The following is a 57561-nucleotide window of genomic DNA, read 5'->3' as shown; positions in this document are numbered from 1 at the left end:
GACTGACAACGTTGAAGATCTAAAGATCAAAATGCAGTTATTCGCGTGATGATCGAAAGCCGCGATGCCGAGGGCAATAGCTGGTCCGCCGTCGGTGTTTCGAGCAACATTATCGAAGCGTCCTATAATGCGCTTCGCGATTCGATTACCTATAAATTGTTCAAATCGGGTGTGCGCAGCCAGCACGCGTGATGTTGGGGCATCGCCCGAAATGACGGGGCGATTGACGTTTAGAACAAACGGGCGCGGAAATTTCCGCGCCCGTTTGTTTAGTTGTGATGCGAGTGCCCGTGCCCGTCATTGTGATGATCATGGTTGTGCGGGGTACCGAAGCGTTTCGCCATGAAACTTAGCAAATCAATATCGGCGCGTTCGGTCATCGAGACATAGGTAAATGTCATGGTTTCGCGTTCTTCGATCATGCTGCCGGGAAAAGGCAGATAGGCCAGTTCGCGGGTGGCAAAGGCCGGGCAGGCGGTGCCGATTTGCCAATTGGTGGTGATTTTGGCATCGACCAGATGCATGGTCAGGCCATCCTTGCCCTTGCGCTGGAACGCAATATCGGCAAGGCGCAGATAGCTTGCCTTATCCTCGGCCTTGCGGAAACCTTCGACAAAGCTTGATGACAGGATTTTCAGTTCTTCGGCGTGATCGGCATCGCTTTGGCCGTGGACATGGGAATGCAGGTGGTCGTGATCCGGGGCATGGTTATGCCCCGGTCCGTGTGTGTGATTATGATGCGCATGATCATGATCGTGATCGTGATTATGGGGGTGATGGGTGTGATCATGGGGCATTTGGTTACTCCACATCCGGGCCGGTGGGGATGGTGACCGGTTTGTCGATGATGCCTTTGTGCGATCCCATCTTGCCGTGCGACACAAGGGTGCCCAGCACATCGACAATCACGCGCGTTGCCAGCAAGGCGGTGATGTCCGAGCAATCATAGGGCGGGGAAACTTCGACGACTTCGAGGCCGCAAATGCCTTCGGCGGCAACGAGTGACACTAGTTCCAACGCTTCACGCGGCAGGAAACCGCCGGGTTCGGGCCAGCCGGTGCCGGGGACAAAGCCGCAATCCACACTGTCGATATCAAACGAGATATAGACCGCATCGGCATCTTTCCACGCCAGTTCAAGGGCGCGTGCGGCGGTTTCGGCAAGGCCGAGTTCCTCGACATCGCGCATGGTAAAGATGTTGGTGTTGCGCTGACGGGCAACTTCGACCCCTTCGCGCGGGACCTGCCAGCCACCAATACCGACCTGCACAAGGTTAACCGCCGGGACATTGATCAGATCGGTGGCATGGAACCAGGGCGTGGTGTGCATGCGTTCATCCAGATCTTTTTCCTGAATGTCGATATGGCGGTCGAAATGGACGATGCCGATGCGCTTGGATGTGCATTGCGCAATGCCGCGCACGCAGGGGAAGCCGATAGAATGATCGCCGCCAATCATGATTGGCAATGCGCCGCTTGACGCGACGTGGCTGACCGCACGGGTGATTTGATCAAAGGTTTTTTCGATATTGGCCGGGATGGTGAAAACATCGCCAACATCACATAGCGTCATCTGTTCGCGAAGATCGACCCCCATTTCATAGTTATAGGGGGTGTAAAGTGCCGAAATCTTGCGCAGTGCCTGTGGGCCAAATCGTGTGCCCGGGCGGTATGTGGTGCCGCCATCAAATGGAATGCCGATGATTGCCGCGTCATAGGCGCCGACCTGTGTGACGTCTTCGATATAGGGGGCTTTTAAAAACGTATTGATCCCGGCGTAATGGGGCAATTCGCCGCGGGCAAATGTCGGGATTGATTTATCGGTCAGGCAATCTGATCCGGTAAGGCCCATGCGAAGGGCCCATTGTTTTTCCTTTTCCCATGCCGCCGAGGGCAGCAGGGCTTCTTTTTCGGCCGATTTCCAACCGCGCAATTGCAGCTTGTCGAAATTCGGGTGGTGATGGCGGGTTGTGACGGGGGCGGCCGGTTGGCCAGCTACGCGATGTCCACGGGTATTTTTTGGGGCAAAGAAATTGCGCATGGTTGTTTCCTTCCGGGTTGGGTCAGTCTTTGTTGGGGCGTCTTATGGTGTTGGGGCGGTTGCCATCAGGGCAGCCGATAAATTCATGCCATCGGTTTCATCGAATACGCGCCCGGGAATGGGCGGCGGGGCCGAGGCAAGATCGATGGGCAGGTCATATGTGATGGTCGCGCCATAGGCTTCGGGCGCGTGCGGATCGTCGCGCAACTTGTCAAACACCAGCATGCGGGTGCCGAGTTTGAAGGCCTCATGAATGTCATGGGTGACCATAAAGATCGTCATGGCATGCGTTTTCCACAGGCCGAGCAATAATTCATGCATGTCGTTGCGAATGCCGGGATCAAGGGCACCAAATGGTTCGTCAAGCAACAGGACGCCGGGCTTCATCGTCAAAGCCTGCGCGATGGCAAGGCGTTGCTGCATGCCGCCTGAAAGCTGGCTGGGGTATTTGTTGGCTGCGGGCGAAAGTCCGATGGTTTCAAGTAATTCGGCAACATCGTTACAGGCCTGTTTGCGCGCATTGCCAAACAGGCGACCGGTAAATTTGCGGGCGGTGAATTCCGCACCAATCATCAGGTTTTCGGCGACAGTCAGATGCGGGAAAACCGAATAGCGTTGAAAAACAATGCCGCGATCCGGGGTGGGTTGTTGTGGCAGTGCCTTGCCATCCATCAGGATGTCACCGCCGCTTGGCAGTTCTTGCGACAGCAACAATCGCAAAAAGGTTGATTTGCCACAGCCCGACGCCCCGACAAGGGTGCAAAATGCCCCGGTTTCGATATCAAGATTGATGCGTTCAAGCACCGGGTATTCGCCGTAGGACTTGGTCAGGTTACGGATCATGAATTTGGGGTCGCTCATTACAGACTTTCCCCCGCCAGATGGTTCCACGGGAAGGCCTTGAGCGATGTTTTGAGCAACAATCGGTCAATGACAAAGGCCAGAAGCGTGATCCAGATGACATAGGGCAGGATCACATCCATGGCGAGGTAACGGCGCACCAGAAATATGCGATAGCCAAGGCCGCTGGTTGATGCAATGGCCTCGGCCGAGATTAGGAAAATCCATGCCGGGACAAGGCCAAGCCGGATGGCCGTGATCAGTTTTGGCAGGATTTGCGGCAATACCAGGCGGGTGATCATTTGCCATGTCGAGGCGCCAAGCGTTTCGGCCTTGATGATCAATTCACGCGGGATATCCATCACGGCCTGTGCGACGGACCGGATCATCACCGGTGCGGTGCCAAGGGTGATCAGCATCACCTTGGATGTTTCGCCCAGCCCGAAAATTATGAACAGGATTGGCAATATGGTGATCGGCGGGATTAACGATATGGTTGCGACAAACGGGGCAAACCCGCGCCGTATATGGGGGATAAAGCCAATGGAAATGCCAAGGCAGATGGCCAGAAGCGTTGATATGGCAATGCCAACGGCAAGCCGTGACAGACTGTCAGTGGTATCAATCCATAACAGATAGTCGCCGGATCGTTTGTCGGCTTCAAACCCCATGCGCCACATTGCATCCGCCATGCGGCCAAGCGACGGCAGTAATTTGTCCGCCGGGTTATCGGCCCGGCGCAGGTGGCTTGCGATGGCGTATATCCCGATCAAAAGTGCAAACGGAATAGCGCCTAGCAATATGGCCGTGGGTCTTGACAGGGTACGATTGATGATACGCATGGCCGTCACCTTGCTATGGCAAAAACGGGTAGGCGAATTCGGGGATGTTCGACCATCCTGACCACGGCAACCGGTGCAATGAAATGCCGCCGGGGCGCAGGATGGCCGACAGAGTGTTGATGGGGTCGCGGGCCGGTTTTAAAGGTCGCCTTTGGCGGCCATGTCCATATAGGTCGTGTTGAATTTCAGCTTCACATTGGCGGTGTCACCATAGATGCTGCCATCGGGGAAGCTGACGCCGACAAATTCAGGGCCGGGGGCGCCTTCGCCAAGGATGCCTTTGTCGAACAGGAATTCGGCGACGAATTTCATAGTGCCGGGAAGCTCCGCCGATTTGGTGAATTCGATGGCCTTTTCCGGGGTGAAGAACATCGCGGTGCTGGCAAGTTGGGCATCATATCCGGCAAGATCGGTGCCCGATGCCTCGGCCATGGCGGTGCGCGCGGCAATGCCGTCATCGGTATCGGATGCCATGATGCTCATCAATTCGTACCATGCACCGACCAGTGCCTTGCCAAAGGCCGGATTGTCGGCAAGGGTTTGGGTGTTGACCATCATGATATCGATGATTTCGCCCGGGATACCAGCACTGTCAAAGACCAGCTTGGCGTTGTCATAGGCTTCGATTTCCGACAGAAGCGGGTTCCATGTCACAACCGATGTGACATCGTCGGTGGCATAGGTTGCAATCATGTCGGCATCCGACGTGTTGACGACGGTGACGTCCTTTTCCGATAGTCCGACTTTTTCAAGTGCGCGTGCCAACAGGTAATGCGAAACGGAAAGTTCGACCAGATTGACGTTCTGGCCCTTGATTGCGGCCAGATCATCGGCATTTTTCAAGATGATGCCGTCATTGCCGTTGGAATAGTCACCGACAATCAATGCGGTGGTATCGACCCCGCCACCAGCCGGGATCGACAAGGCATCCATATTGGTCATGGAGCAACCGTCATATGCGCCAGCGGTGTATTGGTTGATCGATTCAACATAATCGTTGATTTGAACGATATCGACGGAGATATCGTATTTATCAGCCCATTTTTTCATGATGCCGCTGTCTTGCAGATAGCTCCACGGCATCCAGCCGACATAGATCGACCAGCAGACTTTGAAATCGGTTTTTTCCTCGGCCCAAGCGGGTTGGGAAATCAAAGAAGCGGAAAGAATGGCGGCAAGCGAAAGTGTTTTAAAAAACGTCTTCATAATGTGTGCGCTCCTGCTTGTTTTGCAGATCATTTTAAGGATCAGTCAATTCAAGAAAGGCTCTTGCACACAGACCGGGAGAAGGTTTGTGCGCGACAAACCTGTGCAGTTGTCTCCCGGGATTTTGGCCCGCCGTGTTACCGACCTATCATGTGTTGGTCGGCTTGCGCCTCTTGGACCAGCATTCCTTATCGGAACCGGAACCCTAGGCGCGCTGCACGGTAAAGTAGAAGCAATGCATATGCCAGACGTCGAAAATCGGGTAAAATTTGCAGCTAATACATTGAAAATAAAAAAAATATTGATTTTTTGAGACGGAGTGATGGTGTGGGGTGGATAGGGCTTACACATATTTATTGATCAAAAAATAATCATAAAATTTAAAATGACTAATATTTGAACAATTATCATTGGCGCAATGTGTGCTGGCATCGCGCATTGGCTTTTGATAAAGAAACGCCAATATTGACGGGTATACCTGCATATTACCCATTCAAAGACCGGAGATTTCGTAGGATGAGCGACGTCGCAGACGCGGCTATACCCGAAGGTGCAAGCCCGGAAACCGGCGGTATTGCCAATCCGCCGGTGATTATTCTGATTGAACCGCAGCTTGGCGAGAATATTGGCAAAGCGGCGCGGGCAATGCTTAATTGCGGGTTGGTGGATTTGCGTCTTGTGCGGCCGCGCGATGGCTGGCCCAGTGCCGCGGCGACGGCCAATGCGTCGGGTGCTGATATCGTTGTCGACAATGCCAAATTGTTTGATCGTGAAGAGGACGCGCTGGCCGATTTGAATCGGGTTTATGTCACGACCGCGCGTACGCGTGATGCGATCAAGCCGGTGTTTACCCCCCGGGGTTTGGCGCCAGAATTGCGCGCCAATGTTGCGCGTGGTGAAAAGGTCGGGGTTTTGTTTGGCCCGGAACGCACAGGGGTGCGCAACGAGCATGTGTCGATGGCCGATGCGGTGATAACAGTGCCGCTTAATCCCGGTTTTACGTCGCTTAATCTGGCGCAGGCAGTGTTGTTGATCGGGTATGAATGGTGGCAGGCCGGTGTTGCCGTGCCGGAATACCAGATGTTGATGAATGATACTTTTCCCGCAACCCGGGACGAGATTGAATTGATGTTTGGTCATCTGGAAACAGAATTGGATCAATCCGGGTTCTTTCGGGTTGAAGCCAAAAAGCCGCCGATGATGCGCAATATTCGCAATATCTTTAACCGGTCAAACCTGACCCATCAGGAAGTGCAAACTGTACGCGGCATGATTGTCGCGATGTGCGGGGCAAAGCACAGAAAAAAATCCTGAGAGAAAAGACCCTAAACAAAACTGTGGCACCGGGGGGTGACGGTGCCACAGATCAATCACATGCCATAACCTGACGGTAATCTTGGCAGCAAAACCGTATTATCGGCTATCCATGCGATAGATTTTGTCGGGATTTGGCTTTGCCTGCCAGGGAAGGCCGGAATTTTGCCAGCCATTTATGATGCGCAGGCCTTTTTGTTTGCCGTCTTTGGCGGCACTTCCCTGAAAACCATGGATGACGTAGCGGGCATTTTCAAATCCGTTTTCACGCAGGAAGCGGGCGCTGGGCTCGCCCCGTTCGCTGCCGGATCGGCACATGGTGATGATCGTTGCGGTGTTATCCATGCCGCGCTTGGCAAGGGCGGTTTTGATATCGGCGATGAAATCGGGGTTTTGATACATGCGAAAACGGTTCTTTTCGCTATCCCACTGGCTGCGATCAACCATCAAATAGGGAATGTTGGCGTCAACCGCATCGGTAAAGCCGATAAACATGATTTCGATCGGGTCGCGCACATCAATAAACAAAACCGGGGTTTCGTCATTCTGGCTCATTTCATAGGCTTGGGCGGTGCTAAGGCCCATATCCTGCGCCTGGCTTGTGGTTGGTAACCAGATCATAAGGGCCAGTGTCAGGGTTATGAGGGCATAAACCGGATGTTTCATGAAACGGTTTCCTTGTGTGTTTAGGGCGGGGTCTTTGAGTCAGGACCAAATGCTTGGGCTTAGAACGAGAAGACCCGGCTGCCTGCCTGTGTCATCAGTGCCGCCATTTCAGGCGGGGTTGCGACATCAATGCCGGTACGAAGATCGGTTTTGGCGTGATCGCTGTTGGGCAGGTAAAGGGCACAAACGCTGACGCTGGCGCCGCCATCAATCAGCTTGGCCATCAATTGTTCCGGGGTGGCGTTTTTGGGTTTCAGTGGCGGGCTTTGCATATTGGCAAGCGCCAGATCGCCAGCCTTGTCACACAGCAGAACATTTACTGGTGTGCCGCCTGCCTGCATGGCATTGCCCAAAACCATGGCCATGCCCTGTGTTTGAAGGGACGGGCTGGTCAGGATGATCAGGGCGCGGGATGGCACCCCGTTGTCGGCAGCGTTGGCGGCCGTGATGGATGTCGCGGCGATCAGGGGAAGACCGGCAATGACGGCAAAGGCAAGTCCGGCGATCCGGGTGCGGAATGGACTCATGGCAAAACCTCATACATTAATATATTAGAATGTTGTATTAGTATATTTTGGCCCACCGTAAAATGACGTCTGTCAATTCCGGTGTTTTTTATTGCAGGAGATTTTAGGGGCATCAAATGGCCCGGTCTGCCCTGTTTCGGGTGCGTTGCTCGTTGCATGGCCGGGTTGCCGGGGCAGGGCTTAAGGCTGGTAAAGCGATCAAAACCGCCGAAATCAGGCGAAAACGGTGTGCCGGCCGGGGGTGATTTCCGTTTGACTCTTGGGCAATCATCTTTATATTGCGCCTCACTTCCGAGAAAGTGGGGCGAGAAAGGTGTTTTCGTCCCCGTTCCTGTTTGTGCTATGCGCATCTGGAAACTATCGGGACAATAAAGTGATCTTATAAAAAAGAGAGTACCAAAATGTCGAAACGTATTGCTGCAAAGCATAAGATTGACCGCCGCCTTGGCGTGAACCTTTGGGGTCGCGCAAAATCGCCGCTGAACAAGCGCGAATATGCACCGGGCATGCACGGCGCAACGCGCCGTAAAAAACCGACCGATTATGGTATCCAGTTGTTCGCCAAACAGCAGCTTAAAGGCTACTATGGCAGCATCTCTGAAAAACAGTTCGTGCGTTACTTCAAAGAAGCATCACGCCGTCCGGGTGATACCTCGGAAACGCTGGTTGGTCTTCTTGAGACCCGTCTCGATGCCGTTATCTATCGTATGAAATTCGTTCCGACCGTGTTTGCAGCGCGTCAGTTCGTTAACCACGGTCACATTCTTGTCAATGGCAAGAAAGTCACCATTCCTTCTTATCTTGTTAAAGAAGGCGATGTTGTCGAAGTCAAACAGGCTTCGCGCGAAATCCCGATGGTTATTGAAGCTGCCAGCCTGAACGAACGCGACATTCCGGAATATGTCGACGTTGACGCGAAGGCCTTCAAAGGTACCTTCGTTCGCGTCCCGAAATTTGCAGAAATTCCGTATCCGGTTCTGATGCAGTTGAACCTGGTCGTCGAATTCTACTCGCGTTAATCCTTACGGGTTTCGCGAAGACGAACACAAAACGCCCGCTGGAAACAGCGGGCGTTTTGCTTTTGGTACTTTGGTGCGGATATACAAAACCCCCGAACGGTTTTCCGTCCGGGGGTTTTGTTTTGCGTGCTTTGCGTGTTTTCCGCGTTCAGCCCTTGCCGTCATGAGTCCTTTGGCGGCGCGAGTTGTTCGGATGCCTGTTGGGCACCTGCGGCGATGGCGTCGTGTTTTTGTTCGGGGGTGGCGTCGGCGGGCACATCGACCTTTACATTGCGCGATGCCATGTGGATGCCGTTTTCCTTGAACATCGCCAGAACGCTTTCATATACGGTTTTGCGGATGGTGAATTGTTCGCCGGGTTTGGATGTGTATTTCAGCCCGATCACCATGTTGAATTCTTCCATCCGACGCACCCCCTGTGATTTCAGGGGCTCGATAAAGCTGTGGCCGATCAGCGGATCGGTCAGAAGGTCGGCAGACAGTTTTTTGACCAGTTTCTTGATCTTGTTCACATCGGTTTCAAACGGAACACGAAATTCCAGTTTGACGATCACCCAGTCCCGGCTGTGGTTGATGATCGATTTGATTTCGCCAAACGGGACGGTCTGAAGCGGGCCACGATGATGGCGCAGCTGCATCGAACGGATCGATATATTTTCGACCCGCCCGCGAAGGTTTTCGACTTCGATATATTCCCCGATCCGAAACGCATCATCGAGCAGGAAGAAAACCCCCGCCACAACATCCCGCACAAGTGCCTGACTGCCGAAACCGATGGCAAGGCCGACAACACCGGCACCGGCGATCAGCGGGCCGATATCAACCCCCAATGAGGACAGGGTAACCATGATGACCATGATAAGGATCACGGTCAGGGCAAAGTTCTTAAGCAGCGGAAGAAGTGTTTGAACCCGCGAAAGCCCCGTTCCGCCACCTTCGCCGTTCGCGTGGCTGGCCGTGCCACCTGTTTGGCTGTTCATGCGTTCGTCCAGAACGGCCTTGATCAGTGACCAAAGCAGATCGGCAATCAGCACGATCATGATGATTTCGGTCGAGGCATCAATGGCACGCGCGATAATCCCGGCATCTTCGGCCAGTGCCAGCCGATCAAGTCCCCAGATGCGCCAGAAACTGGCCAATACAAAGACAAGGGCCAATAATCGTACCCCGCGTTTTAGTACCGGGGTCAGAACCGGAATCTCGGGGGGGACGGGTTTGAATTCTTCTTCTTCCTCAATCGCGATGGCGGCGGCGCGGGCGTTGATTTCCGCGGCTTTGGCCTCGGCCAGTTTGGTTTTTTTGCGGTGATTGCTTTCGATGATGTTGCGTATGATGACATCAAACAGGCAGGCAATACCAATCGCCAATAACCCCTTCATGATGCGGTCCGCGGCCAGTATTGCCGTGGCGCCCAGCGCGATCAGATAGGCGCAAACAATGATCGGCCATAGCCGCGCAATAGAGGTCGGCAGAGCAAGTTTTTCAACGTCGTTGGCCGTTTGGTGATTTGCGAAATAACGGCCTAGTGAAAAGGCTGCAACGCAGAAAGCCAGCACGCCGATGATAACGGCAATGTCAAACAGGACAATATCGCCACGGATTATTGGCGGGGCCTGACGGAAAACACCCGCCAGCGCAAAAGCAAAAAGCGATACGCCGCTTGCGATTGAAAGGGTGCGGGTCAGGGTGGCGGCAGATTGCGGATCAACATTGATCATCCGCAACCCTTCGGCACGCGGGGCAAACAGGAACTGCAAAGCGATCATGATAATGCGCAGAACAAAGAACGCGCCAAGCATGGAAAGCATGGCGGCCTTCATGATCGGTACCCAGTCAAAGACCATAAAGGTGCCGATGGACCCAATCGCAAAGACTGTTAAAGACAGAAGCGACAGAATGCACAGAATTGCCATCTGGCGCAGGCGATCGGTAAAGCGCGTGGGATTTTGGGATTCAAGATAGGCGCATAGCGGGGTCGTGGCCCGGCGATAGAAGAATTCCAAGATCAGGCCGACACCAACAAAGATTGCCGTAAATAACACAATGCGCATCAGGCCATTGCGCCCGAAATCCGATGCCATGAATTCACGGGTTTGTGCGAGTTCATCGGGGAAGGCTTTCAGGCCCTCAAGGGTTTCGGCGATACGGTTGCGGGTGCGGGCAACCCCTGCATCAAGAAACTGGTAGTAACTGAAAGCATTATCCGCAGTTTGGAGCACGGTTTCGTTCGGCGGTACGCTGCTGGTATCGTTCTGGTTGGTGATTGCCTGCATCAGGGCGGCCTGCGCCTGGGCGGGATTGTTGATACCGGGCAGGGCAACAAGTGATGGCAGCAGCAATAGCCACAGTCCGAGACAAATCAGGATTCTTGTTGTGATTTTCATGTCGCCCCTGTCCAACATCCTGTTCGTAAAACGAATTCCCCTTTCGAAGATGGGGCAGATATTGGCGGGATTCAAGCGATAGATTTGCAACTTTAAGATGATTTTGCGTGATGCAGACCATAAAAAACGCACCGGGAAAAACACGGCGCGTTTTAAATCATGGGTCGTCAGACCGGGTGCGGTCGGCCTTAGGCAGCAACGGCAACACCCTTGTCTTTCATATGTTGTCCCAATTCGCCCGAGGCAAACATTTCACGAACGATGTCACAACCGCCCACGAATTCACCTTTGACGTAAAGCTGCGGGATGGTCGGCCAGTTCGAGAAATCCTTGATGCCCTGACGGATGGCTGGATCGACAAGGATGTTGATGTCCTTGAACGGAACGCCCAGTTCGGAAAGAACCTGAACGACGGCGGCCGAGAAACCGCATTGCGGGAACATAGAGGTGCCCTTCATGAACAGAACGACGTCGTTATCGTTAATGTCCTTCTGGATGCGCTCGAAAACCGGATTGTCGGTCATGATAATTGTCCTTGGCTGCAAGGCGGCGATCTCTCTGCCGCGATATTTCAGTTTATGGTTTTATGGCCAAAGATATGGCTTGAAGGGGCGGTTCTGTCAACTCTTGGCGCGCATTCGCCGTGCGGTGTTTAGATTATCCCAGGTGAAAACGCCAAGTCCAATCCAAACCAGCCCATAGGTTATCATATGGGCAGTGGTGAATGTTTCGCCAAATAACAGCACGGCGACAAAGAATTGAATCGTCGGATTGAGGTATTGCATCAGGCCAAGAGCCGAGAATTTCATGTTCCGCGCGGCAAAGGCAAACAGGATCAGCGGCACCGTGGTAATTGCACCCAAAAGAATAAGCATCACATCGCTGCCGATTCCCAAATGGCCAAACATCATGTCACCCGATGCATTTAGCCAAATCAGATAGCCAAAGGCAAACGGGGTCAGGACCAGGCATTCGACAAACAGCCCGGCAATTGGATCGGCGGGAACGAATTTTCGGATGACGCCGTAAAACCCGAATAGCAGTGCCAGACTAAGCGCGATCCACGGCAGGGAACCAACAAAGATCAACAGGTTCAAAACACCGGCACAACAGATAATGACCGATATGATTTGAACACGGTTAAGCCGTTCACCAAAGAAGACCCGGCCCAAAATCAGCATGATCAACGGCATGATGTAATAGCCGAGGCTGGCTTCAAGTGCGTGGCCGATATGAACCGCCCAGATATAAATCAGCCAGTTGCCCGCGATTAGAAGGCTGCTGAGGAACAGTAATCCCATGGTGCGTGCGGATGACAACAGCTCCCAAAGCTTTGCCCGGCGTCCCAGCGCAAAGACCAGCAGCAACGTCAGGATGACCGACCACAGGATGCGATGGGCCAGAATTTCAAACGGCCCGGTAAAGCCGATGATTTTGAAATAAAGGCCCAGAAAGCCCCAAATGGTAAAGGCACCAAGCCCGGCCAGTGGACCGGCACCAATCAGAGCCGGTTTTTGGGATGAAGACATTGTTGCTGAACCATGGTCATTCTTGTGGGGCCAAAGGTGGCTATCTTGTTGGGCTGGAAAGGCCCGTATTTCCGCAATGTGTGGTGGTCTTTGGTGGCGGTTGCTGGTCTTGATCAGGGTGGTATTTGAATATTAAGGGCACCGAAAGTCCGTTCGGCGCCCTTATCTGATTTTGCGGTTGCGATCATGGGGAGCGGTCGCAATCGGTCGGTATGCGGTCGGTTTTATTGGCCCGTTATTCCGGGGCGGAAGTCTGCAGGGCAAGGGCGTGAAGATCGCCCCCCATTTTGCCTTTAAGGGCGGAATAGATCATCTGATGCTGCATCACGCGGGTTTTGCCGCGGAAGGATTCGGATACGACAATGGCCGCATAATGATCACCATCGCCGCGCAAATCCTCGATGCGAACCTCTGCATCGGGAAGGGCTTCCTTGATCATCGTTTCAATTTCGTGGGCTTCCATGGCCATGGCGTGCATTCCTTATGATTGATCGGGCGTATTTTTGCCGTCCGACGATATTTGTTAATTCTGGTATATGTTGTCCCTGTGGGGGCTGTCAATTTCTGCAAACGCCATGATGGACAATGTGCCAGACGATACGGTGATGCTTGTGTTTGGTGCCATATTGCGCTAGGCAAGGGGCGGTTGCGCACACCCGCCATCCGCAGGGCTTTGGTCCATGGTAAAGTGTTGCAGACGAAATTTTTTCGGTTCTCCGTCTTCTTTGACGCCGGACCGGCAATGCGGATACCCGGCCTCCTCTGTCAGGAGACGAAGATGACCCGAATTTCAAATAACCTGAACGAAGGCCGCCCCGATACACCGGCGGACCAGACCGAGTTGCTTAAAGCCCAGGCCCGACGCCTGCGCAAGGCATTGGCAACGCGCGATGTCGAGGTTTCGCACGCCGGCAGTCTGGAATTATTAGCGCAAAGCCACGGGTTCCGTGACTGGAACACGGCGGTTGCTATGACTCGGCGCAACATCCCAACCCATGTGGCTGATCTTGGCATCGGCAAACGTTTTGCCGGATCGTACCTTGGCCATGCGGTAAGCGGTGATATTCGCAGCGTAAATACCACCCCGGTTGGCGGTGTTTACCGGGTGGAAGTGCATCTGGATGAGGCCGTCGATGTGGTGGCATCTGACCGATTTACCGGATTTCGACAGCGCATTGGCGCACGGATCAATGAATTTTGTGAACCGGTGCTGACCAACGGGCAACGCGGCCCGGGGCTATCGATTGATATTCTGCTTTAAAGCGGTGGCACAATTTATTCCCAAGATCACGGATCAAACCCTCCGGCTGCTGCCAAAGGCAGCCGGAGCATACGTGCTGGTGATTGACCTGCCCGGTGACATTGCCCTTCAAAATAAACGGTTTGCGGGAACGGTCTTGCATAAAGGCATTTACCTTTATTGCGGCAGTGCCAAGGGGCCGGGTGGTATTGCGGCACGGGTGAAACGTCATTGCCGGGCGGATAAGAAACCGCATTGGCATGTTGATGAATTGACATCAAACGGGGTCGGGCAGGTGGTTTCGGTCCTTGTCGTGCCGGGCGGCAATGAATGCGACTTGCGCACCTCCCTTAGTACCGTTCCCGGTGTTGAGGCACCGGTACATGGTTTTGGCAGTTCGGATTGCAAATGCTGCCCTGCGCATTTGTTGCAGGCTGGTAACCCGGATGCAGCAATCGTTTACCTTGCGAGCATGTCCTGATCCCGGTGGGCCGGGAAATAATTGATATAAAGACAAAAACCGATGGCGGTGCAGATTATTTGCGCGCGGTGCCAATCGTGCCTTCAATCAAGGGGCGAAACCCGGATGCAAGGATTTTGGGGCCAAGCCTTCTCATCAAGGCATTGCGCAGCCATACACCGATCGTACCGCGGATTTTGGCAAAGCCCATGCGTTGCAGGGATTGTTGTTGTACCCAATGGGCTTCGGGTTGGCGGGATTGCTGCCAGTTGGCAAGGGCGGTTGCGATATCGGGATTTCCCCGAAGCGCATCGGCCAGTGCAATGCCATCTTTGATCGATTGGGTTGCGCCCTGTGCCATGGTCGGCAGGGTGCCATGTGCTGCATCGCCAATCAGGGCAATCCGCCCCGTGACCCATTCGGGCATGAGCATCTGTTGCAGGCGGCCTTCATGAACTTTGCTGTCGGGGGCGAGTGTTTTTAGCATATCGCGCACCGGGCCATCGAACCCGGCAAAATGATTGGCAAGCTGGTTTGTGGGCAGATTGCGAATCTTTTCCGCCGAGTCAAAAGTGCTGGCATAGATATAGAACCGGTTGTCGCCAATCGGCATCACCAGAATAACCTGCCCGTGGCCAACAATGAATTTTGGCGCAGTCAGGCCAAATGGATAATCGGTAATCCAGCGCCAGCAGATATAACCGGTCGGTTGGGGGGTGTGTTCGGTGCCAAAAGCCAGTTGGCGCACCGTTGAATTAATGCCGTCTGCGCCGATGACAAGATCAAAGGCATTCTGCGTGCCATCGGTGAAGGTCACCTGCGCCTGATCGTTTTCATCGTTAATTTCGGACACGGATAATCCAAAGTGGATTTTGGGCGTGGTCAGCTTGGCGCAAAGAATATCGTGAAAATCGCTGCGCGACAGGGCTTGGAACGTTGGCCAGCCGAGTTTTTCAGTTTCGACGGAAAACAGTTTGCGGTCACGATGGTCGAAATAATCCAGCCGGGGAAAGACACAGGATTTGGCGGCAACGTCTTGGTCAATGCCAAGGGATTTCAAGGCCGCAATCGCATTGCCGGGCAGGTGCAATCCGGCCCCGGCTGGTTCCCAGCCGTCAAGGGCCTCGACGATGGTGATGTCGTACCCATCCCCTTGCAGGGCAATAGCCGCAGAAAGACCGGCAATGCCGCCCCCGACAATCAAAATTTTCATGGCTGTGCCCTTGGCTGAAACGTGAAGGCACTACTTATGCGGGTGGAACGTTACCATGCGCTTAAGGCACATATCATTCTGTGTCGCTGTAAACAGGGCGCCAGCACATACTTTAAATTATTGAAACGCAACGATAATGCGGATCAGCCGCCCGTCATACTCATATGGCGGCCAACGGCTGGTTTCTGGCCTTTGCGGTCGATGATGAAATCATGGCCCTTGGGTTTGAGCAGCATGGCTTCGTCAAGCAGGTGGTCAAGTGATTCAGGGTCACCAGAGCGCAGGGCTGCACGAAGGTCAACGTGGTCTTCCTGACCCAGACACATATAAAGCGTGCCGGTACAAGTCACACGCACCCGGTTGCAGCCTTCGCAGAAATTATGGGTCATTGGCGTGATAAAGCCCAAGCGCCCACCGGTTTCGGCTACGGTGACATAACGCGCCGGGCCGGGGGTGACATGGTCACTGGGGATCAGGGTGTATTCCTGTTCCAGACGATCCCGAACCACTGTCAGCGGCAGGTATTGTTCGGTGCGATCACCGTCGATATCACCCAGCGGCATGGTTTCGATCAGGCAAAGATCAAAGCCTTCGGAGCCACACCAAGCGACCAATCGCGAAATTTCGTCTTCGTTGAAATTACGGAGCGCTACGGTATTGATCTTGATTTTCAGGCCAGCCTGTTTGGCGGCCTCTAGCCCGGACAGGACTTGCTCAAGGCGACCTCGGCGGGTGATTTCGGTGAATTTCTGATGATCGAGGCTGTCGAGCGAGATGTTAAGGCGTTTAACCCCCAAACGGGCCAGTTCATCGGCATAGGTGGCAAGCTGGCTACCATTGGTGGTCATGGTCAGTTCATCAAGCGCGCCGGATTTCAGGTGGCGCGATAGGTCCTTGATCAAATCCATGATGCCACGTCGCACCAGTGGTTCACCGCCGGTCAGGCGCAGTTTGCGGACACCGCGCGCGATGAAGGCCGAACTAAGCTGATCGAGTTCTTCAAGCGTCAGAACTTCGGCCTTTGGCAAAAAGATCATGCTTTCAGCCATGCAATAGGTGCATCGGAAGTCGCAACGATCCGTTACCGATACCCGGAGATAGGACACGTGACGGCCATATTTATCAATCAGCGGTCTGGTCATGGCGTTGGGGCGCTTATTGTTGTTGATCTGTTATGAAACGCTATTTAGGGATTGCTGCGACTTTTGCACAGGGGGGAATGCTTTGACCACCCTGTTTTATGGGTAAACCATCACCTTTTCGTCAGTTGGCAGGTAAAAACAGGCAGAAAAAAACCGCGACGCAGGTGTGTCGCGGTTTGTGTCTGTGCCAGATTATATCTGTTTATATCTATTGCAGATCGAAGGGCCAGTTGGCCTATTCCCAGTTTGCGGCTTCGCGCGAATGAATGGCGGCAACATCGCGATCAAGGGTCGCCATCACATTGCGCAGGTTTTCAACATTCTCGCCACCAAGCTTGGCGGCCAGTTCTGCTGCACGTTCGGGGATGGGCAGGGCGGCACGTACATCGCGGAACAGGGCACGCAGCAGGCGCACACAATGTTCGTTGGTAAAGACCCAGCCATGATCGCCATGCGGCAGGTTGTCATTGACCAGTTGCAGCATCCACTGTTTGCGGCGTTCGTAATCCTTGAAGTGCAAGGCCATGCGCGCAAACACCAAATTCAAACGGTTGGCGACCTGTGGTTCTTCGGCCAGGTGATCCCAGTAATCGGTCGGATCGCGCAATTCGTCGTCTTCGTCGGCATGCTGATCGATAATGGCGTGAATTTCGCCGTCGATTTCTTCGAGCATATCAACGCCAACCATCATGCGGATGACTTTGAAGAAAGGGGTCAGGATTTCGCGTGACAGCGCGCCATGTTCAAGATCGCCAGCTTCGCGGCCTTCAAGAAGATGGGCAAAGCGACTGACCAAAAGGCGTCCGAACGGATCGTGGCGAACGGCGGCGTTTTGCCGTGCCTTGACCGTATCAATATCAGTTTCAAGCGTCATCCAAGCACCATCGAACAGGTTATCCTGTTCGCGCAGGGCGGCAAGTGCCTTGCTGATTTTGTCGGCGCTGACCGATCCGTCGTGCTGTTTGGCATATTCAACAAGGCCGTTTGCAAACTGTTCGAGCACGGCGAAAGCGGCGGTATGGTGACGTTGTTTAAAGCTGTCGCGCGGTGGTTTGATGGTTGCAATCATGGACCTGTTCCCGACCTCGTTATTGTTTTAAGCCTGATCACCTTTAATTGGTCATCGGGTGTTTTACTCGGTCACCTGATGGGCGACCTTGCGTATCAAATTTTATTCAATACGCCGAAATGTTTAATTTTTTCATTTCAGCAAGTTCCATGCCATCATCGCGAATCGACGATGGGGCCATTCGGATTTTGTGCCAAACCCTTAAATGTGGTCCCGATTGGGGCCTTATTCGTAGCCCATGGCCGGTTCGACGATTTCAAGTACGACATGGCGCGGGCGGATGATCTGACGCCCGGCTTCTTCGAAATTTACCGCAATCTGGTCACCGTCAACGGCCTGAATACGGCCAAGGCCCCAATCGGGCTGGCCGGGATGGCGAACAATGGTGCCAGGTGTCAGCAGAAAATCCATAAACGAACTCTTTTGTCTGATGTTGCTGTCATGTTGATCATATCCGGGGCATGCCGACCCTGATGATCGTTGTTCTTAATATAAGTAATCAATGCGCGCGAAACAAATGCTGCGCAATGATGACGGTCACATTTCTGATGGCGTCTTGAATATGGCGAACAGCTACGCCGTGCCCCGGCGACAAAACTGGGTGCAGCCCGGCAAAATTTGCCGGGTTCATGATATGACATCGGTAAATGCAGCAAAAGTCATTCGACTAAAGAAGGTTTTAACACATCTGCCTGCAATCTGGCATTGGTTCGCAAGACTTTGTCTCTGACGCTTGTCCCTTGTTTTCTTGTGTGGGATGGAGTTTGCGGGCCTCGTATCGGTTTGGGGAAACGATGCGAACCTGTTGACCTGAATATCTTGGAGAAACCCGTTACATGGAACAGGACAGAGCCGTCGAGCTGATCTTGATCGAGTTGATCAGTTCGCGCATATGCCATGACCTGGTCGGGCCTGTGGGGGCGGTAAATGCCGGGGCCGAACTGATGGGAGAGGCTGGTGTTGCCGATGACGAGGCACTTGCACTGATGCGCAAAAGTGGTCTTGAAGCTGCGCGTCGCCTGCAATTGTTTCGGCTGGCATTTGGCCGGGCCGGCAACAGCGTTGACAGCAGGTCAATGCGTGATGCCGCCGCCCAGAGTTTTGACGCTGAGGGCAAGGTTGCCCTGAAATGGAATGATGTATCGATTGATCCGGCGCATGGACGGCTTGTCCTGAATATGGTGATGCTGGCCCGTGAAGCCTTGCCATTTGGCGGAGAGATTAATGTTGTTTGCGAATCCAGTGGAAGAATTTCGGTGAATGCATCGGGTAAACGGGCTGCATTCAGGCCGGAAATCGAAAATGTTATGAAAAATGAGGTGCCACCCGAGGCTCTTGATCCTCGTACTGTGCATGGCTTTTTCTTGCGAAATCTTGCACATCGGACCGGTGGTACGCTTTCGGTCTTGCAAGACGATGGAAATATTGCATTGATCTATGTGTAAAAAAAAGACCTGCGGGTCTGGTAATACCGTGTGCTAGGTTCTACGTAAGTAACGGAATGAAAGCGTGTTTCGCGCGCTGGTCGTAGGGATGGATGTTCCTGTTCCGGCAATTGCTTGATTGTCGGAGATATGGAGGGGGTTAATGGACGATCTTTTAAGTGAATTTCTGACAGAGACGTCGGAGAGCCTATCGACGCTTGACGTCGAACTGGTGAAATTGGAACAGAATCCGAATGATCCAGACATTCTGTCCAACATTTTCCGCTTGGTGCACACCATCAAGGGGACTTGCGGATTTCTTGGTCTGCCGCGACTGGAAGCTGTCGCGCATGCTGGTGAAAACGTGTTGGGCAAAATCCGTGACGGGGAGTTGGTGGTCACACCGCCTGCGGTCACGCTGGTTCTCGAATCCATCGACACGATTAAATATCTGCTGAGCGAGCTTGAGCAGAATGAAACGGAGCCAGACGGAAATGATGCCGATCTGATTGCGCGTCTGAACCATTTTGCCGATACCGGCACGATTATGGGAGCAGATGCTGCACCGGCTGTGGATAGTTCTGCACCGCCAGAGCCCGTCGTTACGGACGAAGATGCTTTGCAGGCACTCTTTGACTCCACCGAGGTTGATCCGGAAGTTGACGAAGCTCCGGCGCAGCCAGAGCCGCCAGCACCGGCGGCTGCGCCACCGGCTGCTGCGAAATCGCAGGCTGTGGCACCGGCCAAGGCCGCCAAGGCCCAAGCACCCAAAGCTGAAGCCCCACGTGGCGAGGCCAAGGAAAGCTCTGTTGCGGCCCAGACGATTCGTGTCAACGTCGAATTGCTTGAAAACCTGATGACGCTGGTTTCCGAGCTTGTCCTGACCCGTAACCAGCTTTTGCAGATGGTTCGTGGCAAGGATGACAGTGAATTTACCGTGCCGCTGCAACGCCTGTCACACATCACGACCGACCTTCAGGAAGGCGTGATGAAGACCCGTATGCAGCCGATCGGCAATGCTTGGGCGAAACTGCCGCGTATCGTTCGCGACCTTGCGCTTGAGATGAACAAGAAAATCGATCTGCAGATGATCGGTGCCGATACGGAACTTGACCGTCAGGTGCTTGAACTTATCAAAGATCCTCTGACCCACATGGTCCGTAACTCGGCCGATCATGGTCTTGAAGACATTCAGGGCCGTCGTGATGCCGCCAAGACTGAAACCGGTACGGTGACGCTGAACGCCTATCACGAAGGCGGTCACATCATCATCGAAATTACCGATGATGGCCGGGGTTTGAATCTTGAACGGATTAAGGCCAAGGCGATTACCAATGGTCTTGCGACCGAGAGCGAACTGGAAAGCATGGGCGACCAGCAAATCCAGCAGTTCATCTTTAAGGCCGGTTTCTCGACCGCTGAAAAGGTGACATCGGTTTCCGGTCGTGGTGTCGGCATGGACGTTGTCCGTACCAATATCGAAAAAATCGGTGGCACGGTCGAACTGAAATCGGTTGAAGGTCGTGGGTCGACATTCATCATCAAAATCCCGCTGACCCTTGCCATTGTTTCGGCATTGATTGTTGAAAGTGGCGGGGAACGGTTTGCCATTCCGCAGATCAGCGTTCTTGAGCTGGTGCGCGCATCGAGCAATTCTGATCATTCGATCGAACGCATTCACGATACCCCGGTTCTGCGCCTGCGCAATCGTCTTTTGCCGCTTGTCACGCTCAAGAAAATTCTTGGTCTTGATGAAGGCGAAACCACCGCAGAAGATGTTGATGAAGAAGCTTTCATCGTTGTTGCCCAGGTCGGTACCTATTCGTTTGGTATTATCGTTGATCGTGTGTTTGACACCGAGGAAATCGTGGTTAAACCGGTTGCGCCGATCCTGCGGGATCTGTCGCTGTTCTCGGGGAATACCATCCTTGGTGACGGTAGCGTGATCATGATCCTTGATCCGAACGGTATTGCCACCCGGACCGGCGAAATCACCGTTGGTGGTTCGCAGGGTGTGGAAGGCAAAGCCAAATCCGATTCCGGTGATCGTGAAACGACATCGATGCTGGTCTTCCGTGCCGGTGGCTCAGAAGTCCGCGCGGTACCATTGGCACTTGTTGCCCGTCTTGAGGAAATCGATGTTGAAAACATCGAATATTCCAATGGTCGTCCGCTGGTGCAGTATCGTGGCAAGCTGATGCCGCTGGTCTTTATTGACGGTGGTTATCAGATGAAAGCCGAAGGTCGTCAACCGACCTTGGTGTTCCAGGATCGCGAACGGACCATGGGCCTTGTCGTTGATGAGATCGTTGATATTGTTGATGATGTCCTTAATGTTGAATTGACTTCGGATCAGGATGGCTTGGTTGGCTCGGCCGTTATTGATGGCAAAGCAACCGATCTGATCGATGCCGGTTACTATCTGGAACTGGCATTTTCCGATTGGTTCGGTCACGAAGATACTGGCGGCGAAAAGAAGCGTGTGCTTTTGATCGATGATAGCCCGTTCTTCCGTAACCTGCTGACGCCGATCTTGTCGGTATCTGGTTTCCGTGTCATCGCGGTTGAAAATGCCGATCAGGCACTTGAACTTAAGAGCCGTGGCGAAATGTTCGATGCGATTGTTAGCGATATCGAAATGCCGGGTATGAACGGCTTCGAATTTGCCGAAAGTCTGCAAAATGATGCAGAATGGGGTGAAACGCCGATCATCGCATTGTCCTCGCATACCAGCGAGGAAGATTTCGAACGGGGTCGCCAGGTTGGTTTTAGCGATTATGTCGCGAAATTCGATCGAGACGCGCTGGTATCAACGTTGATCCAGACGCTGAGCGCAGTGTAATTCGGGGAAAAGTCCAATGAGCGATAACAAGGCACTCGTCCCGAGCCGAGAACAGAATACAGGCCTTGACCTTGGCGGGGCGACGAAGGATTTCGTTACCGCCTATATCGGCAAGCAGTTGTTTGGTCTTCCGGTCTTGACGGTTCAGGATGTTCTGGGTCCGCAACGCATTACGCGCATTCCGCTGGCACCGCCAGAAGTTGCGGGTTCGCTTAACCTGCGTGGGCGTATCGTGACGGCGATTGATGTTCGTAAACGTCTTGGCCTTCGTGAAAAGGAAAACAGCGAGCCGGGAATGAGCATCGTTGTTGACCAAGGTGGCGAGCTTTACAGCCTGATTGTTGATCAGGTTGGCGAGGTTCTGAGTGTGCCAAATAACGCATTCGAACAGAATCCTGCGACGCTTGATCCGCGCTGGCGCGAGTTCTCAGATGGCATTTTCCGTCTCGACAAGAAACTTCTTGTCATTCTGGATGTCACACGTTTGCTTGATTTTACCGCTTCGGTGAAACAGGCTGGTTGAGTATGATGTGTGTACCGGGTGCGCACCGCACTCGGTACTATGCCGTTAGTGGCTTAACGACTTAAAATGCGAGAAGGAAGTCGATGAAGAGTTGTCTCGTCGTCGATGATTCGAAAGTCATCAGAATGGTGGCACGCCGTATCCTGGAAGAATTGGGATTTGCGGTTGTTGAGGCTGTGGACGGGCAAGAGGCAATCGATAGATGCCTTGAAGCCATGCCAGACGCCGTATTGCTTGACTGGAACATGCCAGTTAAAAGCGGGATTGATTTCCTGCGGGAGCTGCGAGCAGCCCCTGATGGTGATGAGCCAGTTGTCGTTTTCTGTACCACGGAAAACGATCTGGAGCACATTCAGGAGGCGATCACAGCCGGTGCGAACGAATACATCATGAAACCGTTCGACAGTGAGATCATCCAGGCAAAATTTGAACAGGTCGGACTGATCTAGGGGGACTGTCAGCTTTGCTGTGCAATTGCCCTGGTTTTGGTCTGCTTGCTCTGACGGGAATGTCGGTACGTGGAAGACACGCCTATCCATCCACCTTACAAGGTCCTGATCGTCGACGATTCTGCGATTGTGCGTGGTCTGGTGACCCGTATGTTGCAGGAAGACGACGATATTGAGGTTGTCGGTTCTGTCGCCAATGGCCAGGATGCCCTTGGCGTTATGGCCGAAGGCGGCATCGAGGCTGTTGTGCTCGACATTGAGATGCCCGTCATGGATGGGTTGACGGCCTTGCCCAAGCTGCTTGAAATCGATCCGACGGTTCGCGTGATCATGGCATCGACCCTGACCAAGCGTAACGCCGATATCAGTTTCCAAGCCATGACGCTTGGCGCGGTGGATTACATTCCAAAACCAAGTTCTGCCAAGGACCTTAATGTCGGCGAAGGTTTTCGTGCCGAATTGCTTGATAAGGTCAAGGCCTGGTCCGAACAGCGTCGCAAGATGCTGGAGGCAGATCAGGTCCGTTTTGAAGAGATTCAGCAAGAAGTCGCCGCACAACAGGCCGAAGAAGAACCGCCTGTTGACGAAGTCGCAAAACCCGATGCGCCGTCAGAAGACATTGATGATCACGGTGATCACGGTGACGCACAGTTTAAAGCCGAGCTTTCTGTTGAACATCAGACCCTGCAAAAGCAAGGTCGGGTTCAGCGCAAGCGGTTTACGGCTGAATTGCGCCCGCGTCCGCTGCATCAGCCCGGCCGTCATGGTCCGGTGCCAACCCGGCCTGCCCCGCAACCCCAGCAGCAGCATTCACAACAGGCTGTTGCCAGCGGGAATAACCGTGGGAATACCGGTGCTGCGGTTAGTAAATCCGTTGCTGCATCGGCAGCCCCGGTTGAACGTAATGTTGGTGGCGCGGCAACCGCACGACCAAGCGATCCGGGACGTTTGATCCGTGAAGCAGCCATTGCCGCGGGCGGTGGCAAGGTGACAACAACGGGCGTAAAGCCTGCCGTCAAGCCGGGGAGCTGTGCGCCAACCCGCCCCGCAACAGCCCGTGGCCCCCAGGTTCAGTCGCGTGCTCCGGGCGCGCGCAGCCCGGGAAGTGCTGGGCAACGGGCCAAGGCATCGGCTGGCGCGGTACCGGCGCCTGCCAAACGTGCCAAAATGGGCGGACAGGTTAACCTGTTGCCGGAAAAGAGACTTACGGTAGAGGCAATTGCGATTGGCAGTTCTACAGGTGGTCCGCAGGCTTTGTTTGAAGTTTTGCGCGGCTTGACCGGTGTCCGTCAGCCAATCTTTATTACTCAGCATATGCCAGCGACTTTTACGACAATCCTTGCTGAGCATATTACGCGTTTGACCGGCATTAAGTGTCAGGAAGGTCAAACTGGAATGCCAATTCAGGGCGGACAGGTTTACCTTGCGCCCGGGGATTACCACATGGTGATAGAAGGCCGTGGTAATAGCAGGAAAATCGTATTGAATCAGAACCAGCCGGAAAACTTCTGCCGTCCGTCGGTTGATCCGATGCTGCGCAGTCTTGTCGAAAGCTACGGAGGTAATATACTGACAGCTATCCTTACAGGCATGGGCCAGGATGGGATGTTGGGTGGACGTGCCGTTGTAGGAGCCGGGGGGATGGTCGTTGCGCAGGATGAACAGACAAGCGTTGTATGGGGAATGCCCGGTGCAGCGGCACATGCAGGCATTTGTTCCGCGGTTCTACCTGTGGGCAGTATTTCGGCCTATATCAAAAAATTCGCAGGGGGTCGTTAGTCCGAGATGATGAAGCCGGAAGACTTCGATTTCGTTAGCAGACTGATAAAGTCGAAATCCGGGCTCGTTTTGAGTCAGGATAAGACTTATCTGCTCGAAAGCCGGCTGATGCCGATTGCGCGTAAGCGCGGGCTTAAAGACCTGACTGAACTTATTGGTGCCATGCGTGGCGGTGACCGGGTGCTTGTCGAGGAAGTCGTCGATGCGATGACGACCAATGAAAGCTTCTTCTTCCGCGATACCAAACCGTTTGATCAATTCCGCCATGTTGTTTTGCCGCACATGATCAAGGAGCGGGCATCGAAACGCCAATTGCGCATCTGGTGTGCGGCGGCGTCTTCGGGGCAAGAGCCCTATTCACTGGCGATGATTTTGGACGAGTTCAAGTCGCAGCTTGCGGGCTGGCGCGTTGATATTATCGGAACCGATATTTCGCGTGAGATCCTGACCAAGGCGCGTGCGGGCCTGTATTCACAGTTTGAAGTCCAAAGGGGCCTTCCGATTCAGCTTCTGGTGAAATATTTCCAGAAGAAGGAAGACCAGTGGCAGATCTCACAGGAGATCAGATCGAAGGTCCAGTACAAGGAATTCAACCTGCTGGAAGACTTCAAGTCGCTGGGCCAGTTTGATATCGTTTATTGCCGTAATGTGCTGATTTATTTTGATCAACCGACCAAATCGGATGTGCTGGCACGTGCCGCCGGATTGATGCCCGATGACGGGTTCTTGTTCCTTGGCGGTGCGGAAACGGTTCTGGGTATTTCGGACAAGTTCAAACCGCTGGCACGTCAGCGCGGTATCTATCAGCTTAATCGCCCTGGTGCGCCCGAAGTCGATGTTTCGGCACTGGAAAAAATTCAGGCGGGTGCAGCTGCGGCGGCAGCGGGCGCAGCGGCCGGTGGTGCAGCGACGGGTGGATTTACCTTTGCCAAGCCAAAGCATATGCAAAATGCGGCCGGTACGGCTGGAACTGGTGCGACACCGGCGCGACCGGGGCTTTCGACGGGGACAACGGCCCGTCCGACGACCGGAACAACCGGTGTAGCCGGTACGACGGCGCGTCCTGGGCTGGCCGGGACAACGGGTGCTGCTGCGCGACCGGGAGCCACGGGCACAACGGCGCGCCCTGGGATAGCCGGGACAACTGGAACGACACGCCCTGGCACAACGGGGACCACGGGCACAACGCGCCCCGGGACGACCGGTACAGGAACAACAGGCAGTACCTATAGCCGTCCGTCAACGATTGGGACTGGATCGGCTGGTTCCGGCACGACCGGCACAACGGGGTCAACCTATCGCAGGCCGCTTGGGACAACCGGATCAACCGGAACAGGCAGCACGCCGCCCGTGCGCCCATCGACCGGGACGGGCAGCACGCCGCCCGCGCGCCCATCGACCGGGACGGGCAGCACGCCGCCCGCGCGCCCATCAACCGGAACGGGTAGTACGGGAACGGGAAGTACGGGGACAACGCGCCCATCTACGACATTTGACCGTTCGCGTTTTGGCAAACCCGAAGACAAGAAATAATCGTTGCGATGGATGGCTTGATCATCCGAGGCCGAAATTAATCGTATGGTTACAAAAGCAAAACGCCCCGGTGGACAGCCGGGGCGTTTTTGTTTTGGGCGCTATCGACGTGCCGTGATCAGGAAGCTTGCGATCAGGCTGCTGCGCTGTTGACATCCGGGTCGCGAAGGACATAGCCCCGGCCCCAGACCGTATGGATGTAATTGTCACCCTTGGTCGATGACTGAATTTTCTTGCGCAATTTGCACACGAAAACGTCGATTATCTTGAGTTCCGGCTCGTCCATCCCGCCATAGAGATGGTTCAGGAACATTTCCTTGGTCAGTGTCGTACCTTTGCGCAGCGACAGTAATTCAAGGATGCCATATTCTTTGCCAGTCAGATGCAGCGGCGATCCATCGACATCGACGGTGCGTGCATCAAGATTGACATTGAGCTTGCCGGTCGAAATCATTGATTGTGCATGACCGCGTGATCGGCGAACGATCGCCTGAATACGCGCCAGCAATTCGACCTTGTCAAACGGCTTGGTCAGGTAATCATCCGCACCGAAACCAAGGCCTTTGACCTTGTCTTCGGTTTCGGTCAGCCCCGACAGGATAAGGACCGGGGTTTCAACGCGTGCGTCGCGCAAACGTCTGAGGACCTCGTAGCCATCAATGTCTGGCAGCATAAGGTCCAGCAGAATAATATCGTAATCATAAAGTTTACCGATCTCGAGGCCATCCTCCCCAAGATCAGTGGTGTCGATAACCATACCCTCTGATTTCAGCATCAATTCGATGCTGTCAGCAGTGGCATTGTCGTCTTCAACAAGCAGCACCCGCATGTTCCGCTCCGTTACCGTGTTCCGCAAAAAAAAAACCGTGTTGATCCGGCTAATTCCGACAAGCGCCCCAACGATTGCCGCACGAGATTTCATCTCATTCCGTTAACGATACGTTGCTTTGCGACTCGTGGCAAGCAGCCGAGTCGCATCTTGTTAACTTTTTTCACTGTCACAAGGGACTCAGGCTCGGAATGTGAAGTTTCCCAACGGCTTGCACCGTTAACGACCTAGCACGTTGATACCGAATTTTTTATGTCATTTTGGCATATACGGGTTTTTAACACCGTCTATGCCACTTATATCTGGTACGACGCGGGCAAATTTGCCACCCTTACGAGGGAGCATGGCAATAAAATTCCGCATCGTAACCGCCATCGTTTCATCAGATAGAAAAGCATCACTTCGTGTTTCAGCTTGGCCGCAACATCGTCGCCGAACTTCGTCGCATCCCCGATTACCGAGTTGTCGGTCGGGTGACGGCCGTTCTTGGCCTTCTGGTTGAAATTGGCGGGGTCGAGGGGGCGTTGTCGGTCGGTGATCGATGCAATGTAAAACGCCGCGATGGGGTGGCGATTATTTGTGAGGTCGTCGGATTTCGGAATGAACGTGCGCTTTTGATGCCGTTTGGCATGCTTGACGGGGTCGGGATCGGTTGCGAGGTCGAATTATCCGACACCCAACCGCAAGTCTATCCCGATGAAAGCTGGTTGGGGCGTGTGGTCAATGCATTTGGTCAGCCGGTGGATGGCAAAGGCCCGCTGACCGAAGGACCAGCTGCCTATCCAGTTCGCACGGCCCCGCCGTCGGCCCATTCACGTCAGCGCGTTGCCGGAAAGATCGATTTGGGCGTGCGGGCGATGAATACTTTCCTGACCTGTTGCCGGGGGCAACGTATGGGCATTTTTGCCGGGTCTGGTGTTGGCAAATCCAGTTTGCTGTCGATGATGACGCGCCATACCACATCTGATGTATCGGTGGTTGGCCTGATCGGTGAACGTGGCCGTGAAGCACGCGAATTTATCGAAGACGACCTTGGCGAAGAAGGCCTGCGCCGGTCGGTTGTTGTGGTTGCCACGTCGGACGAGCCACCCTTGATGCGCCGTCAGGCGGCCTATATGACGATGGCACTGTCAGAATTCTTTCGCGATACCGGGCGCGACGTGCTTTGCATGATGGATAGCGTTACACGCTTTGCCATGGCACAGCGCGAAATCAGCCTTTCGATTGGCGAACCGCCCGCCTCAAAGGGCTATACCCCGACAGTATTCGCCGAATTGCCGCGCTTGTTGGAACGCGCGGGGCCGGGCGGGCCGGGGCAGGGATCGATTACCGGTCTGTTTACTGTTTTGGTTGACGGTGATGACCATAACGAACCGATTTCCGATGCCGTGCGGGGTATTCTTGACGGCCACGTTGTGTTGGATCGAAAGATTGCCGAACAGGGGCGCTATCCGGCAATTAATATTTTGCGGAGTGTGTCGCGTACCATGCCCGCCTGCAATACCGATGACGAAAACCAGATTGTGTCACGGGCACGTCAATTTTTGGCGACCTATGAAGATATGGCTGAACTGATCCGGCTGGGCGCGTATCGGAAGGGGACGGACCCCAAAGTCGATGAAGCGATCCATTATTTCCCGCTGATCGAGGAATTTCTTAAACAGCGCAAAACCGAATGCACCCGTTTGGCCGATGGTTATGCTGATCTGGCGCGTCGTCTTGATCTGGCGCCGGATAACCAAGAAGTTGCAACCGGTGTGGCCCAGCCCGGACAAGCTGGACAAAACCCGCAACAAGGCGGGGCGACCGTTATGGAACGAAATCGTATCCGTCCACAGGTCAACAGTCGTTCCGCCACAAATGGCGGGAATGATCTGAACGCGGCAAAACGCGCGCTTAAACGTGATAAATAGCTGCTGGCGCACGGTAACGCTGCGGCGCCACATACGCCAAATATTCAGGTAACTGATTGCCATGGCCAAGAATTTCCAGACCCTGATCCGCATGCGCAAATGGGCGCTTGATGAAAAACGCCGTGAACTTGGTGACCTGCAACGTGTTCTTGATGCATTGCAGGGCGAAAAGGCCGCGCTGGAACAGGCGGTGTTGGCCGAACAAAAGGTTGCGTCTGAAAACCCGGAACTGGCGGGATTTGCCTATGGTCATTTTGCCAATGCGGTCATTGCCGAGCGCGAGATCCTGAGCAAACGTATTGCCGATCAGGAAGTGCAGATTGATGCCTTCCTTGATGAAGTCGCCGATGCGTTCAAGGAGCTTAAAACCGCCGAGATCGCCGAACGCAATCGGGTTGACGCTGAACGCGCGGAAGAAGACCGCAAGGAACAGGCCGAACTTGATGAAATCGGTGCGCGTCAGGCAACGCGCGATGACGGCCTGATGTGATAGGACTGTTTTGTGACTGGGTTGGCCTGACGCAGGGATTGTCCGGCGGGATCTGTGGCCTTTCCGAAACGGGGGGCCATAGGCCTTGCTGCTAGTCCTGCGGGGCGGGGGTGGCCGCAATTTTTACGCCCGTTCCAGCACCTGTGACTTTGCGCAATTCATCTGGCGTCATGGAAAAAACGGTCTTGGGTGTGCCCGCCGCCAGCCAGATAACATCCTTTGTCAGAAGTTTTTCATCGACCAGGGTTTCGACCGGGCTGCTATGGCCAAAGGGTGGGACGCCGCCAATCGCGTAACCGGTATGTTCGCGGACTTCGGCGGCATCGGCCTTGCGGATTGATAATCCGATCAGATGGGCGACCTTGGTTTCATCGACCTTATCCGCACCATTCATGATGATCAGGACCGGTTTGTTGCCTTCGGTCATAAAGACCAGAGATTTGCCGATATTGCTAACATCGCAGCCAATTGCCGTGGCGGCATCGGCGGCAGATCGAGTGCCATCGGGAAATTCCAACACTTGGATATGGCCAAGGTCGAATTCTTCAAGCGCATTTTCCAGACAGGAAGGCGGCGAAACCTGTTTCATGGGCGTACTCCTTGCGATTTGGCTTTGAGTTTACGTTTGCTGTTCAGCAGATTAAGGGTTTCGACCCCGAGGCTAAACGTCATGGCAAAATAGATGTAGCCTTTGGGTACATGGATTTGAACACCATCAAGTAGCAGGACAAATCCGACCAAGATCAGGAAAGACAGGGCCAGCATTTTGACCGACGGATGCTTTTCCACAAAATCGCCAATCGTCTTGGCCGCAACCAACATTACCAGAACCGATAAGATAACCGCGATCATCATGATCGAAAGATGATCGACCAGTCCTACAGCGGTAATGACCGAATCAAGCGAGAATATGATGTCGAGCAACATGATCTGTATGATTGTCATGGCAAAGCCCGACATGATTTTGCCCGGCCCGTGTTTTTCGGGTTCTTCAATCGTGTGGTGGATTTCCTTGGATGCCTTGGCAATCAGGAACAGGCCCCCGACAATCAGGATCAGGTCACGGCCGCTGACTTCTTGTCCGAAGGCGGCGAATAGTGGCGCGGTCAGTTCCATGACCCATGCAATGCAGGCCAATAAAACCAATCGCATTCCCATCGCGCCCAAAAGACCAATGCGTCTTGCGGATTTTTGCTGATTTGCGGGAAGTTTGGAAACGATGACGGATAGGAAAACGATATTATCGATCCCCAGCACGATTTCGAGCGCCGTCAGGGTGGCAAGACCCATCCACATATGCGGATCTGTGACCCATTCAAACATCATCGGTTTCCTTGATCCTTATCGGGGCTTTTTCGACCTTTTGGGGGCACTCTTTCAGCATTCTGATTTCTCGGTTGCTGTCAGGGGGCTTTACTCTGTCCGGCAAAGAGCACAGATAAGGTGTAAGCCCTTGCCATCTAACGCAAGCGTGAATTGATTTTAGACAGCCAAGATTGGAAAAATGATGGCAGTAAAATTAATTTGCGTCTGCTTTATGCCCGGGAATGTTTTGCCAATGGCAGAAAACCGGGCATGTGACAGAACCCGCCCAGTAATAAGGATTTCCAAATATGCGCCTTTTTTTCGCCGGTCTGAGCATTATCACGGGCCTTGCGACCGCCACGGTTTCGGTGCCAGTCAAGGCCGACCCGGCACCTGATATCGGCAATTGGCAATCTGTTCTTGAACAGGCGCGCGGGCAAACCGTTTATTGGCATGCTTGGGGCGGGGAGCCGCGCATTAATGATTACATCGCCTGGGCCGGCGCGCAGGTCGAAGAACGTTACGGGGTAACCGTCAAACAGGTAAAACTGTCCGATACCAGCGATGCGGTTGCCAAGGTTTTGTCTGAAAAGACCGCCGGGGTTAATGATGGCGGTGCGGTCGACATGATCTGGATTAATGGTGAAAACTTTGCCGCGATGAAGCGCAATGACCTTTTGTTTGGGCCATGGGTCGAAGAAACACCGAATTTTGACTATGTCGATGTCAAAGGAAAACCAACCGTTATCAATGACTTTACGGTTCCGACGCAGGGGTTGGAAGCCCCATGGGGCATGGCGCAGGTCAGTTTTTATTATGATAGTGCGCGCCTTGATGACGTGCCGAAATCGGCACAGGGATTGTTGGAATGGCTGGTAAAACATCCGGGGCGGTTTACCTATCCGCAGCCACCAAATTATATGGGATCGACTTTCCTAAAGCAGATTTTGACCGAATTGGTTGCGGATCCCAAAGTCCTGCAACAGCCTGCAGACGAAGCCGATGCCAAAAAGGTTTTGGCACCACTTTGGGGCTATCTTGACGATTTGCAGCCGCTTTTGTGGCGTGACGGGCAGGCCTATCCGCAAAATGGTGCATCGCTTCGGACCATGATGGCTGATAATGAAATCGATATCGCATTTTCATTCAGCTCGGGCGAGGTCTCATCCGCGATAGAGGCAATGGAACTGCCCGATACGGTGCGGTCCTATGTTTTTGACAAAGGTACCCTTGGCAATACCAATTTTGTTGCCATTCCCTATAACGCATCGGCCAAGGCCGGGGCGGTGGTTCTGGCAGATTTCCTGATGTCGCCCGAGGCCCAGTTGCGCAAGCAGGACCCGCAATATTGGGGGGCTGATACGGTGCTGGCGATGGATAAATTGCCCGCCGATATGCAAAAGGCCTTTGCCAATCTTGATATTGGCATTGCATCCCTTGCCCCGGCAGATCGCGGGACAGTCCTTGGCGAACCGCATCCAAGCTGGATGGAATTGGTCGAAACCGAATGGCAGAAACGCTATGGCGTGGTGCAATAGTCTCTGATGCTGCGGTTTGTTCCGGCACTGACCATTATCCTGATGATCGGCCCGGTTTGTGCCGGGCTGATCGGGACGATATTGCCGGCATTTGGTTATCTTCCGGCACTGGGCGGGAATAGGTTTTCGGTTGGGCCGTGGCAGGATTTGCTGGCCCAGCCGGGGCTTGGCATTTCCATGCGTCTGTCATTGGTCAATGGTCTTGCCGCGACGCTGATTTCACTTGGGGTTGTTGTGCTGTTTTGTGCCGCTTGGCAGGGCACGCGCATTTTTTCTGTCATGCAACGCTTGTTGTCGCCGATCCTGTCGGTGCCGCATGCGGCGGCGGCCTTTGGGCTTGCCTTTTTGATCGCACCATCGGGCTGGATTGTGCGGGCGATTGCACCGCTTGGCGGTTGGGATCGTCCGCCGGATATCGTAACCTTGCAGGACCCGTTGGGGATGGCCCTGATCGTGGGGCTGGTGGTCAAGGAAATCCCGTTTTTATTGTTGATGACATTGGCCGCCCTGCCGCAGGCCGATGCGGATCGCACGCGCAAAATTGCCCTGACACTGGGATATGGCCGGGTGGTGGGGTGGCTTAAAACCGTATTGCCGCGCCTTTATCCGCAAATCCGGTTGCCGGTTTTGGCGGTGTTGGCCTATTCGACATCAGTGGTTGATGTGGCGATGATCCTTGGCCCGACGACCCCGGCGCCACTGGCGGTTAGGATTTTGGGTTGGCTTTCTGATCCGGATTTGTCTCATCGTTTTCTTGCCTCGGCCGGGGCAGTGTTACAGCTTTTGTTGGTGCTGTTTGCCATCGGAATTTGGTTTATTGGCGAACGGTTGATGGCGCATTGGGGCTGTCGTTGGGCGCAGAATGGCGCGCGCGGGCGAGGGGATGATCCAATTCGGACGTTGGCCGCCGGGGCCGCAATCGTTTCCGCGCTTGCGGTGTTTTTGGGACTTGCCGGTTTGCTGGTCTGGAGTGTTGCCGGGTATTGGGCGTTTCCAGAATTCCTGCCGCGTAGCTTCAGCCTGCGCCTTTGGATGCGAGAATATCACACGCTGGGTGCGGCATTGATGACAACGTTACTGATTGCCGGTTTGTCGGTATTGGTGGCGATTTGTCTGGTTCTGGGTTGCCTTGAAAATGAAACTCGCCGGTCTTACCGACCGGGGGCAGGGGCGTTGGTGTTGATTTATGTGCCGCTTTTAATGCCGCAGATCAGTTTCATGTTCGGGCTTCAGGTGTTTTTCACCGGCCTTGGATTGGAACGCAGCCTGATGTCTGTGGTGGTGGCGCATTTGATCTTCGTCTTGCCCTATGTGTTTTTGTCACTGGCCGATCCGTTTCGTGCCCTTGATCCGCGATATGGCCAAACGGCATTATGTCTTGGCGCATCCCCGATGCGGGTTTTCTGGTCGGTGCGGCTGCCATTGCTGACACGTGCAGTTTTGACCGCCTTTGCGGTTGGGATTGCGGTCAGTGTCGGGCAGTACCTGCCGACTTTACTGATCGGGGCGGGGCGGTTTGCGACGGTGACAACCGAGGCGGTTGCACTGGCATCGGGCGGGGACCGCCGCATGATCGGGATTTACGGAATTTTGCAAATGATCCTGCCCTTTGCCGGGTTTGCCGTGTCGCTTTTGATCCCGGTATTCCTGTTTCGTCATCGGCGCGGTATGGGAACTCAAAACAGGATATGATTAATTCTATGAGTAGCAAGTCGGATCACGATACTGCGGCCGGTTCAGATGGAGATACTAACGTCAGCAACATCGGGCTTGAATTGCGCCAAATTATCGTCCGGCTTGATGGCCGGGTTTTGGTCGATATTGACCTTGGCATTGCACCGGGTGAAATTGTGACTTTGATGGGACCAAGCGGATCGGGGAAATCCAGCCTGCTTGCGCATATCTGCGGCACATTGCCCGCCGGGTTCGAGGTCAGCGGGCAGGTGATGTTAAAGGGCAAACCGCTGGATGGTTTGGCACCGCAGGATCGCCATGTTGGTATTTTGTTTCAGGATGACCTTTTGTTTCCGCATTTGTCGGTTGGTGGCAATCTGGCATTTGCCTTGCCGCCTGAAATCCGGGGGCGGGCAGCAAGGCGCCGATGCATTGATGCGGCACTTGAAAGTGCGGGGCTTGGTGGATTTTCTGATCGTGATCCGGCAACCCTTTCGGGGGGGCAGCGCGCGCGGGTAGCATTGATGCGGGTTTTGTTGTCTGAGCCCTGTGTGCTGTTGCTTGACGAGCCGTTTTCAAAGCTGGATGCCGAGTTACGTGATCAGATACGGACTTTTGTTTTTGATCAAGCGCGCGCACGCGGTTTACCGACATTGATGGTGACCCATGATCCCGATGACGGGGCGGCCGCAGGTGGCAGGATCGTCCGCCTGGCATAGCATACACGCCGTTCTTGCCTGATTTTCCGACTGGTCAATCGGGGCGTTTGGCCCTAAGACAACGTCACCGCAAAGAATTTTCTTGGATCTGAGACACAAAGTCAAAAGACCCATGTGGGATCGGAGAATGTCGTCAATGTTTCCTGAACAAATGTATACGATTATCCCGGGGGCTCTTGATGAGGCGACCTGTGATCGTCTGATTAACAGTTTTGGCGATGAGCTTGATGATGGTGGCCTTGTTCAGGGCCAGTCGGCCAGTCACATTCGCCGATCAAAAATCACCTGGTTTAATGAAAGCCAGGAACCGGTGGTGACGCGCTGTATCACGGATATGGTGGCGGAAGCCAATCGCAATGTGTTTGATTTTTCATTGTCTGAATTCGCCGAAGACGCCCAAATCGCGTGTTATAGCGGGGATCAGCGGGGTCATTATGACTGGCACAGCGATGTTGGTGCATCCGATATTGCGCGTCGTCGTAAACTGACCCTGGTTATCCAGCTTTCCGAACCTGATCAGTATGAGGGCGGTTTGTTGCAATTGAACCCGGGAGGGCACATCATTGATGCGCCGATGGAACGCGGTACAGCGATCCTGTTTCCAAGTTTTGTTTTACACCGGGTTGCGCCAACGACAGCGGGCCTTCGGTATTCTTTGACCCAATGGGTACATGGGACGCCGTTCCGGTAATCAGTACCGTTCCAACCGGTCCAGAAGGCGCGTGTTGTTCCATTTGGGCTGGCGATCTTCCAGTGCGGCTTCGTGATGCTGGACGCTGGTATTGTCAGCTGTTTGTTTATCAAGGCGCAGATTGATCCAGCGCGGGATGATTTCGTTGTTGAAATCTTCCATCAGAAGCACTGCGGCGGTTTCGAAATTGTCGAACGAGATACGGGCGATTTCGGCAAAATATTCCGTCAGGCAATCGGGTTTAATGATCAGCCGGTCCGGTACATAGCGTAATGTCATGCGGGCCGGAAAAACGGTTTCACAGCCGGTCAGTTCGCTTTGCAATGTCACGACATAGTCAAGCTGCGCATCGGGATTGGTTTCGCTTAGCAACAGGTTTCGACGTTCAAAAATTTCCAGCATTGGATCGGGCGCCTATATTCCATTGGAGTGTTTGGGATCATGATCCTAGATTACGTCTGAAGATCGGGATCGAAAAGGGTTCATTTCAAGGGGCGAACGGGCAGGCGATTGGGTCTATGCCTCGATCCCGTGATGTGATCCGTGGCCAAATTCATTGGCGGATGGGGCGATTTCGACAAAGCGGCTGCCATCCTGAAAAACCAGATGCCCCTGATAGCCCGATATCTGCAATGCTTCGCGGAAGATACCACGGATATCATCCCGGTTTTCCGATTGCAGCGGGTTTTCCGTGCGCACGATCAGATCGAATTTGCTGTTTTCGCCTTTGACCAGTCCGTCAAGCTGGGTGTGGCCGACTTCGGTAAAGGACAGATCAAGCAGAAAACGGGTGCCCGGGTCTTCTTTTTCGCCCTTTTCGTTTTCATCGTCGCCATGGCGCCAGGCCAGACGCACCTGTTCAATGCGTTCCCCCATCTGAAACGGCATTGGCATGACGCGCCAGCCATCGGGGCGTTCGTCGGCGGTCATCCCGCGCAGGGCAGCAAAGTCACCTTCAAGTTTTTTCAAAACATCCGAGCCACCGCGCCCTTCAAGTGCCGACAGGCTGTTACCGGCACGGTCCCCCATCCAACCGCGCGCCGAACCACCCGGACCGTTCATGGCGGCAAAAAAGAACATCATGGTCGCGGTCAATTTCGGACCGGCTTGCGGGATGTTGTTCATCAGCGCTGCCGCCGCACCCGGATCGTGCTGGCCCAAGGCGGTTATCGCCTGTTGCAAGCTGCCCCAATCGCGTGACAGGGCGGCGTTTTGCCCACGTGCGATCAGTTCGGCCTCGGTCATGGCGGCCGGTTGGGCACCACGTCCGGCTGCGGCATTGGCATCGAGACTGAACGACAGCGTTGCCCCGGCTGGGGCGGGAATGGGTAATTTGATGCCGACGACACCAGCCTGGGTGCGAAGTGCGGTAAAGCCATTGGGCAACATGCGGGCTTCGGGGCTGTCGGGGGGCAGGACGGTGCCGGTTAAGACAAGTGGTGTCGATGTTCCGGCGGCGGTCGTGCCGCCCGGTGTCGCGGTGCCGCCTGCGGCGATGGTTTGTGGGGTTGCCAGGGTGCCACCGGTTGTGATGGCGGGTGAAGTGCCCGCCGATGGCACCATATTGGCAATTTGGGCAGCCTTGCCCGCACTGACAGCACCTTGCCCCACAAAGATCACTTGTGTCTGGCTCCCGGCGGGCAGTTGTGACCCGTTGGGCAAGGTCAGATTGCTGGTGGTGACGGCGGCAAAGGTTTGGCCGGGGATTAAGGGGCTGCTGTTAATGGATGCGGTGCCACCAGTGCCTGTGGCGCCCGGTGTTAGCGTTTGGGGCAGGACTTGCAGGCGAAGGGTGCTGGCAGGGTCGTTACCGCCCTGTGCGGTTTGCCCGGGCGTTCCTTGTGGCATCACACGGACCCATAAAAGATCCCCCAGGTTGGCGGGCAAGGGGGTGGGTAATTTAATGCTGACCTGACCCAGAGTGGTCAGAAGAGTTAATTCATTGCCAGACCGCGATTGCACCGATGCCTGAAGCAGGCTTTCGACCGGAAGTTTGGCGATGGCCGTCGCAACCTGCTGGGCGGCGGTGACCTGTGCCGGGGGATTGCCCCCCGCGCCACCGGCTGTGGCCCCGCCAGACGCCGCACCACCCTGTCCGCTTATGGCGGTGCTTGGGGCTATGGCCTGTGGCGGAAGCGTCATGACACTACTCTTCCAAAAGCTTCTGGGTGATGGCCTCCATATCGCGGGCGGCATCAGAATTGGGGTGACGCATCAAAAGTGGCGTTTGCGAACGAATGCATTCTGAAACGCGCGGATCGTTCCGGATAACGCCCAAAAGCGGTGGGCTGATTTTCAGGAAGCCCTCGCAGGCTTTGAGAAGCTTGTTATAGATTGCTTCGCCTTCCTTGCGGTCCTTGGCCATATTGACCACGACCCGGATATCGGTTTTGGGGCGTGCCAGATGCGTGATCTTGATAAAGGCATAGGCATCGGTCAACGAGGTCGGATCGCCATTGGTGATGACAATCACCGTGTTGGCCAGACTGGTCATCTGGCGCACGCCCTGATCAACACCGGCACCAAGGTCGATCAAAACCTTGTCATAGGTTTTGCCGGTCTGGATCAGATCGTCGGAAAGGGCCTGAAGGCGGGTGACAGACAGATTGGCAAGACTGCCTGATCCGCTGCGTCCGGCAATGATATCAAAGCCGCCATCGGGGAACGGGGTTACGGCATCGCGCAGGCCGATCCGCCCGGCAATAACCCCGCCGAGATCGTGCTTGGGCATCAGGCCAAGCTGGATATCGATATTGGCAAGGCCAAGATCGCCATCAAACAGCAATGCCTTTTTGCCTTCGCGGACCAGCGAATGGGTCAGGGTAATGGCAAACCATGTCTTGCCCACGCCCCCCTTGCCAGATGCGATGGCAAGGACGTTGCGGCCTTTGGCGCGCGGTGCGGTTTTTGGTGCAGCTTCGGACTTGGCAGTCATTTCACGACCTCGGAGAAACTCGGTTTCGCGTTCTCGGCGCGATGGGACGGAATCAGGAGTTTGGCCAGGGCGACGGGACTTATAGCCGTCAGGCCGTCTGCAACCTGTGCCGTCATACTGACATTGCAAAGGGAAAGATTTCCTGAATCAGCACCGTATAGCGCGCCACCAAGGCGCGATGCAACATCCAGTCTGGAAATCACCATGCGAGAAACGCCACAATCGGCAAAGGCATTGGCAATATCGGCACATTCATCGGCGTCAAGACCGGCTGGATTGACCAGTATTGGTTCGCACGGAACGACCGACATAAATTCGCTGAGCGCCTTGATTTCAGCTTCGACATAGGGATTGCAACTTGCTGTATCGACCAGAACCATATCGGCATCCCTTACACGGGCAAAGCAGGCTTTAAATTCTTTGGGTGTTTTAACCTGCGCCAGATTGATTTGAAGGATACGGGTAAATGCTTCGAGCTGGGCAATGCCGCCAGCCCGTTTGTAATCGGTTGTCAGGACCGCGACCTTGCGTTTTTTCATCACGGCACGGGCGGCGGTTTTGGCAACTGCAAGCGTTTTGCCGCAGCCGGGCGGGCCAACAAAGGCCAACGCACGGGGCGTGTTTTTTTCTGGCAGTGGCGAGAAATCGAAAATTTCATCCAGTGCCGTGGCCAGAAGTTGTTGTGCACTGGTGGCACCGCTTTCGCGGCCCATCAGATCAAACAGGCGCAGTCGCAGCCGTTCCGGCAGGTTATGGCGCAACAGGGCTTCTTCTGCATGTTCAAGCAGTTCCTGATGGCCTGCCGGACCTTCTTCGGGGCTCGCCATATCAAGGTCTGGGTCGCGATCAAGGGCCGCGGTCAGGCGCACACCCGTTCCGGGGATGTCCTGGGTCGAAACGATGATGGCATCCGGTCCCATATGCTCTTTGACCAGTGCCATCGCCTCGGTCATGGTCGGGGCGGTGAAGGTCTTAAGGCGCATGCGCTTTCCCTTCGTGGCGGGTCATCATATCTGCCCCATGGTTTTGAGTTGGGCCTTGGGGTGAATTTCGTTTTGCGACATCACAACCGTGGTCGGGCGGAACCGTTCAACAATCGACCGAACATAGGGCCGGATTCCCGGGCTGGTCAACAAGACCGGGCTTTCGCCCATCATGCCAAGGCGCTCGAACGTGGTGCGGACCTTGTTGATAAATTCCTGAAGCTGGCTTGGCGGGATCGACAATTGCTTTTCCTCGCCGGACCCTACCAGACTTTCGGCAAAAATCTGTTCCCATTGCGGCGACATGGTAACCAGCGGGATCACGCCATCATGGTTGGTATTCACATCCGACAATTGGCGCGCCAGACGCGACCGGACATGTTCGGTCATGAAAGTTGGATTACGGGTAAAGGCGGTGGATTCGGCGATGCCTTCCAAAATGGTTGGCAAGTCGCGGATCGATATGCGTTCGGTCAGAAGATTCTGCAACACGCGTTGAACTCCGCCCACCGAAACTTGACCGGGGACGATATCTTCGACCAGTTTTTTCTGATCGTCGTCCAACTCGTCCAGAAGTTTCTGGGTTTCGGCATAGGACAGCAGTTCGGGCATATGATCCTTGATCACCTCGGTAATATGGGTGGTGATCACGGTTTGTGGATCGACAACGGTATAGCCACGGAACATGGCTTCTTCCTTCATGCCCTGTTCGATCCACATGGCCGGCAGGTTAAAGGTTGGTTCCATGGTTTTTTCACCGGCCAAGGTGATTTCTTCGCCGCGCGGGTCCATCACCAGCAGCATATTGGGACGCAGATCACCGCGACCAGCCTCGATCTCTTTGACGCGCAAGACATAGGTATTCGCCGGGAGCTGCATATTGTCCTGAATACGGACACTGGGCATGACAAAGCCCATGTCAGATGCCAATTGCCGTCTAAGCGCCTTGATCTGATCAGTCAGTTTCTGACCGCGTTCGGTGCTGATCAGCGATAACAGGCCATAGCCAAGTTCAAGCCGGACATAATCCATGCGCAAGGCATTGGATATGGGTTCTTCGGGCGGCGGTCCGGCGGCCTCGGCGGCGCTGTTGGCTTCTTCGGTCACAGCATTGGCGGCAGCCTCATTTTGTTTTCGGCCAAGATGCCAGGCCAGATAGCCCAGTACGATCGCCAGGCCCATGAACCAGATCATCGGAATACCTGGCAAAAGCGACATACCGGCCATCATCGCCGCCGCAACACCCAGTGCTGCGGGATAGTTGCTGACCTGTCCGAAAACGGCCTTTTCGGTGGCACCTTCAAGACCGCCCTTGGTGACCAGAAGGCCAGCCGCAGTTGAAACGATCAAGGCGGGGATCTGGGATACCAAACCGTCACCGACGGTCAGGATAGTATAGGTTTCGGTCGCTTCACCCAATGACAGGCCCATTTGGGCCGTGCCGATGATGATGCCGCCGATCACGTTGATGAAGGTGATCAGAATACCGGCGACGGCATCGCCCCGCACGAATTTCGATGCACCATCCATGGAACCGAAAAACGAACTTTCGTCTTCAAGTTCCTTGCGTCGCGCTTTGGCTTGTTCTTCGTTGACCAGACCCGACGACAGATCGGCATCGATCGCCATCTGTTTACCGGGCATGGCATCAAGGGTGAAACGGGCCGCGACCTCGGCGATACGCCCGGAGCCCTTGGTGATCACGACAAAGTTGATGATGACAAGGATGGCAAAAACAATGATCCCGATCACGAAATTGCCCGAAATCAGGAAACTGCCAAAGGCCTCGATCACCGCACCGGCGGCATGTGTGCCTTCGTGCCCGTGGCCCAGAATCAATCGCGTGGTTGCGATATTAAGCGCCAGCCTAAGTGACGTTGCCACCAGCAGGATCATCGGGAAAGAGTTGAATTCAAGCGGCTTTTGGATGAACAGGGATGTCATCAGGATCAGCACCGAAAAGCTGATCGACAATGCCAAAAGGAAATCAAGGAGCCAAGGCGGCATCGGGAACATCATGACCGCAAGGATCAGAATGAAACCCAGGGCCATGAAAATATCGCCACGCTTCATGGCCGAGCGGAAGCGTGCCTGTACACCGGCCATATTCAGGCCGCCTGTGCCGCCGGATGCGTCCGGTTCGTCAGATCCTGCCGGTGTGATGTCTCGACCTTCGGCCATAATGCCTGTTGATTACCTTAATGTTTGCTCGGTTCGGGAACGCTTCCCTTGTTTTGATATGGGGGCGCTCCGGTCGTTTTTGTAATGGGTCAGTCCTGCACGTTGCCGGGCTGAGGAACGGCGCGGCCTTCGTCGGTATATTGACGCAGCTTGTTGCGCAGTGTGCGGATCGAAATCCCCAGAATATTTGCGGCATGGGTTCGGTTGCCAAAGCAATGCTTTAACGTATCAATAATCAGGTCGCGTTCAACATCGGCAACCGTGCGCCCGACAAGGGCCGCCGTTACCGAACCGTCCGGGGCGATATTTTCGTCATGGCCTGGCGCATCGTAATCGACCGGTTCTGCCGGGCAGGGGGCAGGATAGTGATTGTTGTCGTCCGTTGGCGAAGGTGTTTGTGGTGTTGGGTTCGCCGGGCGATAGGTCGCACCACCATAGGCCGCATTGGCGTTGGCATAGGCCGAACTTGCCCGTGACGGGGCATTTGGCGTATGGGAAGCCGGTTCTGCCGGGGCCGTTGTTCCGGGCGCCATTGGTTCCGCAGCCGGTGCATATACCGGTGCGGGCGCTGCGGCGGGCGGCGGGGCAGATTGCCAGCCGGGTTCGCTGCTGCCAGCCCCGGACAGCATGATGGCTTCGGGGCCGATTTCGGTCGGCCCGGCAATCAGAACCGCACGGTGCATGGTGTTTTCAAGTTCGCGGACATTGCCGCGCCAGTGATGGCTGCGCAGGCGCGTGATCGCAAGCGGGCTGATCGGGCGCACCGGTACATCATTGGCATCGGAATATTTTTTGACAAAGAATTCGGCCAGTATCGGGATGTCATCCGGGCGTTCACGCAAGCTTGGAATATCAAGATTGACAACGTTCAGGCGGAAATACAAATCCTCGCGGAAATTACCGGCATTGACCTCGGCCTCAAGATTGCGGTTCGAGGTTGCCAGAATGCGGACATCGATCTTGACCGGGCTTTTGCCGCCCAGACGATCAATTTCCTTTTCCTGAATGGCGCGCAGCAGCTTTGCCTGCAGGCGGACATCCATTTCGCTGATTTCATCAAGCAAAAGCGTGCCGTGGTTGGCTTCTTCGAATTTGCCGATACGCCGTGCCTGGGCACCGGTAAAGGCACCTTTTTCGTGGCCGAACAGTTCCGATTCCATAAGGTTTTCGGGGATCGCAGCACAGTTTACGGCAACAAACGGTTTGTCTGCACGCTTGGACTTGCGGTGGACGAACCGGCTGACAATTTCCTTGCCTGTACCGCTTTCGCCGGTGATCAGGATCGTGGCGTTGCTTTTGGCGACCTGTTCTGCAAGACGCAGCGTTTCGGCCATGCGGGCATCGCGATGGATCAGTGCGTGGCTTTCTTCGGTGACGGCTTCAAGGATTGCGGCAATCAGGTCTGCTTCGGGCGGCAGGGGAATGAATTCCTGTGCACCGGCTTTGATCGCATTGACCGCACCGTTGACATCGTTGCCAATGCCGCATGCCACGACCGGAACATTGATGCGTTCACGATGCATGGCCTCGATCAGGGCGGCGACATCAAGGGTGATGTCGGCCATGACAAGGTCAATACGATTGCCCGCGCGCAGGATGTTCAGCGACGTTGTAACGCTTTCAGCCAACTGAACCGTTGCGCCACGTGCCATTGCGATCTTGCTGGCTGCGCCGATCTGACCGCCCAGTCCACCAACGATCAATACCTGCATAGTCTCATCTCTTTCCGCTTAGTTACCGATGGTAATTCCCGATGGCGGATTACGCCTGTACAGGCCAAAGGACCGATCAATCGAAATAGCTTACGCGTTTTGACGGCGGCAGGATCGAATTGATCAGCATTTCCAAACGACGGGGATTTTCCTGTCGCCCGATGGAGACAGCCCCCACCATGTAAACCGAATTCAAAAGTTCTTCTTCGCCCGAGTTGCGTTCAAGTTTACCCGCCAAAGGCATGAACACCATGTTGGCCAAAACCGCACCATAGAAAGTGGTTAGAAGGGCAACGGCCATCGACGGACCGATCGAGGACGGATCGTCCAAGTTGCCAAGCATCTGTACCAGACCGATCAGTGTCCCGATCAGGCCCATGGCCGGGGCAACGTCACCGGCCTTTTTCATGATGTTTGCCCCTTTTTGGTGGCGGCCAATCGTGGCATTCATGTCCTTGCGCATGATGGCCTCAACTTCTTCGGCAGGTGTTCCGTCAACGACCAGCGACAGACCCTTCCATAGATATTCTTCGCTTTGCAAGCTGTCGAGGTGCCCCTGAAGGGACAAAACGCCACCTTTGCGGGCGATTTCAGCCAGTTGCAGAATCTGTAGGGCAGCATCGGCGGGGTTGCGCGATTTATAGAAAATCGTCCGCATCAAAACCTTGCCTGCGCCCAGAAACTCGCCAAGGGCAAAACTGACCGCGGTAATTGCCGCAGTGCCCCCAATCACGATCAAAACGGATGGAATATCGATAAATGCCCCGGGCGATCCCCCAAATATGATCGCCGCAATAACAAGCGCAAAGCCGATAATCAGCCCTGCTACCGTCGCAATATCAAACGACGTTTTAGTCCCCCCGTCGGCCATTCTCGCTTATCCTCTTAAAAAGACTAGTTTTTCTCGGACTTGATGATTTCCGTCATGGTTACCCCGAGACGGTCTTCAACAACCACCACTTCGCCACGTGCGACCAAACGGTTGTTCACATAAATATCAATAGCTTCCCCAACCTTGCGGTCAAGCTCAACAACAGCACCACGGCCCAGTTTTAGCAACTGGCTTACCTGCATGGTTGCTTTTCCCAAAACTGCAGAAACCTGGACGGGAATATCGTATACCGCTTCCAGGTCTTTTGAAGTTTTCATGCCTTCGCCGCCGATTTCGGCGGCAGCCAGAAGTTCGGTGCCTTCGCCCTCTAGCTCGATATCGTCATTGTCGAGGTCCGAGAGCTCAAGGTCTTCATCATCTGCCATATTCGTCTCCTGATCCTTCAGCGTTCCGCGTTACATATCGGTCGTATCGGGCTTTTGATTTGCCTGCCGAGGATCCCCATCCTGTTGCGGCGGGTCGTTTTTGCCTTTTGTGCCGATTTCACTGTGCAACGCATCATCTTGGGGGGATGTTTGCATATTAACCTGTTCTGTACCATGGCCTTCTTCTTTGGCCAAAGGCGGTATTTCGGGGGCCGGTTGTGAAGTGTTTGTACTCTCACTGGCTAGGGCATCACTATCATCACCCGCGATACCCGTGTTCATATCCGTTTGCGGCGGTGTTCCCGATGCGGTTTCAGGTGTTTCTGCGTCGGGGGACAACGATATTGCTTCGGATTCTGCTTTCGGGCCTGTCGGTCTTTCAGACGGTGAAGAGTTCTGTTCGCCTGCTTGTGCATCGGGTTTGGTTGCATCGGTCGCCATATCTGGCTGGATATCTTGTGCAACGGTTTCTGTTGATGGTGCTGACTGTCTTGCCTGTTCCGCGATTTTAGGTTCCTGCACCAGCGGTTCCGGGGATGACGGGCTTTCTGCCGGGGTTTCTTCGGCGGGTGTCATCGTCGGAGCAGGGGATGCCGCAGGTGGCAAATCGTTGTGTGTGGTTTCCTGAATAACAGGATCACCCATGTCGGATTCGGGTAAGCTGTGTTCATCGGCGTGCGCCTCAAGGGCGCGTTCGACAATGTCGTTGATTTCAGCCCAAACGCGTTTGGTATTGCGAACGGCCGTTCCATCGCCCCAGGATACGTGGCAATCGCCAAGTGCAATATCGATTTCGCTGATAACAGCAACCTTGCCCGAAAAACCGCGTGACACGGCAAGTTTTTCAACCGTTTCCGACAGCATGGTTTCGATATCGGGATGTACTTTGACAATAACCTTTGGGACATCAAACAGATTGGCAAGGCATTGACGAACAATGCTTTCGATTTCGGTCAGTTGATACTGTTGTGACCAAGCCGGTGCGATTTTGCGCATGATGCCAAGCGAAACATTAATGGCATCTTCGTTGATGCGGGCATTGGCGCGTTTCTGATGCTCATCAATTTCGGCCAGTTTTTCGGCCAATTTCTCGGTGGCATCCTTCATGGCTTGTTCGAGTGACGCAAGAATTTCGGCACGGCCCTGTTCTATCCCCTGTGCCAATCCTTCTGCCTGCGCGATTTCACGCGCTGTGGCTTCTGCTTCGGCAATCATTTGGGCAGCCTGTTCCTCAGTATAGACCGGGGGCGGCGGGGGCGGTGCTTCGTCTTCCTTTTTTTTCTTCTTTTTCGTCAGTGAATAATGTTCGTCGTCATCGCCTGACGAGCGAATGACGTTATCCTCATTATCGAAACTGAGCGAAAATTTGAACTTTTCAATGGCCGTCATATCGAACCGCTGGTTTGGATTGTGCGACAAACAGGCAGGCGACACTGTGTCGCCATCCTTTCGATAAGGGTATCAGGAAAATCAGCTTTCCTGATACAGCCAGTTGCGAATGATCGACAGGGCTTCTTCCGGGTGTTTGTCCACAATCTCGCCGATCTTCTTGACCGAGGATGCTTTGACGCGGCCTTCAACCATGGACAGATTGATCAATTCATCGCCTTCATCGCCCATACCCGGGGCCATTGGCACCGGTGCCGGGCCTGCAAGGGCCGGGGTGCCGTCGGCGGTCATATCTTCTGCCAGCAACTGGCGCTGGGCCATGTCGGCGGCACTTGGCAGGGTTTCAAAGGCACGTGTTAGCAGCGGGCGAACCACTAGAAGGATGACCAGAATGGCGACGATGGCAAGAACCAGCATCTCGGCGATGCGGAATATCTCGGCTTTATCAAGTCCGAGGAAGGAGTCGATTGCCTCGTCCGCGAACAGATCCGTGGTGTCAGCAAATCTCATATTGATGACTTCGACCTGATCACTGCGCGCCGGGTCATAGCCGATTGCGCTGCGGACAAGGGCCGCAATTTTCTCCAGATCGTCAGGGGAACGTTCCTGATAAACTTTTTCGCCGTTTTCATCGGTCGTGTAGGTGCCATCAACCAGAACAGCAACCGTAACGCGCGAAATCTCGCCGATTTCCTTGATCTTGGTTGTGGTGGTTTTGGAAATCTCGTAATTGACGGTTTCTTCGCTGCGTGTTTCCTGACTGTTGGTACCAGCACCTTGCGCGCCAAGATTGGGATCTGGCAGGTTGTTTTGCAGGGTTACCGGGTCATTGCCTTCGGTTTCGGTGTTGGTTGAGCTTTCATCAATCGTCTGGCTGGAGCGCACGACCCGTTCTTCGGGGTCAAAGCGTTCGTTCGCGGTCGTGATCTTGTTGAAATCCATTTCGACCGAGACTTCGGCGCGGACTTCGCCAGAACCCAAAGACCGGGACAGCAAGTCTTCGATTGTGTTGCGCAGGCGTGTTTCATTGCGGATGCGCATTTCGTCTGCGGTCTGGGTCAGGAAGGTTGATGATTGCTCTTCGCCCTGCCCACGTGCCAGAAGACGGCCGCGTTCATCGATGATTGAAACCTTGCCCGGCGTTAATTGCGGGACCGCGGCGGCGACCAGATGTTGGATCGCAAGAACCTGTTCGGGTTTTAATTCCCCACCGGCCATTTTAACGGCAATTGACGCACTTGCGGATTGCGTTTCGCGTGAAAACATCTGGCGTTTGGGCAAAACCAGATGAACACGTGCCTGTTGAATCGACTGGATCGCAGCGATAGTTCGGGCCAGTTCGCCTTCAAGGGCGCGGACATGATTGATATTTTGTTCGAAGCTGGTGGCACCAAGACCGCTGCCTTTGTCAAAGACTTCGTAACCGACAGAACCACCGGTTGGCAGGCCATTCTCGGCCATCGAAAGGCGCATGCGGTTGACCTGATCGGCCGGGACAAGAATTTCTGTGCCGTTATTGAGCAGTTGGTAACTGATCTGCTGTTCTTCCAGCTGATTGACAATCTGGCTGGCATCGGTCGGATCAAGATCGCGATACAGCAATTCCATATTCGGTGCCGATACGCGCAGGATTAGAAACGCGAAAAACACAAGCAGCAATACCCCGACGCCGCTGATGGCCATCAGGCGTGTTGGTCCAAGACCTTTTAGGGTTTGTAAAAAACCGCCCACGTTCGGTTGCTCCCGGATCGATTGTTACCACTGTCCCATGTACCGGTAGATGTCCGCACAATTGCTACCGGTACTCTTAACGAATAGAAGCCCATATTGAAGAACAGGTTAACGATCGGCAATTTTTGCCGGTTAATGTGTTCAAAATTCGCCAGCGATTTGAATCATTTATATCTTTGGCGAGATCAATATGCAGCTCTTTATGTAGGTAGTAATGTTACCAAAAAGAAGCCCGGCTGTAAAAGCCGGGCGAGTCTTTGTAAATATGCAGTCTATCGGGGTAGCAAAAGCACCCCGATGGTATCAGCTAATTACCGTTTGATACGGATCAGCTCGTCGAGCATTTCATCGGTCGTGGTGATCGTCTTGGTATTTGCCGAATAGGCGCGCTGGGTCACAATCATATTTGTGAATTCCACGGCGAGGTCAACGTTTGACGATTCAAGAGCGGATGCCACAACGTTACCTGCACCATTCAGGCCCGGTTCACGTAGCAGGTAGTCACCTGATTCACGGGTCTGACGGTAAACGTTACCAGTATGGTTTTCCATTTCATCGGGGGCTTCGAAGGTGGCAATTGCCAGTTTGTAGATCGGACGTTTTACGCCATTGGCGAACTCGACCTGAAGGAAGCCATCTTCGGTGAAGCCATAGTTCACCATGGAACCGGCTTGCGCACCGTCTTGGTTGATGAATTTGGTATCATACTCAACAAGGTTGCCGTTGGAGTCACTGCCTGCACCAAACTGGGTGACGCCGTTTGTCAGGCCAACAATGCCGAGATCAATGGTAATTTGATTGGCGTTCGAACCATTGCTCCAGTTAACGGCGATATCCTGGTCGACAAGATTTGTTGTTTCGGCATTATCAGTAAAAGTCCGGAGGCTGCCATCGCCATTAAAGGTGATGATACCGGATTGTATCAATCCGTCGGGGTGAAGGGCGGGGTCAAGCTCATCGGCAGCAGTGCTGCCTGTCAGTTCAAACCCCCAACGGTTTTGCCCCAGTTTGATCACCTGCAATTGGACGACATGCGCCGAACCAAGAGAATCAAAAATTGTAACCGGCATGGTGTTGTTTTCTGCAACAGTGCCGGATGCTAGGTCACCACCGGTATAGGTCGCAGCCAAAGTTGCCGGGAAAGGCCCGGTAAAGCCAAGTGCTGTCAGCGGGGTATTGTTGTTGTTGGTTATGACAACATCTTGGTCAGCGAAGGATCCTGTAATGGTCAGGGTATCGTTTGCACCGGTGGAGGTTGCCGTTGCTGTTGCGCCGGTAACGGCACTAATTTTGGCGGCAATATCTGAAAGTGTTTCGCCGGCGGCGATCGTAATTGTTGTGGTGGTACCATTATAAGTGATGTCGAAACTATCACCAGCGGTGATACCCGCTTGACCGGCAAGGGCAGCGGTGCCGTCAACGCCTAATGTGGTGGAAACATTAGAACCGCCTACAAAGGCTGTTTCATTGCGATTAAGGTTGGCCCCGAACTCGATGCTCGTCGTTGACGCAGCTGCGGTCAGGATCGAGTTGATATCAAGCACTTGCAGATCGGAGACTGCAGAGCTGTTTGATGTTGTTGCCGTTCCTGCCGGGTCAAGAAGATTACCATTACGGTCAGTCGCCCAACCCTGGACATAATATCCGGCAGTATTACGTAAATAGCCGTCATCATCAGGTTTGAAGTCACCCGCACGAGTAAAGAATATCTCGTTGTCCGAACCAGGGCTGTTCGTATCACGGACGACAAAAAAGCCATCGCCGGAAATTGCGGCGGCTGTTGTCGACGACGTTGCTTGAAGCAGGCCTTGTTTGCTGATTAATGCCGTCGGGTGGAACCTTACACCGCCGGGGGTGTATCTGGTATTGGTTGCTGATTCAGTTACAAGTGTCGAGAAACGTCCGACCGTACCTTTGTAACCGATTGTGTTGAGGTTTGAGATATTGTCCGAAATGACGCCCAGATTCTGGGACTGGGCATTCAGGCCGGAAACACCGGAAATCATTGCACCAAAAAGACTCATTTTTCTTCTCCAGCAAATGCAGGGCTGTTAATTAATATCCGGATATGTGACATCAGGCTGCTGCGTCCTGTTCATCGGAAGCATCGTCGCCAGTATCTGTCTCTGATCCGGTATCTGTACTATTCGCGCCCAGCTTTACGTTTGTCAGGGTTGCAAACGGGACGGAAACGTCACCGATACGCAGATAAATATCGTCGTCGTCAATATCGACACTATCGACATTGCCGATGATGCCAATTGCAGCCGAGGCGTAATCACCGTTTTCATCTTTGAAAACATCACCATTGGCCCCCATCGGTTTAAGGACCATGGTATAGGCCCCGGTTGCCTGTTGGACGCCGCTGTTGTTTTTCCCGTCCCAGGTAAAGTCCTGAAGGCCGGAAACCTCGGTGAGATCTTCTGAGTAAACTGTCTTGCCGCTTTGATCCTGAACCTGAATCTGGAGACGGGGAACTTCGGGTGAAATATTATATTTGAATTTGAGATCTCCACCCTCTTCAAGCCAGTTGGTATCGCCAACCGCCTCGATTTCTGCGCCGACATAGGACAGGGCAGACAACTGGCGCTGCTGACTTTGCATTGCAAGCAGGTTTTCAAGGTTCTTGTTACTCTGGATCCCCTGTTCGACCTGGGCGAACTGGCTCAACTGGTCAGTGAATTTGTCACTTTCCATTGGCGAGGTGGGATCCTGATTTTTAAGCTGGGTCGTCAGCAATGTCAGGAACGTGTCGAAGTTCTGGGCCAGTTGGCTCGCGGAACTGCTTGACGCGGCGTTCGTGTCATTTGTTGCAACACCAACATTGGTCAGGGATGAAATTGTCATGATCTTGTTTCCCTACCTTTCCTAAATTCGGATATCGACCAGGCCATTGGGATTGATCCCGTAGCCAATGGCGACATGTTCAGCGAGTTCGGCACCGGTCAGGACATCGCCTTCATCCGGCGTGCTGCCCGATTTGTTGGCCATGCGTGACGAGTCATTGCTATCCTGACCCTGACCGCCCTGGTTCCGTTGTTCGAAGGTGAAGCTTTGACTGTCTGCATTAAGGCCCGCATCTTTGAGGGCCTGTTGCAGGGCGCGTGAATCCTGGCGCAGCAAGTCGAGCGTTTCACGGGTGTCTGCCTGAATGACACCCTGGACACGGCCATCATGGCCGATTTCCAGTTTGACATCGACGCGCCCGAGATGCTCCGGACGAAGCTGGACGGAAATTTTGTCAACACCTTCGCTTGCGGCGTTACGGATATGAACCGCGACCTGTTGCTGAACCTGCTGTGCCGGGGCATTTCGTGCGGTTTGGGCAGTTTGTCCGGTCGAATTGCTCTGGGTTAGACTACTGTTGCCGGTAAGCGGGCCATTGGCCGCCTGTGTGCTGCCCTCGGTGTTGCCGGTTGCACTGACGGCGGCTGTGGTGTTGCCGATTGCTGCTGCCTGTGGTTGGGGGGCTGGCTGTGCGGTTTGCATATTGGCTGCGCCGGCCAGTGCTTGTTGTGCGACCTGATTGCTACCATTTACCGCGCCGGAAGTTGCCGCTGTTTGCTGACCGGTAGTGGCGTTGCCATTTGTATTTGATGTGTTGGCATTGGTTCCGGCATTTGCGGTTTCGGTCCCGGCCTTGACGCTGCGTTCGCCACTCATTGCGTCAACGATTTTAGAGATGAAGCTGTCATTGCTATCAGCGGCCTCGGTGCTGCCGTCTTGACCGTTCAATGCTGATTTCGCCGTCGCGCCGGCTGCGGGCTGCGACAGGGCGGTTGAATTCATCAAGCCACCGGTCGTGCCCTCGGCATTTTGTGCCGGGGTGCCGGTAACGGGCTGGGTCGAGGCGTTTGCAGCTGTTGCACTGCTTACTACCTGTGCTCCGGCCTGCACCGTTGCTTGCTGTGCTGCTGGATTGATGCCCGGGATTGCCGCCATATTCGGGTCAACAATCTGATCGCCCTGCTGTGCGGGGTCGGCAGAGGTCGCTGTGTCGTCTGTTGAGGCGATCTGTTGGTCGCTATCGGCGCTGACGACTTCTTTAGGCTGATCAGACTGGGCGTCCGTGCCTTCGGCTCTGCTATCGGTGTCGCGCGTATCATGGTCGTCGCGGCCCGGATCATTTTTGGAATCGGCAACGTCACGGTGATCATCGCGCTGGGTGTCGTCACGCGAACTAGCGGCGTCGACATCGTCGTAGGTTTTATGATCATCTTTATTGGTGCGAGTATCATTACGGGATGTATCGGCTCTGGTATAATCGTCGCGCGATGTCTTTTCGGCGCCGGTGTTGCGCCTTGCATCCGTATTGTCGCGGGTCTGCAGCTGGGCAGTTTTTGCCGCGTCATGACGGATCTGGGTGTTGCGGTCTGCCCAGTTATCCGTGATTTGCTCCATCACGTTGCCAAAGGACACATCGCTGCTGGCAGCTGCAGTCTGGCCTGGAATGGATATGGTAGGTGATGCCGATTTGGTAATCGCAGAGCTGTTCATGACATGGTCCTTCTCAAAACAGTGTCACAACATTTGCAAAAGGCGGGCCAGTTTTGATGGTTAAGGATTCATACAGAAAATCAGCTACTTAATCGGTGGTTGAATAAAAGGGCATTTTTTGCCGGGCTGTCTTTGCCGGAAGGTCCCATAACAAAAAAAGCCCCCGATGATGTGGGAGCTTTTGATACGGAATATGTGGAATCTCAGGCGGAAATTGACAGGCCCGAAGAGCGCGGGCGATTTTCATCCCCATTTCCTGCCGATTGAGGCTGTGGTTGTGGCACGGGCTGCATTTGTGGCTGAGGCTGGCTTTGCTGCGCTGTCATGATCGCTTGGCGCATTTCATTTTCACTCTTGTCAGCAAGGGCGGCCCAGGAATCGCGCAACGGTGTCAAAAGATGGATGACCTCTTTCGCGGCTTCTGGATCATTGTGACGATCAACCCCCATCAGACGAATCATGCAATGGGTGTAAAGACGTTCAAGGTTTGTCGCAATCTCGCCCCCCTGATCCATATCAAGTGTATTCGACAGATGGGCAATCAGCTCCTGCGCCTTGCAATTGGCATTGCATCGGCTTTGGATATCTTTGCTTTCAATGGCACGGAGAACTTCCTGCAAGCATGCCAAAGTCTTTTCAAACAGCATATAAACCATTTTGGCCGGTGATGCTGTGTTGACTTGCTGGTTCTTATACGTCTGTGCTGCACGTTCGTTCATGCTACACTCCTTGGTCTGCTAGGCGTCCTGTCAGTGTGCATGATTTGAGGCAAAAAGTTAACTACTATCACTGCTTGATGCCATCAACTCGTCGAGAGAGTTTTGGATGGTTTTCATGCGTGCAAGGGATGTTTCCATGGCGATGAAACGATCCATAAGGTTTTCGCGCTGGCTTTCCAGGCGTTCATCAATGCGGTCAATTTTTTCCTGATAGGACGTGTTCTGGGTTTCAAATGCTGAAATTTCCTGACTTAGCGCACCGTCTTCTTCCTTCAGGAGAGAATCAAGCTGGAAATAAAGTTGGGCGCCAATACCTGCACTGGTGGTTACGGATGCTGTGTCTGCAGCAGTTTTATCGCCACCGTAAAACAGGCGCAGTCCATCTGTGGTCGTAATTGAATTTCCACTGACCGTTGCATTCTTACCAGTTGTCGTAACGCCATCAATCGTAATGTCATATGTGACACTGTTGATCACGCCACCAGATGCATCAATATTGAAATCATACTGTGCTGCGTTGGTCTTCCCATTGAAGCCCGTCATGGTCAAATCAGAGTTGTCTGACTTGCCGCGGAACAGGAACAGCTCCATCACTTCGGTAGGCTCGTCGAGCAAGGCAGCGTTCAGCTTTGTTTCGTCGACGACAAAGGTATTGTCGAGCAACGGATCTGTATTGGTGCCATAGGCAACAAAGTCGATACCGATTTCAGCCAGAACAGAGTAATCATCTTTGCCCGCACGGTCGGTCACGCCTTTGGCAAAGGTTCCGGCAATTTGCTGAAGGGAGGATTCAATGTTTTTAACTGTTGAATTCCCAATCAAGATAGCATCTTCCGACGCTTCTCCTGTGGTTTCATCAACGAATGTCTTTTCGTTAATGAAAGTTTGAACCGCGTTATATGCATCAACAAAATCGATGATTGCTGTTTTTGCCTGATTAAGGTCTTGTTCAACGTCGATGGTAATTTTTGTACCAGGTTCCGCATCGTAAAGAGAGATGCTTAGGCCGTCGACAAGATCGGAAAACTCATTTGACGACCGGGTAATGGAAATGCCGTCAAGTTTGATCGAGGCATTGTCGCCATTGTCAATAACATTTGCGGCATTGATTGTTGTCGGATCAGTCAAGATTCCTAGGCTTTGCAGCACATTTCCGGTGTCATCACTAAAGGACATACGGTTGTCTTCACCCTCGGATGTTGAGGTCAAGATCAATGTGCTTTCCGTTGCAGAAACCTTGATGACAGAGGCTTGAATACCGGTGTTGTCTTTGGCGTTGTTAATTTTGTCACGGATGTCTTGCAGGGTATCCTCGGCTGCCACTGTGATCTGGGAGCTTCCGGTGCCGCCAGTAAGGGTAAACTGTCCGGTGCCGGTAATGCCTGTGATATCTGCACTGGCGGCAACGGCAAGGGTATCGGTTGACAGTTTGTGTTTTGTTGCGACCTGATCGACCTCAAACGTATAGGAACCGGTGGAGGCCGCATTGGTCGCGGTAATGCCAATCAGTTCACCTGCCAAGGTTGAGCTGTCTGTGGATGCAAAAATCTGTTTGGATTCGAAGATGTTTTTTGATTTGTCGAAGCTGGTCGCCCCGTACAAATTGGCCATCGAATCCTTAAGGGTACCAATCAGTGTCTGAAGATCTTTGAGGGCTGTTAATTTGTCGTCGTTGGACTCGATCCGAGTTTCCAGAGAATCCGCGGGAAGACGACGCGCAGCGATCATCTTGTCAACAACATCGACAAAGTCGATATTTGACGAACCGCCCGAAAGTTGAATTCGGCCGTTGTCGCCAACATAGATATTGTTCAGGTTTACGCTGCTCATTTGCCTAGCTCCCTGGGCACATCGGTAGGCAAATATTTCACTTTTTGCCTTAACGCGATTCTATACGCAAAAAGTGTGCCTCTGTCGGAAAGCCCGATCGCTTAATCAGATTTCTTCGTCAACAACGCTGCCAAGGTATTCGCGGATTTGCGAGAAAAGATGTTGCAGCTCTTTTGACGGAATTTCACGAAGAACATCGCCGTTTGATCTATCCGTAACTTTCGCGACGACCCGGCCGGTATCCTGATTGAAATTCAATTCGATACGGGCATTGGAATCGTTAAGTTCTGGAATATCAAGTTTTGCAAGTGCAGCTTGAAGTTTTTGTCCGGCATCTGCCGGGGCGCTATTTGCATCGCCCGAAGACGGCGATTCCACCGATATCAGCGCATTTCCAGCATTATTGGACGCGGATGACGCTGATGAAGAAGGTGCTGAACCGGATACGGGACCGGTCGAACGTTGGTTTTGATAGGTGCTGACTAATTCCATTTGGTCCTCCTATGCCATGAGTCTGGCAAAGGATAATCCGGATGAGGGATGAGAGAAAGTCTCTCATCCCTCTACGGATATCCGGATTACTGCAGGAGACGCAGCAGGTTCTGCGGCATCTGGTTCGCCTGGGCAAGCATCGCAACACCGGACTGAACCAGGATCTGTTTCGAGGTGAACGCAGTCATCTCGGCAGCAACATCAAGGTCAAGCAGGGTGGAACGAGCCGATTCAGTGTTTTCCTGCGTTGATGCAAGGTTCTGACCGGCAAAGTCCAGACGGTTCTGAGAGGTACCAACCGCAGCACGTGCGCGCTGCAAGTCATCAATTGCGCGGGTGACAACTTCAACGGCTTCCTGAGCACCAGATGCGGTACTAATCGCATCGGTTCCAAGATCGCTGAGGCTCGTTTCGGTGCCAGCAGTGCCGGTACCCAATGTGTCCGCATCAACCTTTGACAGATTAATCGACAGGCGGTCATTTGCGGTATTGCCGCCACCAACTTGGAATTCAATGCTGGTGGCGAGTTTCTGACCGCTATCGGCGGCCATCGACACAGTATTATTGTTGAGTGTGTTGATGACGCTACCGCCATAAGTCGCCTGAGTGGTGCCGAAATCGGTGTCACCGCCCGTGCCACCTTCAACAACGCCAACCGCAGCGGTGAAGTTGTTGTTGATGTTGATCGACAGGCCAAGCTCGTCAAAGTTAAGCGTGCCTTTGTCGCCGGCCGACATTGCCTTGGAACCACCCGTCAGGTAGTCGGTCACGTCGATCGACTGGGTCAGCGCAGCATCGGCACCAGCAGTGGTGTCAATGTTTGCGGTAACCGTCATGATGATCTGGGTGCCAGCACCAACGGTTATTTCGTTGATCGAAATGGTGAAGTTGTTGTCGGTTACGCCATCGCCTTCACCATCGCCTGCCCAAAGATTGTTGTTGGTGATGGCAATACCATCAAAACCGGTCTGCGCGGTAATAGCCGAGCCCTGCCCAGCAGATTCGAGGTCGGCATAGTTCAGTGCCACGTCACCGCCATCACCGAGCAACTGAATGCCGTTGAAGTTGGTGGACGAGGAGATACGGTCGATTTCGTCACGAAGCTGGGTGAATTCATCGTTCAGGAAACCACGTTCAATATCGGACATGTTGCCCGAGGAAGACTGAACCGAAAGCGTTTTCATGCGAACGAGGATGTCATCAACAGTCGCCATGCCGCCATCGGCAATCTGCAACATCGAGTTGGCCTGGCCAACGTTGACGGTCGCTGTTTTCAAGGCCTGGGTCGTTGCGTTCAAACGTGCACCGATGGCCATCGAGGCAGCATCATCACGTGCAGAAACAACACGCGTACCAGACGACAGCTTTGACAGCGAACGGGTCGCCATTTCATCCGAAGCCGACAGGTTACGGTGAGCAACGTTAGCAGCATAGTTGGAAATGATATTAAGAGCCATTTTAGAATCTCCTACATGGATAGCTCGGAACAGCATCGCGCCGTTCTTGAACCTGGCAACAGCGCCAGATAGTTTTCAAAGATCTTCCTGATCAGAGAAAACTCGTTTTTCTATCTCAAAATATACCTATGGCTGGATGCAGAGTCCAGTGAAATGTTTAGATAAAATAAATTATATAAAACAAATGGTTGGCTAAAATTGAGGCGGAAATCAGCTTTGGGTCTTTCAACCTGCATGTGTTGAATTGACCATTGCGTAGGATATTTAAGGGCTTTTTGACGAATCGAAATATATACTTGTGTATGGGGTTGTCGTGTGGATGAGTTTGGGTCCTAGAGAAAATATGCGCAACAGAATAAGGCGGTGGAAATGACCACCGCCTTGATATTGAAGATATGTCAGATAGGCAAAATTAGCCCTGCAGGAGACGCAGCAGGTTCTGCGGCATCTGGTTCGCCTGGGCAAGCATAGCCACACCGGACTGAACCAGGATCTGTTTCGAGGTGAAGGAGGTCATCTCGGAAGCGACGTCAAGGTCAAGCAGGGTGGAACGAGCCGATTCAGTATTTTCCTGCGTTGATGCAAGGTTCTGAGCGGCGAAGTCTAGACGGTTTTGATAGGTGCCAATGCCAGCACGTGCACGCTGAAGGTCGTCAATTGCGCGAGTAACAACTTCAACTGCTTCTTGTGCGCCGGCGGCGGTATCAATCGCGTTGGCACCAAGGTCATCAAGGCTGGTCTCGGTATTGGCAGAGCCGGCCCCCAGTCTTGCCGAGTCAACCGCAGTCAGCGAGATCGACAAACGGTCATTCGCAGTGTTGCCTGCTCCGACCTGGAATTCGATGCTGGTAGCCAGTTGTTGACCATTATCGGCGGCCATCGACACAGTATTATTGTTGAGCGTGTTGATGACGCTACCGCCATAAGTCGCCTGAGTGGTGCCGAAATCGGTGTCACCGCCCGTGCCACCTTCAACAACGCCAACCGCAGCAGTGAAGTTGTTGTTGATGTTGATTGACAGGCCAAGCTCGTCAAAGTTGAGCGTGCCTTTGTCGCCAGCCGACATCGCCTTGGAGCCACCTGTCAGGTAATCGGTCACGTCGATTGACTGGGTCAGTGCAGCATCGGCACCAGCAGTGATGTCGACGTTTGCGGTAACCGTCATGATGATCTGGGTG

At 53.9% G+C, this 57561-nt stretch carries 52 protein-coding genes, 1 pseudogene and 1 riboswitch; of the genes and pseudogenes, 17 read left to right on the top strand and 36 right to left on the bottom strand.

Annotated features, from left to right (window positions below; genetic code table 11):
- Window positions 1-33 precede the first annotated feature (33 nt).
- A pseudogene (locus TALK_RS20255) lies at window positions 34-192 on the top strand (alpha-isopropylmalate synthase regulatory domain-containing protein); the annotation flags it as partial.
- 77 nt (window positions 193-269) lie between these two features.
- On the opposite strand, the gene TALK_RS22385 reads toward TALK_RS20255, so the two are convergent.
- The 5 genes from TALK_RS22385 to TALK_RS20230 all read right to left on the bottom strand — a co-directional run bounded on the left by TALK_RS22385 (window position 270) and on the right by TALK_RS20230 (window position 4928).
- Window positions 270-797: a hypothetical protein gene (locus TALK_RS22385; RefSeq protein ID WP_085620982.1), complete on the bottom strand. Its 528-nt coding sequence runs from the start codon at window positions 795-797 to the stop codon at window positions 270-272.
- A gap of 4 nt (window positions 798-801) precedes the next feature.
- The gene (locus TALK_RS20245) at window positions 802-2040 is read right to left on the bottom strand and encodes an agmatinase family protein (RefSeq protein ID WP_085620981.1); all 1239 of its coding nucleotides are present in this window, start codon (window positions 2038-2040) and stop codon (window positions 802-804) included.
- A 42-nt stretch (window positions 2041-2082) separates the two neighbouring features.
- Complete coding sequence (locus TALK_RS20240; RefSeq protein WP_085620980.1) at window positions 2083-2901, bottom strand: ABC transporter ATP-binding protein; 819 nt, start codon at window positions 2899-2901, stop codon at window positions 2083-2085.
- On the bottom strand, window positions 2901-3722 hold the full coding sequence (locus TALK_RS20235) for an ABC transporter permease (RefSeq protein WP_085620979.1): 822 nt from the start codon (window positions 3720-3722) through the stop codon (window positions 2901-2903). Before TALK_RS20235 ends, TALK_RS20240 begins: the two co-directional genes overlap by 1 nt.
- A gap of 138 nt (window positions 3723-3860) precedes the next feature.
- Window positions 3861-4928, bottom strand: coding sequence for a putative urea ABC transporter substrate-binding protein (locus TALK_RS20230; RefSeq protein WP_211274861.1), 1068 nt, complete (start codon window positions 4926-4928; stop codon window positions 3861-3863).
- 111 nt (window positions 4929-5039) lie between these two features.
- Window positions 5040-5148: riboswitch (guanidine-I (ykkC/yxkD leader) on the bottom strand.
- 296 nt (window positions 5149-5444) lie between these two features.
- Between TALK_RS20230 and TALK_RS20225 the strand changes: the two genes are divergently transcribed.
- Complete coding sequence (locus tag TALK_RS20225; protein ID WP_085620978.1) at window positions 5445-6242, top strand: RNA methyltransferase; 798 nt, start codon at window positions 5445-5447, stop codon at window positions 6240-6242.
- A 99-nt stretch (window positions 6243-6341) separates the two neighbouring features.
- Here the strand turns inward: TALK_RS20225 and TALK_RS20220 are convergent, their stop codons facing one another.
- On the bottom strand, window positions 6342-6908 hold the full coding sequence (locus tag TALK_RS20220; protein ID WP_085620977.1) for a rhodanese-like domain-containing protein: 567 nt from the start codon (window positions 6906-6908) through the stop codon (window positions 6342-6344).
- 59 nt (window positions 6909-6967) lie between these two features.
- Complete coding sequence (locus TALK_RS20215; RefSeq protein ID WP_085620976.1) at window positions 6968-7435, bottom strand: hypothetical protein; 468 nt, start codon at window positions 7433-7435, stop codon at window positions 6968-6970.
- Window positions 7436-7836: 401 nt separating this feature from the next.
- Here TALK_RS20215 and rpsD point away from each other — a divergent pair, with 401 nt between their 5' ends.
- Complete coding sequence (rpsD, locus tag TALK_RS20210; protein ID WP_085620975.1) at window positions 7837-8454, top strand: 30S ribosomal protein S4; 618 nt, start codon at window positions 7837-7839, stop codon at window positions 8452-8454.
- A gap of 161 nt (window positions 8455-8615) precedes the next feature.
- On the opposite strand, the gene TALK_RS20205 is transcribed toward rpsD, so the two are convergent.
- From TALK_RS20205 to TALK_RS20190, 4 genes are all read right to left on the bottom strand, one after another.
- Window positions 8616-10838 carry a mechanosensitive ion channel family protein gene (locus tag TALK_RS20205; RefSeq protein ID WP_085620974.1) on the bottom strand — a complete coding sequence of 741 codons (2223 nt, stop codon included), beginning with the start codon at window positions 10836-10838 and terminating at the stop codon, window positions 8616-8618.
- A 188-nt stretch (window positions 10839-11026) separates the two neighbouring features.
- Window positions 11027-11362, bottom strand: a complete 336-nt coding sequence (gene grxD / locus TALK_RS20200) for a Grx4 family monothiol glutaredoxin (RefSeq protein ID WP_085620973.1) — start codon at window positions 11360-11362, stop codon at window positions 11027-11029.
- A gap of 96 nt (window positions 11363-11458) precedes the next feature.
- Window positions 11459-12367 (bottom strand): EamA family transporter RarD, encoded by a 909-nt coding sequence (rarD, locus tag TALK_RS20195; RefSeq protein ID WP_085620972.1) that lies wholly within the window; start codon window positions 12365-12367, stop codon window positions 11459-11461.
- Window positions 12368-12602: 235 nt separating this feature from the next.
- Window positions 12603-12836 carry a BolA family protein gene (locus TALK_RS20190; RefSeq protein WP_085620971.1) on the bottom strand — a complete coding sequence of 78 codons (234 nt, stop codon included), beginning with the start codon at window positions 12834-12836 and terminating at the stop codon, window positions 12603-12605.
- Between the two features lie 309 nt (window positions 12837-13145).
- Between TALK_RS20190 and TALK_RS20185 the strand changes: the two genes are divergently transcribed.
- Entirely contained in the window at window positions 13146-13628 is a 483-nt protein-coding gene (locus TALK_RS20185; RefSeq protein ID WP_085620970.1) for a glyoxalase superfamily protein, read from the top strand.
- A gap of 73 nt (window positions 13629-13701) precedes the next feature.
- Complete coding sequence (locus TALK_RS20180) at window positions 13702-14088, top strand: GIY-YIG nuclease family protein (RefSeq protein ID WP_245830059.1); 387 nt, start codon at window positions 13702-13704, stop codon at window positions 14086-14088.
- Window positions 14089-14143: 55 nt separating this feature from the next.
- Here the strand turns inward: TALK_RS20180 and TALK_RS20175 are convergent, their stop codons facing one another.
- From TALK_RS20175 to TALK_RS20160, 4 genes are all read right to left on the bottom strand, one after another.
- Window positions 14144-15280 (bottom strand): FAD-dependent monooxygenase, encoded by a 1137-nt coding sequence (locus tag TALK_RS20175; protein ID WP_085620969.1) that lies wholly within the window; start codon window positions 15278-15280, stop codon window positions 14144-14146.
- A 143-nt stretch (window positions 15281-15423) separates the two neighbouring features.
- Window positions 15424-16422, bottom strand: a complete 999-nt coding sequence (gene moaA, locus TALK_RS20170; protein WP_085620968.1) for a GTP 3',8-cyclase MoaA — start codon at window positions 16420-16422, stop codon at window positions 15424-15426.
- Window positions 16423-16657: 235 nt separating this feature from the next.
- A complete protein-coding gene (locus TALK_RS20165) occupies window positions 16658-17491 on the bottom strand; it encodes a hypothetical protein (RefSeq protein WP_085620967.1) in 834 nt (277 codons plus the stop codon).
- A gap of 225 nt (window positions 17492-17716) precedes the next feature.
- Window positions 17717-17902 carry a DUF3553 domain-containing protein gene (locus TALK_RS20160; protein ID WP_085620966.1) on the bottom strand — a complete coding sequence of 62 codons (186 nt, stop codon included), beginning with the start codon at window positions 17900-17902 and terminating at the stop codon, window positions 17717-17719.
- Between the two features lie 425 nt (window positions 17903-18327).
- On the opposite strand from TALK_RS20160, the gene TALK_RS20155 reads away from it, so the two are divergent.
- The 6 genes from TALK_RS20155 to TALK_RS22405 all read left to right on the top strand — a co-directional run bounded on the left by TALK_RS20155 (window position 18328) and on the right by TALK_RS22405 (window position 26041).
- Complete coding sequence (locus tag TALK_RS20155; RefSeq protein ID WP_085620965.1) at window positions 18328-18936, top strand: histidine phosphotransferase family protein; 609 nt, start codon at window positions 18328-18330, stop codon at window positions 18934-18936.
- 142 nt (window positions 18937-19078) lie between these two features.
- Window positions 19079-21757, top strand: coding sequence for a hybrid sensor histidine kinase/response regulator (locus TALK_RS20150; RefSeq protein WP_085620964.1), 2679 nt, complete (start codon window positions 19079-19081; stop codon window positions 21755-21757).
- Window positions 21758-21773: 16 nt separating this feature from the next.
- Window positions 21774-22280: a chemotaxis protein CheW gene (locus TALK_RS20145; RefSeq protein ID WP_085620963.1), complete on the top strand. Its 507-nt coding sequence runs from the start codon at window positions 21774-21776 to the stop codon at window positions 22278-22280.
- A gap of 83 nt (window positions 22281-22363) precedes the next feature.
- Entirely contained in the window at window positions 22364-22729 is a 366-nt protein-coding gene (locus tag TALK_RS20140) for a response regulator (RefSeq protein ID WP_085620962.1), read from the top strand.
- Window positions 22730-22798: 69 nt separating this feature from the next.
- On the top strand, window positions 22799-24508 hold the full coding sequence (locus TALK_RS20135) for a chemotaxis protein CheB (protein WP_085620961.1): 1710 nt from the start codon (window positions 22799-22801) through the stop codon (window positions 24506-24508).
- A 6-nt stretch (window positions 24509-24514) separates the two neighbouring features.
- Entirely contained in the window at window positions 24515-26041 is a 1527-nt protein-coding gene (locus TALK_RS22405; RefSeq protein WP_085620960.1) for a CheR family methyltransferase, read from the top strand.
- A gap of 133 nt (window positions 26042-26174) precedes the next feature.
- Here TALK_RS22405 and ctrA read toward each other — a convergent pair whose 3' ends face one another.
- Window positions 26175-26870, bottom strand: coding sequence for a response regulator transcription factor CtrA (gene ctrA / locus TALK_RS20125; protein WP_085620984.1), 696 nt, complete (start codon window positions 26868-26870; stop codon window positions 26175-26177).
- Window positions 26871-27274: 404 nt separating this feature from the next.
- On the opposite strand from ctrA, the gene fliI reads away from it, so the two are divergent.
- Both fliI and TALK_RS20115 read left to right on the top strand, forming a co-directional pair.
- Entirely contained in the window at window positions 27275-28783 is a 1509-nt protein-coding gene (gene fliI, locus TALK_RS20120; RefSeq protein ID WP_085620959.1) for a flagellar protein export ATPase FliI, read from the top strand.
- Between the two features lie 61 nt (window positions 28784-28844).
- The gene (locus TALK_RS20115; RefSeq protein WP_085620958.1) at window positions 28845-29273 is read left to right on the top strand and encodes a flagellar export protein FliJ; all 429 of its coding nucleotides are present in this window, start codon (window positions 28845-28847) and stop codon (window positions 29271-29273) included.
- Window positions 29274-29364: 91 nt separating this feature from the next.
- Here the strand turns inward: TALK_RS20115 and TALK_RS20110 are convergent, their stop codons facing one another.
- Together TALK_RS20110 and TALK_RS20105 are read right to left on the bottom strand one after the other, a co-directional pair.
- Window positions 29365-29862 carry a YbaK/EbsC family protein gene (locus TALK_RS20110; protein WP_085620957.1) on the bottom strand — a complete coding sequence of 166 codons (498 nt, stop codon included), beginning with the start codon at window positions 29860-29862 and terminating at the stop codon, window positions 29365-29367.
- Window positions 29859-30596: a TerC family protein gene (locus tag TALK_RS20105; protein ID WP_085620956.1), complete on the bottom strand. Its 738-nt coding sequence runs from the start codon at window positions 30594-30596 to the stop codon at window positions 29859-29861. The genes TALK_RS20110 and TALK_RS20105 overlap by 4 nt, the downstream gene beginning before the upstream one ends.
- Window positions 30597-30886: 290 nt before the next feature.
- Between TALK_RS20105 and TALK_RS20100 the strand changes: the two genes are divergently transcribed.
- The 4 genes from TALK_RS20100 (at window position 30887) to TALK_RS20085 (ending at window position 35200) form a co-directional block, all read left to right on the top strand.
- Window positions 30887-32116: an ABC transporter substrate-binding protein gene (locus tag TALK_RS20100; protein WP_085620955.1), complete on the top strand. Its 1230-nt coding sequence runs from the start codon at window positions 30887-30889 to the stop codon at window positions 32114-32116.
- Window positions 32117-32122: 6 nt separating this feature from the next.
- The gene (locus TALK_RS20095; protein WP_085620954.1) at window positions 32123-33808 is read left to right on the top strand and encodes an ABC transporter permease; all 1686 of its coding nucleotides are present in this window, start codon (window positions 32123-32125) and stop codon (window positions 33806-33808) included.
- A gap of 8 nt (window positions 33809-33816) precedes the next feature.
- Complete coding sequence (locus tag TALK_RS20090) at window positions 33817-34509, top strand: ATP-binding cassette domain-containing protein (protein ID WP_211274860.1); 693 nt, start codon at window positions 33817-33819, stop codon at window positions 34507-34509.
- Window positions 34510-34645: 136 nt separating this feature from the next.
- Window positions 34646-35200, top strand: a complete 555-nt coding sequence (locus TALK_RS20085) for a 2OG-Fe(II) oxygenase (RefSeq protein WP_085620952.1) — start codon at window positions 34646-34648, stop codon at window positions 35198-35200.
- Here TALK_RS20085 and TALK_RS20080 read toward each other — a convergent pair whose 3' ends face one another.
- The 18 genes from TALK_RS20080 to TALK_RS19995 form a co-directional block, all read right to left on the bottom strand.
- Complete coding sequence (locus TALK_RS20080; RefSeq protein WP_085620951.1) at window positions 35201-35602, bottom strand: hypothetical protein; 402 nt, start codon at window positions 35600-35602, stop codon at window positions 35201-35203.
- 114 nt (window positions 35603-35716) lie between these two features.
- On the bottom strand, window positions 35717-37342 hold the full coding sequence (locus TALK_RS20075) for a hypothetical protein (protein WP_085620950.1): 1626 nt from the start codon (window positions 37340-37342) through the stop codon (window positions 35717-35719).
- Window positions 37343-37346: 4 nt separating this feature from the next.
- On the bottom strand, window positions 37347-38135 hold the full coding sequence (locus TALK_RS20070) for a MinD/ParA family protein (protein ID WP_085620949.1): 789 nt from the start codon (window positions 38133-38135) through the stop codon (window positions 37347-37349).
- On the bottom strand, window positions 38132-39118 hold the full coding sequence (locus TALK_RS20065) for a flagellar biosynthesis protein FlhF (RefSeq protein WP_085620948.1): 987 nt from the start codon (window positions 39116-39118) through the stop codon (window positions 38132-38134). The genes TALK_RS20070 and TALK_RS20065 overlap by 4 nt, the downstream gene beginning before the upstream one ends.
- A gap of 24 nt (window positions 39119-39142) precedes the next feature.
- Complete coding sequence (flhA, locus tag TALK_RS20060; protein WP_085620947.1) at window positions 39143-41299, bottom strand: flagellar biosynthesis protein FlhA; 2157 nt, start codon at window positions 41297-41299, stop codon at window positions 39143-39145.
- An 89-nt stretch (window positions 41300-41388) separates the two neighbouring features.
- Entirely contained in the window at window positions 41389-43011 is a 1623-nt protein-coding gene (locus TALK_RS20055; RefSeq protein ID WP_085620946.1) for a sigma-54-dependent transcriptional regulator, read from the bottom strand.
- A gap of 76 nt (window positions 43012-43087) precedes the next feature.
- Entirely contained in the window at window positions 43088-43882 is a 795-nt protein-coding gene (locus TALK_RS20050; protein WP_085620945.1) for a motility protein A, read from the bottom strand.
- Window positions 43883-43905: 23 nt separating this feature from the next.
- A complete protein-coding gene (fliN, locus tag TALK_RS20045) occupies window positions 43906-44160 on the bottom strand; it encodes a flagellar motor switch protein FliN (RefSeq protein ID WP_417811686.1) in 255 nt (84 codons plus the stop codon).
- Between the two features lie 138 nt (window positions 44161-44298).
- Window positions 44299-45702: a FliH/SctL family protein gene (locus tag TALK_RS20040; protein WP_085620943.1), complete on the bottom strand. Its 1404-nt coding sequence runs from the start codon at window positions 45700-45702 to the stop codon at window positions 44299-44301.
- Window positions 45703-45738: 36 nt separating this feature from the next.
- On the bottom strand, window positions 45739-47340 hold the full coding sequence (gene fliF / locus TALK_RS20035; protein WP_245830058.1) for a flagellar basal-body MS-ring/collar protein FliF: 1602 nt from the start codon (window positions 47338-47340) through the stop codon (window positions 45739-45741).
- 359 nt (window positions 47341-47699) lie between these two features.
- Complete coding sequence (locus TALK_RS20030) at window positions 47700-49412, bottom strand: flagellar hook protein FlgE (protein WP_085620941.1); 1713 nt, start codon at window positions 49410-49412, stop codon at window positions 47700-47702.
- 52 nt (window positions 49413-49464) lie between these two features.
- Window positions 49465-50235 carry a flagellar hook assembly protein FlgD gene (locus tag TALK_RS20025; RefSeq protein ID WP_085620940.1) on the bottom strand — a complete coding sequence of 257 codons (771 nt, stop codon included), beginning with the start codon at window positions 50233-50235 and terminating at the stop codon, window positions 49465-49467.
- Window positions 50236-50256: 21 nt separating this feature from the next.
- On the bottom strand, window positions 50257-51885 hold the full coding sequence (locus TALK_RS20020) for a flagellar hook-length control protein FliK (RefSeq protein ID WP_085620939.1): 1629 nt from the start codon (window positions 51883-51885) through the stop codon (window positions 50257-50259).
- Between the two features lie 203 nt (window positions 51886-52088).
- On the bottom strand, window positions 52089-52604 hold the full coding sequence (gene fliS / locus TALK_RS20015; protein ID WP_085620938.1) for a flagellar export chaperone FliS: 516 nt from the start codon (window positions 52602-52604) through the stop codon (window positions 52089-52091).
- 57 nt (window positions 52605-52661) lie between these two features.
- Window positions 52662-54434 carry a flagellar filament capping protein FliD gene (gene fliD, locus TALK_RS20010; protein WP_085620937.1) on the bottom strand — a complete coding sequence of 591 codons (1773 nt, stop codon included), beginning with the start codon at window positions 54432-54434 and terminating at the stop codon, window positions 52662-52664.
- Between the two features lie 105 nt (window positions 54435-54539).
- Window positions 54540-54926, bottom strand: a complete 387-nt coding sequence (locus tag TALK_RS20005; protein WP_085620936.1) for a flagellar protein FlaG — start codon at window positions 54924-54926, stop codon at window positions 54540-54542.
- 86 nt (window positions 54927-55012) lie between these two features.
- The gene (locus TALK_RS20000; RefSeq protein WP_085620935.1) at window positions 55013-56383 is read right to left on the bottom strand and encodes a flagellin N-terminal helical domain-containing protein; all 1371 of its coding nucleotides are present in this window, start codon (window positions 56381-56383) and stop codon (window positions 55013-55015) included.
- A gap of 412 nt (window positions 56384-56795) precedes the next feature.
- On the bottom strand, window positions 56796-57561 hold a 766-nt coding region (locus TALK_RS19995; protein ID WP_281251328.1), incomplete at its 5' end, for a flagellin.

It is taken from the genome of Thalassospira alkalitolerans (assembly GCF_002115745.1).
Taxonomy (GTDB): Bacteria; Pseudomonadota; Alphaproteobacteria; order Rhodospirillales; family Thalassospiraceae; genus Thalassospira; species Thalassospira alkalitolerans.
This window is presented reverse-complemented; position numbering and strand designations above follow the sequence as displayed.

Excerpts from the sequence above, each read along its gene's own strand:
- TALK_RS20005 (WP_085620936.1), bottom strand. The coding sequence starts at position 54,926 with ATGGAATTAGTCAGCACCTATCAAAACCAACGTTCGACCGGTCCCGTA.
- moaA (WP_085620968.1), bottom strand. The coding sequence starts at position 16,422 with ATGACCAGACCGCTGATTGATAAATATGGCCGTCACGTGTCCTATCTC.
- TALK_RS20140 (WP_085620962.1), top strand. The coding sequence starts at position 22,364 with ATGAAGAGTTGTCTCGTCGTCGATGATTCGAAAGTCATCAGAATGGTG.
- TALK_RS20105 (WP_085620956.1), bottom strand. The coding sequence starts at position 30,596 with ATGTTTGAATGGGTCACAGATCCGCATATGTGGATGGGTCTTGCCACC.
- fliF (WP_245830058.1), bottom strand. The coding sequence starts at position 47,340 with ATGGCCATCAGCGGCGTCGGGGTATTGCTGCTTGTGTTTTTCGCGTTT.
- fliS (WP_085620938.1), bottom strand. The coding sequence starts at position 52,604 with ATGAACGAACGTGCAGCACAGACGTATAAGAACCAGCAAGTCAACACA.
- TALK_RS20230 (WP_211274861.1), bottom strand. The coding sequence starts at position 4,928 with ATGAAGACGTTTTTTAAAACACTTTCGCTTGCCGCCATTCTTTCCGCT.
- TALK_RS20150 (WP_085620964.1), top strand. The coding sequence starts at position 19,079 with ATGGACGATCTTTTAAGTGAATTTCTGACAGAGACGTCGGAGAGCCTA.
- TALK_RS20090 (WP_211274860.1), top strand. The coding sequence starts at position 33,817 with ATGAGTAGCAAGTCGGATCACGATACTGCGGCCGGTTCAGATGGAGAT.
- TALK_RS20085 (WP_085620952.1), top strand. The coding sequence starts at position 34,646 with ATGTTTCCTGAACAAATGTATACGATTATCCCGGGGGCTCTTGATGAG.
- TALK_RS20100 (WP_085620955.1), top strand. The coding sequence starts at position 30,887 with ATGCGCCTTTTTTTCGCCGGTCTGAGCATTATCACGGGCCTTGCGACC.
- TALK_RS20065 (WP_085620948.1), bottom strand. The coding sequence starts at position 39,118 with ATGCGCCTTAAGACCTTCACCGCCCCGACCATGACCGAGGCGATGGCA.
- TALK_RS20235 (WP_085620979.1), bottom strand. The coding sequence starts at position 3,722 with ATGCGTATCATCAATCGTACCCTGTCAAGACCCACGGCCATATTGCTA.
- TALK_RS20095 (WP_085620954.1), top strand. The coding sequence starts at position 32,123 with ATGCTGCGGTTTGTTCCGGCACTGACCATTATCCTGATGATCGGCCCG.
- TALK_RS20225 (WP_085620978.1), top strand. The coding sequence starts at position 5,445 with ATGAGCGACGTCGCAGACGCGGCTATACCCGAAGGTGCAAGCCCGGAA.
- TALK_RS20000 (WP_085620935.1), bottom strand. The coding sequence starts at position 56,383 with ATGGCTCTTAATATCATTTCCAACTATGCTGCTAACGTTGCTCACCGT.
- ctrA (WP_085620984.1), bottom strand. The coding sequence starts at position 26,870 with ATGCGGGTGCTGCTTGTTGAAGACGACAATGCCACTGCTGACAGCATC.
- fliN (WP_417811686.1), bottom strand. The coding sequence starts at position 44,160 with ATGAAAACTTCAAAAGACCTGGAAGCGGTATACGATATTCCCGTCCAG.
- TALK_RS20205 (WP_085620974.1), bottom strand. The coding sequence starts at position 10,838 with ATGAAAATCACAACAAGAATCCTGATTTGTCTCGGACTGTGGCTATTG.
- TALK_RS20220 (WP_085620977.1), bottom strand. The coding sequence starts at position 6,908 with ATGAAACATCCGGTTTATGCCCTCATAACCCTGACACTGGCCCTTATG.
- TALK_RS20215 (WP_085620976.1), bottom strand. The coding sequence starts at position 7,435 with ATGAGTCCATTCCGCACCCGGATCGCCGGACTTGCCTTTGCCGTCATT.
- TALK_RS20190 (WP_085620971.1), bottom strand. The coding sequence starts at position 12,836 with ATGGCCATGGAAGCCCACGAAATTGAAACGATGATCAAGGAAGCCCTT.
- TALK_RS20240 (WP_085620980.1), bottom strand. The coding sequence starts at position 2,901 with ATGAGCGACCCCAAATTCATGATCCGTAACCTGACCAAGTCCTACGGC.
- TALK_RS20070 (WP_085620949.1), bottom strand. The coding sequence starts at position 38,135 with ATGACTGCCAAGTCCGAAGCTGCACCAAAAACCGCACCGCGCGCCAAA.
- TALK_RS20175 (WP_085620969.1), bottom strand. The coding sequence starts at position 15,280 with ATGAAAATTTTGATTGTCGGGGGCGGCATTGCCGGTCTTTCTGCGGCT.
- TALK_RS22385 (WP_085620982.1), bottom strand. The coding sequence starts at position 797 with ATGCCCCATGATCACACCCATCACCCCCATAATCACGATCACGATCAT.
- TALK_RS20110 (WP_085620957.1), bottom strand. The coding sequence starts at position 29,862 with ATGAAACAGGTTTCGCCGCCTTCCTGTCTGGAAAATGCGCTTGAAGAA.
- TALK_RS20080 (WP_085620951.1), bottom strand. The coding sequence starts at position 35,602 with ATGCTGGAAATTTTTGAACGTCGAAACCTGTTGCTAAGCGAAACCAAT.
- TALK_RS20155 (WP_085620965.1), top strand. The coding sequence starts at position 18,328 with ATGGAACAGGACAGAGCCGTCGAGCTGATCTTGATCGAGTTGATCAGT.
- TALK_RS20145 (WP_085620963.1), top strand. The coding sequence starts at position 21,774 with ATGAGCGATAACAAGGCACTCGTCCCGAGCCGAGAACAGAATACAGGC.
- TALK_RS20025 (WP_085620940.1), bottom strand. The coding sequence starts at position 50,235 with ATGACAATTTCATCCCTGACCAATGTTGGTGTTGCAACAAATGACACG.
- TALK_RS20020 (WP_085620939.1), bottom strand. The coding sequence starts at position 51,885 with ATGAACAGCTCTGCGATTACCAAATCGGCATCACCTACCATATCCATT.
- TALK_RS20115 (WP_085620958.1), top strand. The coding sequence starts at position 28,845 with ATGGCCAAGAATTTCCAGACCCTGATCCGCATGCGCAAATGGGCGCTT.
- rarD (WP_085620972.1), bottom strand. The coding sequence starts at position 12,367 with ATGTCTTCATCCCAAAAACCGGCTCTGATTGGTGCCGGTCCACTGGCC.
- flhA (WP_085620947.1), bottom strand. The coding sequence starts at position 41,299 with ATGGCCGAAGGTCGAGACATCACACCGGCAGGATCTGACGAACCGGAC.
- TALK_RS20030 (WP_085620941.1), bottom strand. The coding sequence starts at position 49,412 with ATGAGTCTTTTTGGTGCAATGATTTCCGGTGTTTCCGGCCTGAATGCC.
- rpsD (WP_085620975.1), top strand. The coding sequence starts at position 7,837 with ATGTCGAAACGTATTGCTGCAAAGCATAAGATTGACCGCCGCCTTGGC.
- TALK_RS20185 (WP_085620970.1), top strand. The coding sequence starts at position 13,146 with ATGACCCGAATTTCAAATAACCTGAACGAAGGCCGCCCCGATACACCG.
- fliD (WP_085620937.1), bottom strand. The coding sequence starts at position 54,434 with ATGAGCAGCGTAAACCTGAACAATATCTATGTTGGCGACAACGGCCGA.
- TALK_RS20050 (WP_085620945.1), bottom strand. The coding sequence starts at position 43,882 with ATGGCCGACGGGGGGACTAAAACGTCGTTTGATATTGCGACGGTAGCA.
- TALK_RS20055 (WP_085620946.1), bottom strand. The coding sequence starts at position 43,011 with ATGCAGGTATTGATCGTTGGTGGACTGGGCGGTCAGATCGGCGCAGCC.
- TALK_RS22405 (WP_085620960.1), top strand. The coding sequence starts at position 24,515 with ATGATGAAGCCGGAAGACTTCGATTTCGTTAGCAGACTGATAAAGTCG.
- TALK_RS20160 (WP_085620966.1), bottom strand. The coding sequence starts at position 17,902 with ATGGATTTTCTGCTGACACCTGGCACCATTGTTCGCCATCCCGGCCAG.
- grxD (WP_085620973.1), bottom strand. The coding sequence starts at position 11,362 with ATGACCGACAATCCGGTTTTCGAGCGCATCCAGAAGGACATTAACGAT.
- TALK_RS20245 (WP_085620981.1), bottom strand. The coding sequence starts at position 2,040 with ATGCGCAATTTCTTTGCCCCAAAAAATACCCGTGGACATCGCGTAGCT.
- TALK_RS20075 (WP_085620950.1), bottom strand. The coding sequence starts at position 37,342 with ATGACGCTTCCGCCACAGGCCATAGCCCCAAGCACCGCCATAAGCGGA.
- TALK_RS20165 (WP_085620967.1), bottom strand. The coding sequence starts at position 17,491 with ATGATTGCAACCATCAAACCACCGCGCGACAGCTTTAAACAACGTCAC.